Annotated in this window: 61 protein-coding genes and 1 tRNA gene; 32 read left to right on the top strand and 30 right to left on the bottom strand. The window is 73.7% G+C overall.

The window, feature by feature from the left end; genetic code table 11:
* Nucleotides 1–164: 164 nt before the first annotated feature.
* The 18 genes from ACERUJ_RS19145 to ACERUJ_RS19060 form a co-directional block, all read right to left on the bottom strand.
* Nucleotides 165–1,364 carry a DUF222 domain-containing protein gene (locus ACERUJ_RS19145; RefSeq protein ID WP_370250543.1) on the bottom strand — a complete coding sequence of 400 codons (1,200 nt, stop codon included), beginning with the start codon at nucleotides 1,362–1,364 and terminating at the stop codon, nucleotides 165–167.
* A gap of 156 nt (nucleotides 1,365–1,520) precedes the next feature.
* Nucleotides 1,521–2,375: a flagellar hook-basal body complex protein gene (locus ACERUJ_RS19140; protein WP_370250542.1), complete on the bottom strand. Its 855-nt coding sequence runs from the start codon at nucleotides 2,373–2,375 to the stop codon at nucleotides 1,521–1,523.
* 169 nt (nucleotides 2,376–2,544) lie between these two features.
* Nucleotides 2,545–3,027, bottom strand: a complete 483-nt coding sequence (locus ACERUJ_RS19135; RefSeq protein ID WP_370250541.1) for a flagellar hook capping FlgD N-terminal domain-containing protein — start codon at nucleotides 3,025–3,027, stop codon at nucleotides 2,545–2,547.
* Nucleotides 3,028–3,037: 10 nt separating this feature from the next.
* Nucleotides 3,038–4,597 (bottom strand): flagellar hook-length control protein FliK, encoded by a 1,560-nt coding sequence (locus ACERUJ_RS19130; RefSeq protein ID WP_370250540.1) that lies wholly within the window; start codon nucleotides 4,595–4,597, stop codon nucleotides 3,038–3,040.
* 11 nt (nucleotides 4,598–4,608) lie between these two features.
* On the bottom strand, nucleotides 4,609–5,634 hold the full coding sequence (locus ACERUJ_RS19125) for a transglycosylase SLT domain-containing protein (RefSeq protein ID WP_370250539.1): 1,026 nt from the start codon (nucleotides 5,632–5,634) through the stop codon (nucleotides 4,609–4,611).
* Nucleotides 5,631–6,134, bottom strand: coding sequence for a flagellar FliJ family protein (locus ACERUJ_RS19120; RefSeq protein ID WP_370250538.1), 504 nt, complete (start codon nucleotides 6,132–6,134; stop codon nucleotides 5,631–5,633). The genes ACERUJ_RS19125 and ACERUJ_RS19120 overlap by 4 nt, the downstream gene beginning before the upstream one ends.
* Nucleotides 6,131–7,489, bottom strand: coding sequence for a FliI/YscN family ATPase (locus ACERUJ_RS19115; protein ID WP_370250537.1), 1,359 nt, complete (start codon nucleotides 7,487–7,489; stop codon nucleotides 6,131–6,133). Before ACERUJ_RS19115 ends, ACERUJ_RS19120 begins: the two co-directional genes overlap by 4 nt.
* Entirely contained in the window at nucleotides 7,486–8,298 is an 813-nt protein-coding gene (locus ACERUJ_RS19110; protein WP_370250536.1) for a hypothetical protein, read from the bottom strand. The genes ACERUJ_RS19115 and ACERUJ_RS19110 overlap by 4 nt, the downstream gene beginning before the upstream one ends.
* Nucleotides 8,282–9,298, bottom strand: coding sequence for a flagellar motor switch protein FliG (fliG, locus tag ACERUJ_RS19105; protein WP_370250535.1), 1,017 nt, complete (start codon nucleotides 9,296–9,298; stop codon nucleotides 8,282–8,284). The genes ACERUJ_RS19110 and fliG overlap by 17 nt, the downstream gene beginning before the upstream one ends.
* Nucleotide 9,299: 1 nt before the next feature.
* Nucleotides 9,300–10,898, bottom strand: a complete 1,599-nt coding sequence (gene fliF, locus ACERUJ_RS19100) for a flagellar basal-body MS-ring/collar protein FliF (RefSeq protein ID WP_370250534.1) — start codon at nucleotides 10,896–10,898, stop codon at nucleotides 9,300–9,302.
* A gap of 1 nt (nucleotide 10,899) precedes the next feature.
* Entirely contained in the window at nucleotides 10,900–11,322 is a 423-nt protein-coding gene (fliE, locus tag ACERUJ_RS19095; RefSeq protein WP_370250533.1) for a flagellar hook-basal body complex protein FliE, read from the bottom strand.
* On the bottom strand, nucleotides 11,322–11,714 hold the full coding sequence (locus tag ACERUJ_RS19090) for a flagellar basal body rod protein FlgC (protein ID WP_370250532.1): 393 nt from the start codon (nucleotides 11,712–11,714) through the stop codon (nucleotides 11,322–11,324). Before ACERUJ_RS19090 ends, fliE begins: the two co-directional genes overlap by 1 nt.
* Nucleotides 11,714–12,094, bottom strand: coding sequence for a flagellar basal body rod protein FlgB (gene flgB / locus ACERUJ_RS19085; protein WP_370250531.1), 381 nt, complete (start codon nucleotides 12,092–12,094; stop codon nucleotides 11,714–11,716). Before flgB ends, ACERUJ_RS19090 begins: the two co-directional genes overlap by 1 nt.
* Nucleotides 12,095–12,310: 216 nt before the next feature.
* A complete protein-coding gene (locus ACERUJ_RS19080; RefSeq protein ID WP_370250530.1) occupies nucleotides 12,311–12,805 on the bottom strand; it encodes a hypothetical protein in 495 nt (164 codons plus the stop codon).
* Complete coding sequence (locus ACERUJ_RS19075) at nucleotides 12,805–13,170, bottom strand: response regulator (RefSeq protein ID WP_370250529.1); 366 nt, start codon at nucleotides 13,168–13,170, stop codon at nucleotides 12,805–12,807. Before ACERUJ_RS19075 ends, ACERUJ_RS19080 begins: the two co-directional genes overlap by 1 nt.
* A complete protein-coding gene (locus tag ACERUJ_RS19070) occupies nucleotides 13,167–13,676 on the bottom strand; it encodes a chemotaxis protein CheX (RefSeq protein ID WP_370250528.1) in 510 nt (169 codons plus the stop codon). The genes ACERUJ_RS19075 and ACERUJ_RS19070 overlap by 4 nt, the downstream gene beginning before the upstream one ends.
* Nucleotides 13,673–14,056, bottom strand: coding sequence for a response regulator (locus tag ACERUJ_RS19065; RefSeq protein ID WP_370250527.1), 384 nt, complete (start codon nucleotides 14,054–14,056; stop codon nucleotides 13,673–13,675). The genes ACERUJ_RS19070 and ACERUJ_RS19065 overlap by 4 nt, the downstream gene beginning before the upstream one ends.
* Nucleotide 14,057: 1 nt before the next feature.
* Entirely contained in the window at nucleotides 14,058–14,918 is an 861-nt protein-coding gene (locus tag ACERUJ_RS19060) for a protein-glutamate O-methyltransferase CheR (RefSeq protein ID WP_370250526.1), read from the bottom strand.
* Between the two features lie 185 nt (nucleotides 14,919–15,103).
* Here ACERUJ_RS19060 and ACERUJ_RS19055 point away from each other — a divergent pair, with 185 nt between their 5' ends.
* Nucleotides 15,104–16,162, top strand: a complete 1,059-nt coding sequence (locus ACERUJ_RS19055) for a chemotaxis response regulator protein-glutamate methylesterase (RefSeq protein ID WP_370250525.1) — start codon at nucleotides 15,104–15,106, stop codon at nucleotides 16,160–16,162.
* A 634-nt stretch (nucleotides 16,163–16,796) separates the two neighbouring features.
* On the opposite strand, the gene ACERUJ_RS19050 is transcribed toward ACERUJ_RS19055, so the two are convergent.
* The 5 genes from ACERUJ_RS19050 to ACERUJ_RS19030 form a co-directional block, all read right to left on the bottom strand.
* Entirely contained in the window at nucleotides 16,797–17,249 is a 453-nt protein-coding gene (locus tag ACERUJ_RS19050; RefSeq protein ID WP_370250524.1) for a hypothetical protein, read from the bottom strand.
* Nucleotides 17,250–17,277: 28 nt separating this feature from the next.
* Nucleotides 17,278–17,670 (bottom strand): flagellar export chaperone FliS, encoded by a 393-nt coding sequence (gene fliS / locus ACERUJ_RS19045; RefSeq protein ID WP_370250523.1) that lies wholly within the window; start codon nucleotides 17,668–17,670, stop codon nucleotides 17,278–17,280.
* A 107-nt stretch (nucleotides 17,671–17,777) separates the two neighbouring features.
* Entirely contained in the window at nucleotides 17,778–19,109 is a 1,332-nt protein-coding gene (gene fliD, locus ACERUJ_RS19040; protein ID WP_370250522.1) for a flagellar filament capping protein FliD, read from the bottom strand.
* A 94-nt stretch (nucleotides 19,110–19,203) separates the two neighbouring features.
* Nucleotides 19,204–20,328, bottom strand: a complete 1,125-nt coding sequence (locus tag ACERUJ_RS19035; RefSeq protein ID WP_370250521.1) for a flagellin — start codon at nucleotides 20,326–20,328, stop codon at nucleotides 19,204–19,206.
* A gap of 369 nt (nucleotides 20,329–20,697) precedes the next feature.
* Nucleotides 20,698–21,603, bottom strand: coding sequence for a sigma-70 family RNA polymerase sigma factor (locus ACERUJ_RS19030; RefSeq protein ID WP_370250520.1), 906 nt, complete (start codon nucleotides 21,601–21,603; stop codon nucleotides 20,698–20,700).
* Nucleotides 21,604–22,127: 524 nt separating this feature from the next.
* Between ACERUJ_RS19030 and ACERUJ_RS19025 the strand changes: the two genes are divergently transcribed.
* The 9 genes from ACERUJ_RS19025 to ACERUJ_RS18985 all read left to right on the top strand — a co-directional run bounded on the left by ACERUJ_RS19025 (nucleotide 22,128) and on the right by ACERUJ_RS18985 (nucleotide 31,820).
* Nucleotides 22,128–22,607, top strand: a complete 480-nt coding sequence (locus tag ACERUJ_RS19025) for a flagellar protein FlgN (protein ID WP_370250519.1) — start codon at nucleotides 22,128–22,130, stop codon at nucleotides 22,605–22,607.
* Nucleotides 22,608–22,611: 4 nt separating this feature from the next.
* Entirely contained in the window at nucleotides 22,612–24,009 is a 1,398-nt protein-coding gene (gene flgK, locus ACERUJ_RS19020; protein WP_370250518.1) for a flagellar hook-associated protein FlgK, read from the top strand.
* Complete coding sequence (gene flgL / locus ACERUJ_RS19015; protein ID WP_370250516.1) at nucleotides 24,009–24,899, top strand: flagellar hook-associated protein FlgL; 891 nt, start codon at nucleotides 24,009–24,011, stop codon at nucleotides 24,897–24,899. The genes flgK and flgL overlap by 1 nt, the downstream gene beginning before the upstream one ends.
* Nucleotides 24,900–24,949: 50 nt before the next feature.
* Nucleotides 24,950–25,351: a flagellar assembly protein FliW gene (gene fliW, locus ACERUJ_RS19010; RefSeq protein WP_370250515.1), complete on the top strand. Its 402-nt coding sequence runs from the start codon at nucleotides 24,950–24,952 to the stop codon at nucleotides 25,349–25,351.
* A gap of 43 nt (nucleotides 25,352–25,394) precedes the next feature.
* The gene (gene csrA, locus ACERUJ_RS19005) at nucleotides 25,395–25,634 is read left to right on the top strand and encodes a carbon storage regulator CsrA (protein WP_370250514.1); all 240 of its coding nucleotides are present in this window, start codon (nucleotides 25,395–25,397) and stop codon (nucleotides 25,632–25,634) included.
* Nucleotides 25,635–25,880: 246 nt separating this feature from the next.
* A complete protein-coding gene (locus ACERUJ_RS19000) occupies nucleotides 25,881–28,292 on the top strand; it encodes a chemotaxis protein CheA (protein ID WP_370250513.1) in 2,412 nt (803 codons plus the stop codon).
* Nucleotides 28,289–28,807: a chemotaxis protein CheW gene (locus ACERUJ_RS18995; protein WP_370250511.1), complete on the top strand. Its 519-nt coding sequence runs from the start codon at nucleotides 28,289–28,291 to the stop codon at nucleotides 28,805–28,807. Before ACERUJ_RS19000 ends, ACERUJ_RS18995 begins: the two co-directional genes overlap by 4 nt.
* Nucleotides 28,804–31,080, top strand: coding sequence for a methyl-accepting chemotaxis protein (locus ACERUJ_RS18990; protein WP_370250510.1), 2,277 nt, complete (start codon nucleotides 28,804–28,806; stop codon nucleotides 31,078–31,080). The genes ACERUJ_RS18995 and ACERUJ_RS18990 overlap by 4 nt, the downstream gene beginning before the upstream one ends.
* A gap of 248 nt (nucleotides 31,081–31,328) precedes the next feature.
* Nucleotides 31,329–31,820, top strand: coding sequence for a hypothetical protein (locus ACERUJ_RS18985; protein ID WP_370250509.1), 492 nt, complete (start codon nucleotides 31,329–31,331; stop codon nucleotides 31,818–31,820).
* Between the two features lie 24 nt (nucleotides 31,821–31,844).
* Here the strand turns inward: ACERUJ_RS18985 and ACERUJ_RS18980 are convergent, their stop codons facing one another.
* Nucleotides 31,845–32,600, bottom strand: coding sequence for a TetR/AcrR family transcriptional regulator (locus ACERUJ_RS18980; protein WP_370250508.1), 756 nt, complete (start codon nucleotides 32,598–32,600; stop codon nucleotides 31,845–31,847).
* A 266-nt stretch (nucleotides 32,601–32,866) separates the two neighbouring features.
* Here ACERUJ_RS18980 and ACERUJ_RS18975 point away from each other — a divergent pair, with 266 nt between their 5' ends.
* The 5 genes from ACERUJ_RS18975 (at nucleotide 32,867) to ACERUJ_RS18955 (ending at nucleotide 36,720) form a co-directional block, all read left to right on the top strand.
* Nucleotides 32,867–33,424: a hypothetical protein gene (locus tag ACERUJ_RS18975; RefSeq protein WP_370250507.1), complete on the top strand. Its 558-nt coding sequence runs from the start codon at nucleotides 32,867–32,869 to the stop codon at nucleotides 33,422–33,424.
* Between the two features lie 87 nt (nucleotides 33,425–33,511).
* Nucleotides 33,512–34,057, top strand: coding sequence for a YqgE/AlgH family protein (locus ACERUJ_RS18970; RefSeq protein ID WP_370250506.1), 546 nt, complete (start codon nucleotides 33,512–33,514; stop codon nucleotides 34,055–34,057).
* A gap of 54 nt (nucleotides 34,058–34,111) precedes the next feature.
* A complete protein-coding gene (locus ACERUJ_RS18965) occupies nucleotides 34,112–34,600 on the top strand; it encodes a nuclear transport factor 2 family protein (protein ID WP_370250505.1) in 489 nt (162 codons plus the stop codon).
* A gap of 42 nt (nucleotides 34,601–34,642) precedes the next feature.
* Entirely contained in the window at nucleotides 34,643–34,903 is a 261-nt protein-coding gene (locus tag ACERUJ_RS18960) for a DUF3039 domain-containing protein (RefSeq protein WP_370250503.1), read from the top strand.
* A gap of 125 nt (nucleotides 34,904–35,028) precedes the next feature.
* Nucleotides 35,029–36,720 (top strand): DEAD/DEAH box helicase, encoded by a 1,692-nt coding sequence (locus ACERUJ_RS18955; protein ID WP_370250581.1) that lies wholly within the window; start codon nucleotides 35,029–35,031, stop codon nucleotides 36,718–36,720.
* On the opposite strand, the gene ACERUJ_RS18950 is transcribed toward ACERUJ_RS18955, so the two are convergent.
* Entirely contained in the window at nucleotides 36,704–37,210 is a 507-nt protein-coding gene (locus ACERUJ_RS18950) for a winged helix-turn-helix transcriptional regulator (RefSeq protein WP_370250502.1), read from the bottom strand. The two genes, ACERUJ_RS18955 and ACERUJ_RS18950, sit on opposite strands and share 17 nt — an antisense overlap.
* Nucleotides 37,211–37,275: 65 nt before the next feature.
* Here ACERUJ_RS18950 and ACERUJ_RS18945 point away from each other — a divergent pair, with 65 nt between their 5' ends.
* The 3 genes from ACERUJ_RS18945 to ACERUJ_RS18935 all read left to right on the top strand — a co-directional run bounded on the left by ACERUJ_RS18945 (nucleotide 37,276) and on the right by ACERUJ_RS18935 (nucleotide 40,300).
* The gene (locus ACERUJ_RS18945; protein ID WP_370250501.1) at nucleotides 37,276–37,743 is read left to right on the top strand and encodes a PaaI family thioesterase; all 468 of its coding nucleotides are present in this window, start codon (nucleotides 37,276–37,278) and stop codon (nucleotides 37,741–37,743) included.
* 74 nt (nucleotides 37,744–37,817) lie between these two features.
* Complete coding sequence (locus ACERUJ_RS18940) at nucleotides 37,818–39,755, top strand: CocE/NonD family hydrolase (protein WP_370250500.1); 1,938 nt, start codon at nucleotides 37,818–37,820, stop codon at nucleotides 39,753–39,755.
* The gene (locus tag ACERUJ_RS18935; RefSeq protein ID WP_370250499.1) at nucleotides 39,752–40,300 is read left to right on the top strand and encodes a DUF1697 domain-containing protein; all 549 of its coding nucleotides are present in this window, start codon (nucleotides 39,752–39,754) and stop codon (nucleotides 40,298–40,300) included. Before ACERUJ_RS18940 ends, ACERUJ_RS18935 begins: the two co-directional genes overlap by 4 nt.
* Before the next feature lie 15 nt (nucleotides 40,301–40,315).
* Here ACERUJ_RS18935 and ACERUJ_RS18930 read toward each other — a convergent pair whose 3' ends face one another.
* On the bottom strand, nucleotides 40,316–41,143 hold the full coding sequence (locus tag ACERUJ_RS18930; protein ID WP_370250497.1) for an enoyl-CoA hydratase-related protein: 828 nt from the start codon (nucleotides 41,141–41,143) through the stop codon (nucleotides 40,316–40,318).
* Here ACERUJ_RS18930 and clpS point away from each other — a divergent pair.
* The 8 genes from clpS to ACERUJ_RS18890 all read left to right on the top strand — a co-directional run bounded on the left by clpS (nucleotide 41,142) and on the right by ACERUJ_RS18890 (nucleotide 46,077).
* Nucleotides 41,142–41,477, top strand: coding sequence for an ATP-dependent Clp protease adapter ClpS (gene clpS / locus ACERUJ_RS18925; RefSeq protein ID WP_370250496.1), 336 nt, complete (start codon nucleotides 41,142–41,144; stop codon nucleotides 41,475–41,477). The two genes, ACERUJ_RS18930 and clpS, sit on opposite strands and share 2 nt — an antisense overlap.
* Nucleotides 41,478–41,512: 35 nt before the next feature.
* Nucleotides 41,513–42,091, top strand: a complete 579-nt coding sequence (locus tag ACERUJ_RS18920; RefSeq protein ID WP_370250495.1) for a DUF2017 domain-containing protein — start codon at nucleotides 41,513–41,515, stop codon at nucleotides 42,089–42,091.
* Nucleotides 42,092–42,126: 35 nt separating this feature from the next.
* Nucleotides 42,127–42,678, top strand: coding sequence for a hypothetical protein (locus tag ACERUJ_RS18915; protein WP_370250494.1), 552 nt, complete (start codon nucleotides 42,127–42,129; stop codon nucleotides 42,676–42,678).
* Nucleotides 42,679–42,781: 103 nt separating this feature from the next.
* Nucleotides 42,782–43,216 carry a Mov34/MPN/PAD-1 family protein gene (locus ACERUJ_RS18910; RefSeq protein ID WP_370250492.1) on the top strand — a complete coding sequence of 145 codons (435 nt, stop codon included), beginning with the start codon at nucleotides 42,782–42,784 and terminating at the stop codon, nucleotides 43,214–43,216.
* An 80-nt stretch (nucleotides 43,217–43,296) separates the two neighbouring features.
* Complete coding sequence (locus ACERUJ_RS18905; protein ID WP_370250491.1) at nucleotides 43,297–43,569, top strand: MoaD family protein; 273 nt, start codon at nucleotides 43,297–43,299, stop codon at nucleotides 43,567–43,569.
* 30 nt (nucleotides 43,570–43,599) lie between these two features.
* Nucleotides 43,600–44,172: an NYN domain-containing protein gene (locus ACERUJ_RS18900; protein ID WP_370250490.1), complete on the top strand. Its 573-nt coding sequence runs from the start codon at nucleotides 43,600–43,602 to the stop codon at nucleotides 44,170–44,172.
* Nucleotides 44,173–44,186: 14 nt separating this feature from the next.
* A complete protein-coding gene (locus ACERUJ_RS18895) occupies nucleotides 44,187–45,134 on the top strand; it encodes a PLP-dependent cysteine synthase family protein (protein ID WP_370250489.1) in 948 nt (315 codons plus the stop codon).
* Nucleotides 45,135–45,294: 160 nt separating this feature from the next.
* Nucleotides 45,295–46,077 (top strand): MBL fold metallo-hydrolase, encoded by a 783-nt coding sequence (locus ACERUJ_RS18890; protein ID WP_370250487.1) that lies wholly within the window; start codon nucleotides 45,295–45,297, stop codon nucleotides 46,075–46,077.
* Nucleotides 46,078–46,121: 44 nt separating this feature from the next.
* Here the strand turns inward: ACERUJ_RS18890 and ACERUJ_RS18885 are convergent, their stop codons facing one another.
* Together ACERUJ_RS18885 and ACERUJ_RS18880 are read right to left on the bottom strand one after the other, a co-directional pair.
* Nucleotides 46,122–46,811, bottom strand: a complete 690-nt coding sequence (locus tag ACERUJ_RS18885; protein WP_370250486.1) for a response regulator — start codon at nucleotides 46,809–46,811, stop codon at nucleotides 46,122–46,124.
* Nucleotides 46,804–47,994: a sensor histidine kinase gene (locus ACERUJ_RS18880; RefSeq protein ID WP_370250485.1), complete on the bottom strand. Its 1,191-nt coding sequence runs from the start codon at nucleotides 47,992–47,994 to the stop codon at nucleotides 46,804–46,806. The genes ACERUJ_RS18885 and ACERUJ_RS18880 overlap by 8 nt, the downstream gene beginning before the upstream one ends.
* Nucleotides 47,995–48,126: 132 nt before the next feature.
* Between ACERUJ_RS18880 and ACERUJ_RS18875 the strand changes: the two genes are divergently transcribed.
* Genes ACERUJ_RS18875 through rdgB form a run of 4 tightly spaced genes read left to right on the top strand, consistent with a single transcriptional unit; the run spans nucleotide 48,127 to nucleotide 51,241 of the window.
* The gene (locus ACERUJ_RS18875; protein ID WP_370250484.1) at nucleotides 48,127–49,047 is read left to right on the top strand and encodes an ABC transporter ATP-binding protein; all 921 of its coding nucleotides are present in this window, start codon (nucleotides 48,127–48,129) and stop codon (nucleotides 49,045–49,047) included.
* Nucleotides 49,044–49,868: an ABC transporter permease gene (locus tag ACERUJ_RS18870; RefSeq protein WP_370250483.1), complete on the top strand. Its 825-nt coding sequence runs from the start codon at nucleotides 49,044–49,046 to the stop codon at nucleotides 49,866–49,868. The genes ACERUJ_RS18875 and ACERUJ_RS18870 overlap by 4 nt, the downstream gene beginning before the upstream one ends.
* A 48-nt stretch (nucleotides 49,869–49,916) precedes the next feature.
* Entirely contained in the window at nucleotides 49,917–50,633 is a 717-nt protein-coding gene (gene rph / locus ACERUJ_RS18865) for a ribonuclease PH (RefSeq protein WP_370250482.1), read from the top strand.
* Nucleotides 50,630–51,241 (top strand): RdgB/HAM1 family non-canonical purine NTP pyrophosphatase, encoded by a 612-nt coding sequence (gene rdgB / locus ACERUJ_RS18860; RefSeq protein WP_370250481.1) that lies wholly within the window; start codon nucleotides 50,630–50,632, stop codon nucleotides 51,239–51,241. Before rph ends, rdgB begins: the two co-directional genes overlap by 4 nt.
* Before the next feature lie 39 nt (nucleotides 51,242–51,280).
* Here rdgB and ACERUJ_RS18855 read toward each other — a convergent pair whose 3' ends face one another.
* Nucleotides 51,281–52,081, bottom strand: a complete 801-nt coding sequence (locus ACERUJ_RS18855; protein WP_370250480.1) for a hypothetical protein — start codon at nucleotides 52,079–52,081, stop codon at nucleotides 51,281–51,283.
* Between the two features lie 16 nt (nucleotides 52,082–52,097).
* Nucleotides 52,098–52,179, bottom strand: a tRNA-Leu gene (locus tag ACERUJ_RS18850).
* A 52-nt stretch (nucleotides 52,180–52,231) separates the two neighbouring features.
* On the opposite strand from ACERUJ_RS18850, the gene ACERUJ_RS18845 reads away from it, so the two are divergent.
* Both ACERUJ_RS18845 and ACERUJ_RS18840 read left to right on the top strand, forming a co-directional pair.
* Entirely contained in the window at nucleotides 52,232–53,122 is an 891-nt protein-coding gene (locus ACERUJ_RS18845; RefSeq protein ID WP_370250478.1) for an alpha/beta hydrolase, read from the top strand.
* Nucleotides 53,123–53,135: 13 nt separating this feature from the next.
* Nucleotides 53,136–53,486: RpiB/LacA/LacB family sugar-phosphate isomerase (locus ACERUJ_RS18840; RefSeq protein ID WP_370250477.1), on the top strand; the 351-nt coding region annotated here is incomplete at its 3' end.

Genomic DNA, 53,486 nt, shown 5'->3' with positions numbered 1-53,486 from the left:
GTCACGAGGCGCGGTGGGGTGAGGGACGGCATCTGGTCACGGCGGGCTGTCCGGTGCGCGCGTCTCGTGACGCTCGCTTCGCTCGCTCCTCGACGACCGGCGGTGGGCACGGTCGTCGAGGCGGCGCCCCGGCGCCGTCACGAGACGCAGCGAGGTCGGCGCGGTCAGTCGTCGGGTGGGTCGGTGCCCCGGTCCCGATGTCGTGCTCGATGGTGCCTCGGACATCGGGGCTTGCCGGTGAGGTCGGTGCCGCCGCCGGATTCCCAGGATGGGTCGTGGTCGATCTCGCAGTGACTGGCGGACACGTCGCAGTCGGGGTGGACGCAGGTGGGGTGCATCGTCGCGATCGCCAGCCGCTGCGCCTTGGTGTGGAACCTTCGGGTGCGGCCCCAGTCCAGGACCATCCCGGTACCGTCGAGGACGGCGGGGATGATCCCGGCCTTGGCGGCGAGCCTGCGGGCGGCGGTCGCGCTGATCTTCTCGCCGGTGTCGAGGAGCCCGGCCTGCTCGAGCTGGTGGGTGAGGTCCTCGATTGTCATCGTGACCACGACGGTGGCGCCGCAGCCGGCGCGGTCGGGGAGGTCTTTGTCCTGGATGCGTTCGAGCAGGTCGCAGAACGCCTGCCCCCAGCGCGCCGGGGTCCTGATGGCCGGGTCGTAGGACCCGGCACCCTCCGCTGCTCGCTTCGCCTTCGGGGCACCGAGGGCGGTGAGCATCTTGCGCAGCATCGCGCCGTGCAGCACCGGGACGCGGAACCAGCCCTCCATCGTGCCGTCGTCGTGCTCGACCATCGAGAACCGGACCCGCGCCGCGGCCCGGGCCTCCTGCCGCTCCAACGCCGCCGACTCCCGCGCATCCGCCGCGACCGGGTCGAGGACCTCCCAGATCCGCCGCCCCAGCACTCGCAGGTCCTTCGCATGATGCGACGCGGCCTTCTCCAGCAGATACGTCGAGGCCTGCTCACGGTCCTCCTCCGGCATGTCGGCCATCGCATCGACGATCACCTTCGCCTGCGCGGGAGTGACCTCCGCTGAGGCCAGCGCGGCAGCGACGTCCGGCCGGCCCTCCAGCGCGACCGCCTCCCGCAGCACCGCCCGCCCCTGCGCGATCGTCGTCCGCGTCGCGCGCGCATGCCACACCGCGACCGACTCCGCCCCCGAGTCCTGGTGCGCCCCGATCTCCTCGGCATGCACCAGCAACCGCGCCCTCAACGCCGCCGCCCGCGCCTCCACCCGCGCCAGCTCCAGCAACGCCTCCCGGGTGTCCCCCGCCCCCGCCGACCACACCGGCGCGGCCAGGGCATGGGCCAGCGCGTCGTCGGCGACCCGCGCCCACTCCCGCACCCCACCCGAGCCCATCTGCATATGACCACTCAACACGGGGCCACCGACAGTTCCGGACAGGGAGGGCGTGACCTGTGGATGGCTCTCCGAGGGTGCGTCGTACGACAGGAATCGCGGCCCCCAGGGCTGGGGACCGCGATTCCGGTGACGCCGACGGCCCCCGAGGAGCCGCGTGGATCAGCGCTTGATGTTGACCAGGTCCTCGAGCACCTGGTCGGAGGTGGTGATGACGCGGCTGGAGGCCTGGAAGCCGCGCTGGGCCAGGATCAGGTTGGTGAACTCGGCGGCGAGGTCGACGTTCGACATCTCCAGGGCGCCGGCGGTGACGGTGCCGCGCCGGCCGGTGCCGGGCACGTCGATCTGCGCGGTGCCGGAGTTCGCCGACTCGCGGAACGAGGAGTCGCCGACGCGCTCGAGGCCGTTGGGGTTGGTGAAGTCGGCCACCGCGAGCTGGGCGACGTCGCGGCGGGTGCCGTCGGAGAGGTTGACCCGCAGCTTGCCGTCGTTGCTGAAGCTGAAGGAGGTGATCTCCACACCGGCGCCCAGGGCGGGGGTGAAGGAGGCGGGGTCGATGCTGATGTCGGTGAGACCGCCGGTGGGGGCGCCGGTGGCGTCGAGGGCGTAGCCCTGCACCCGGGCGCCGGAGGGCGTCACGAGCGTGCCGGCGGAGTCGAAGGTGAAGGCGCCGGCGCGGGTGTAGAGCTGCTCGTTGCCGTTCTGGGTGACGAACATGCCGTCGCCCTGCAGCATCAGGTCGGTGGTGCGGCCGGTCAGCTGGGCCGAGCCCTGGCCGAGGTTGCTGGTGACGACGGCCAGCTGCACGCCCAGGCCGATCTGCACCGGGTTCGTGCCGCCCTGGGTGGCGCTCGCGCCCGAGGCGCCGGTGAGCATCTGGCTCAGGGTGTTCTGGAAGACCGTGCCGCTGGACTTGAAGCCCACGGTGTTGGCGTTGGCGATGTTGTTGCCGGTGACGTCGAGCATGGTCTGGTTGACGCGCAGACCGCTGATGCCGGCGAAGAGCGAACGAAGCATGGGGGGTCCTCTCGGATGGCGACCGGGGGTGACCGGGGGGTCACGACGGCCGGGGGCCGGACGACGTCCGGCGGGTGGACGGGCTGATGGACGAGGCTGATGGGCAGGGGTGGGGCGGGGGTGCGGGCGGAGCTCGTGGCGACACGCGCCCGCGCAGGACGGACCGGGATCAGGTGCCGGTGCCGGTCGCACCGGTGCCGGTGCTCTCGGGCTTCGGCGGCGCGGTGGGCACCGTGCCGACCCCGAGGATCTGCACCATCGGCACCTGCACGCCGTCGACGTCGAGGACCGGGCCCTCGGCGTCGAAGCGCACGCCCTTCACGGTGCCGGCGCCGTCGGTGCCGTCCGCGAGGGTGTACTTCACCGTCTGACCCACGAGCGCGCTGGCGCCGAAGGCCATCTGGGTGCCGATCAGCACGGTCGTGCGGTCGGCGACGTCCTGCATCTTCTCCAGGGAGGTGAACTGCGCCGACTGCGAGAGGAACTCGCTGGTGTCGGCCGGGTTCATCGGGTCCTGGTAGCGCAGCTGCGCGACGAGCAGCTGCAGGAACATGTCCTTGTCGGCCGATGAAGCCGTCATCGTGTCGACGACGGAGCCCAGTCCGGCGCTGGCGGCGCCGGCCCCGACCCCCTCGGTGGCGGACACGCTCATGGGGTCCTCCTCACGCACTCACGTCGAGCCGGCGGCCCGTCGCGAGTGGGTCCGTCGACGCCGCGCCACCCGTGTCGGGGTGGGTGGGCGCCGACCTGCCGTCCATGGCGGTCGTGACGGTCGGCGTCCCTGCCGAGCGTCCTGATCCCGAGTGGTCGGGCCGGGCCTGCTGGCCGGGCTGCCGCCCCTCGGAGAAGGTGGGGGATCCCTGGGTCCAGGGATCCTGCCGGCCCTGCTGCTGGCCCTGCTGCATCTGCTGCTGGGTCTGCTGCTGGGTCTGGGCGTCCGCGTGGTGCGCCGCCGCGGACGCCGCGGGGCCGGCGGTGGTGGCGCGGACCTCGCCCACGAGCAGCTGCAGGTGCTCGGGACCGTGGCCCAGCGCCTCGCGCAGCGAGCCGAGGTCGCGCTGGAGCGCGCGCTGCACCCCGGCGTCGCTGGCGTGCAGGGCGACCTGCAGGCCGCCGCCGCGCAGGTGCACCTCCAGGCGCACCTCCCCCAGGGTGCCGGGGTCCAGCCGCAGCACGAGCGAGCGCGGACCGCCGCGGCCGGCGCTGGTGAGCTGCCCGGTGGCGTCGGTGTGCTCGGCCACGAGGCGGGTGACGCGGTCCATCACCTGGCGCGTCACCGCGGTGGCCTGCGCCGAGGTGAGGGTCGTGCTGGTGGGGGCGCTCGCGGCGGCACCCGTGGTCGGTGCCGGGGCACCGGCCGCGCCGGCCGCGATGGACGACGACGTCCCGCCGGCGGTACCCGCCTCGCCGACGCCGGCGGCGCGGTCGCCACGCGCGTCCCCGCGCTCGCCGCGCCCGTCGCCGTGGTGGCCCGCCTCGGAGGAGGGACCGCGACCCGCGGCGGCAGCGACCGGCGCGGCCGCCGCGGGTGGCGTGGTGCTGGTGGTGCCGGTGGTGGCCCGATCCGGCTGGCCCGTCTGGCCGACGGCCTCGTCCGCCTGCCCGCTGCCCGCGGTCGGGACGGCGACCTCGGGGGTCGCGGTGGCCTCGGTGGCCCCGGCGGCCACGCCGCTCGCCACGGGGCTCGCCGCGGCACCGGACACGACGCCCTCGGCGGGCGCGACTCCGGGGTCGGCGGCGGAGCCGGCAGGGGAGCGGTGGACGGGGATCATCACCGGGATGATCGGCAGGCCGAGCGGGACCTGCAGCGGAACCGGCAGGGCATTCGGCAGGGCATTCGGCAGATCAGCCGGCTGACCCGGCACGGCGTCGCCCGCCTCGCTCCCGGGATCGGTGTCGTCGCTCGCGGGGTCGTCCGCCTCGGCGCCGACGGCGCCCCCGACCGCGACCGGCGCGGGGGCGGCGACGGCCGCGACGGTCGTGACGACGTCGTCCGCGGTCCCACCCTCGGGCGCGGTCACCGCGGCCTCGCCCGACGCCGCGCCGGGCGTGCCGCAGCCCAGGTCGGGCAGCAGCAGCGAGAGCAGCGATCCGAAGCCGCCGGGACCGGTGTCGGAGTCGCCCGGGGCGCCGGCGTGGCGGCCGGGGCCCCCGGTCGTGGCGGTGCTGCCGGGCCCTCCGGGGGCGGGCGGGACGGCGGGCGGGAGCGGGGTGAGTGTCATGGCAGGCGCCTTCACGAGAGCCCGAGCGAGGTGAGGATGGAGGAGACGTAGTTGCGGGTCTCCGGGTACGGCGGCACGCCGTCGTAGCGGTCGACCGCGCCCGGGCCGGCGTTGTAGCCCGCGAGCGCGAGGTCGAGGCGACCGTCGAAGCGGTCGAGCAGCTGGGTGAGCAGGCGGGCTGCGCCGTCCACGGCCTGCGCCGGCTGGAACGGGTCGCGCACGCCCAGGCCGTCGGCGGTGCCCGGCATCAGCTGCATCAGGCCCTGGGCGCCCGCGGGGCTCACCGCGGAGGGGTCGAACCCGGACTCCTGGCGGGCGACCGCGGCCAGCAGCCGCGGGTCCAGGCCGTAGCGGGCGCCGGCGCTGGCGAAGAGGTCGGCGAAGGGCACGTCCAGGCCCCCGCTGACCCGGCCGAGGGTCACGTCGGTGCCGCCGCTGGCGATCGCGGCCGACACGGCGTCGACCCCGCCCCCGGGGATGGTGGGTCCGGTGACGGCGGAGGTCTCCGGGAGCACCCGGCGGATGTAGTCGGGGGTGCTCGGCACCGGCACCATCCGGATGTCGAGCCCGGTGCGCGGCGCCTCGATCATCATCCCGTCGCCGGCGTAGATGGCGATGTGGTCGGCGCCGTTGTTGCGCGAGGAGTTGTCCCAGGCGATGAGGTCGCCGGGCTGGGCCTGGTCCATCGAGGCGACGGCGGTGCCCGCGCGGGCCTGGTCGGCCGAGACCCGCGGCAGGTCGATCCCGAACTTCCCGTACACGTACTGCACGAGCCCGGAGCAGTCCATGCCGCCGGACGCAGGGGAGCTGCCGCCCCACACGTAGGGCATGCCGAGGTACTTCTTCGCCTCGGCCACGATCGCCTCGCCCTTGGCGCCGGTGCTGCCGCCGGCGGTGGCGGTGTCGAGTCCGGCCTGGGACAGCGCGCGGGCGAACGCCGTGGCGTCGGTGGCCGACGCGCTGGTCGCGGCGGGCGCGAGCAGGGCCAGCTGGCCCTGGATCGCGGCGATCCGGCTCGTCACCTCGGCGACGCTCATGCGGTGGCTCCCGTGCTGGTCTGGCTGGTCTGGCTGGTCTGGCTGGTGGTGGTCGGGTGGACGGCGTCGGCGCGGGCGGCGGCCCGCTGGCGGGCCCAGCGCTGCCCGGCGATGTCGTCGAGGGCGGCGGCCTCGCGGCGGGCCCGCTCGGCGGCGCGCTCGGCGGCGCGGCGCTCGAGCAGCTGCTCCACGGCGCGCCGGCGGGCGTGGGCCTGGGTCCAGCGGCCGCGGGCGTCCTGGCTGTCGCGCACCGACTGCTCGTGCGCGGCGCGGCGCTCGCGCCACGGCTCGTGGAGGTCCACCAGCGCGGAGCGCACGAGCACCAGCGCGGCGCCCTCGCTCGGGGCGGGGGCCGCGATGATCTCCTCGATCTCGGCGCGGTCGGCCTGGGCCGCGCGCTCGGTGGCGAGGGCGTCGCGCAGCTCGGTCTCGGCGTCGCGCTCGCGCACCTCGCGCACCCGGGCGACGGCGCGCAGGCCGGGGTCGTGCCGGGTGGTCATGCGCTCACCAGCTGGTGCAGGGCGGCCCAGGTGGCGGGCAGCGGGGTGACGTCGTCCATGTCCTGGCGCAGGAACGCCTCGATGCGGGGCAGCCGCGCGAGGGCGGCGTCGGCGTCGGCGTCGCTGCCGCCGACGTAGGCCCCGATCTCGACCAGTTCCTTGATGTCGCGGTGGGCGGCCATCATCCGGCGCAGCCGGGTGGCGTCGGCGCGCTGCTCGGGGGTGGTCACCGCCCCGGTGACGCGGGAGATCGACTCCAGCACGTCGATGGACGGGAAGTGGCCGGCGGTCGCGAGGCGCCGGGTCAGCACGATGTGGCCGTCCAGGATCGAGCGGGCGGTGTCGCCCACGGGGTCCTGCAGGTCGTCGCCCTCCACGAGCACCGTGTAGAGGCCGGTGATCGAGCCGGTGGGCGTGGTGCCGGCCCGCTCCAGCAGCTGCGGGAGCAGGGCGAACACGCTCGGCGGGTAGCCGCGGGTGGCGGGCGGCTCCCCGGCGGAGAGGCCGATCTCGCGCTGGGCCATCGCCACGCGGGTCAGGCTGTCCATCATCAGCACGACGTCGCGGCCCTCGTCGCGGAAGGCCTCGGCGATGCGCGTCGCGGTGAAGGCCGCGCGCAGCCGCACCACCGGCGGTGCGTCGGAGGTGGCGACGACGACGACCGAGCGCGCGAGACCCTCCGGGCCGAGGTCGTGCTCGAGGAACTCGCGCACCTCACGGCCGCGCTCGCCCACCAGGGCCAGCACGGACACCTCGGCGTCGGTGCCGCGCGCGATCATCGACAGCAGGCTGGACTTGCCCACCCCCGAGCCGGCCATGATGCCCAGCCGCTGGCCACGGCCGCACGGCACGAGCGCGTCGAGCGCCCGCACGCCCAGCCCGAGCGGGGTGTCGATGCGGGGCCGGGCCAGCGCGTCGGGGGCGGGGTGGTCGACGGTGACCTCGCGCAGCCCCGGCACGTCCTCCAGCGCGGGGCCGCCGTCCAGCGGTCGGCCCAGGCCGTCGAGCACGCGGCCGCGCAGGGCGTCGCCGACGCGGATGCGCAGCGGGCCGCCGGTGTGGCGCACGGTCATCCCGGCCCGCAGGCCCAGGGCGCTCGAGAGCGGCAGCGCGGTGAGGCCGTGGCGGGTGCTGGTGGCCACCACCTCGGCGAGCACCTCCTCCTCCGTCGCGGCGTGGGCGTGGGGGCGCACCCCGATGAGGTCGCCGACGGCGGCGTCGAGCCCGGCCACCTGCAGGTGCAGGCCCTGCAGCTCGCTGACCCGGCCGTAGCGGGCCGGCGCGGCGGCCCGGACGGCGTCGGCGCGGGCGGCGTCCAGACGGCGCTGGAACCCGGCGGAGACCAGCGTGCTCACGCGACCGCCGTCCCGTGGTCGCCGTCGGCCCCCGCTCCCGGGGCGGCGAGGGCCGCGCGCACGCGGTCCAGGGCGGCGCCGAGGTCGAGGTCCAGCACGGTGGTGTCGGTCTCGACCCGGGCGTCGTGCGGTCCCAGGTCGGCGGCCGGCACGACGGTGAGCGGGTGACCGGCGGCGGCCAGCGCCGCCGACACCTCGCCCACCAGGCCTGCGGACACGTGCACGGTGACCGCGCCTCCGGCCATGGGGGCGCCGGAGGAGAGGCCGGCGAGCACGCGCCGGGCCAGGTCGGTGCCCGGGGCGGGGCTGGTGGCGACGTCGTGGGCCAGCAGCGCGGCCGTGAGCTCGGCGGCGAGGTCCAGCGCACGGTCCAGGGTGGCGGCACGCACGGCGGCCGCGGCCTCCTCCAGACCGGCGGCCGCGCGGGCCAACGCGGCCAGGGCCGCCCGGTGCTCGTGCTCGCGGCGCTCGGCCTCGGCCAGGGCCGAGGCGACCCGCGCGGACTCCTCGCGGACCGCGTCCGCGGCGGCGTCGCGCCGCCCCTGGGCCCAGCCGGTGGAGTAGCCCTGCGCCCGGGCGGCCTCGAGGGCCTTGTCGGCCAGGGCGCCCAGGGCCTGTTCGGTCACCGAGTCGCCGAGCACCCCGTCGCCGCCGTACCGGGTCCACGACCCCTCGCGCAGCTCGGGCGTGGCCAGCGGGGTGAGGGTCGAGCGGGCCGAGAGCCGCTCCACCCCGGCGCCGGTGAGGACCCGCGTGCGGGGCTCGCCGGCCTCGCCGGACTCGGGCCGGACCTCAGTCGACGAAGTCATTGTCGCCTCCTCGGCGCACCAGGATCTCGCCGCGCTCCTCGAGCTCGCGGATCGTGCGGATGACGGCCTGCTGGGCCTCCTCGACCTGGGTCAGGCGCACCGGGCCGAGCAGCTCGATCTCCTCCACCAGGGTCTCGGCGGCGCGGGCCGACAGGTTGCGGGTGACCTTGCTGCGCACCGACTCGGTGACGCCCTTGAGGGCCAGCGCGAGCTGGGCGGCGTCGACCTGGCGCAGCACCTGCTGCACCGAGCGGTCGTCGAGGTTGACGATGTCCTCGAACATGAACATCCGGCTCTTGACGGCGTCGGCGAGCGCGGCGTCGAGGTTCTCCAGACCCTCGATGATCTGTCGTTCGGTGGCCCGGTCGGAGCGGTTGATGATCTCGACCAGCGGGTCCAGGCCGCCCACGCGGGACAGGTCGGCCGGCTGCAGCATCGAGGACAGCTTGCGCTCCAGCACCGCCTCCACCGAGCGGACGATGTCGGGCGAGGTCCGGTCCATCACCGCGATCCGGTGGGCCACCTCGGCCTGCTGCTCCGGCGGCAGGCCGGAGAGCAGCAGCGAGGCCTTGTCGGCGGTCATGTGGGCCAGCACCAGCGCGATCACCTGCGGGTGCTCGTCGACGATGAACGAGCGCAGCTGGGCGGGGTCGGCCTGGTGCAGGAACTGGAAGGGCATCTGGATGGCCGCGGCGTTGAGGCGGTCCATGATCTCCGCGGCCCGCTCGGCGCCCAGGGTCTGCTCCAGCACCTGGTGGGCGAAGCCGAGTCCGCCGCGACGCACGTGCTCGCGGGCCATCATCAGCTCGTGGAACTCGGTGAGCACCGCGGTCGACTCGGCGCCGGAGATGTTCTCCAGCCGCGCGATCTCGGCGGTGATCGCCTCGACCTCGGACTCGTTGAACTTGGCGAGCACCGAGGCCGCACGCTTGCGGCCCAGCTGCACCAGGAGCACCGCGACCTTGCGGGTGCCGGCGGGGGCGAGGGTGGTCGTGGACATCTCAGCTCCTCTCCGTCAGCCAGCCGCGCAGCAGCATCGCCACGTCGTCGGGCTGGCGCTCGATCAGGGCGTCGAGCTCGACGCGCAGCTGCTCCTCCTCGGTGAGCTCGGCCGGCTCGCCGGCACCGAGGGCCAGCAGGTCGCCCGCCTCCAGCGCCGCGGCCCGGGCCGCGTTGTCGGCGCGGATCTGCTCGACGACGTAGTTGGTGGCCTTCTCGCGGGCCTTGCGCTGCTTGCGGGCCCGCAGCAGGGCCAGGCCGATGAGCAGCAGCACCAGGCCGGCGATGACGCCGGTGCGGATCATGCCCTGGGTGGCGGCGGCCTTGTCGGCCGCGGTGGCGGCGGCGAGGTCGGCCTTCGCGGCCTCCTCGGCGCTGCGGTCGAAGGGCACCTGCAGCACCCGGATCGTGTCGCCGCGCTGTCGGTCGATCCCGACCGCGTCCTGCACGAGGGCCTGGATGTCGTTGGGGGAGTAGGCCTGGGTCGCGGCGGCGTCCAGGGCCACGCCGACGTGGATCGACTTCACCGTGCCCGGCGGCGTCTCGCGCCGCTCCTGGGTGACGTCCACCGGCACGTCCTGGGTCTGGCCCGTCTTCTCGTACGACGACGCGCCGCCCGAGGTGAGCCCGCCGGTGTCCATCTGCCCGTCGGGGCCGACGACGCCGCCCGAGAGGCCGGTGCCGCCCGGACCCGAGTAAGTCTCGGTGGAGGTCGACGTCGAGTTCGGCAGGTTGTCCTTGTCGACGCTGTAGTCGGTGGTGTCGGTCACCGCGTGGTCGAAGTCGAGGTCGGCGGTCACCTGCACGGTGGCGTTGCCGGGACCCACGACGCGGTCCAGCATGGCCTGCAGGTCGTCGTGGATGGCCTGCTCGGCCGCGGCCTGCTGCTCCGCACGGGAGCCGGGGCTGGTGCCGGCGGCGTCGCCGGGGGAGGAGAGCACGGTGCCGGTGGCGTCGGCGACGGTCACGTCGCTGGGGTCGAGCCCCTCCACGCTGGAGGCCACCAGGTTCACGATCGCCTGCACCTGGCCGGAGTCCAGGGTGACGCCCGGCTGGGTGTCGACCAGCACCGAGGCCGTGGTGGGCTGCTGCTCGGAGGAGAAGACCTGCTTCTGCGGGAGCGCGAGGTGCACGACGGCGGTGTTCACGCCGTCGATCGCCTCGATCGTGGTGGCGAGCTCGCCCTCCATCGCCCGCTTGTAGTCGGTCTGCTCCTGGAAGTCGGAGGTGGCCAGGCCCTGGTCGTCGAGGATGGAGTAGCCGCCGTCGCTGCCGGACGGGATGCCCTGGGCCGAGAGGGCGATCCGGGCCTGGTAGACCTGGTCGCGGGGCACCATCACCATCGTCCCGCCCTCGGCGAGCTGGTAGGGCGTGCCCTCGGCGTCGAGCTCGTCGACGACCGCGCTGGCGTCGGAGGCCGAGAGGTCGGAGAACAACGGGGCGTAGCTGGGGGCCGAGGCCCACCGGTAGACCATGAAGCCGCCGAGGAGCAGCGCGGCCGTGCCGACGACGGCCACGAGCTTCTGCCCGGTGGTGAGGTCGAGGAAGGTGCGGCGGTAGCGGGCCAGGCTGCGGCCCATCGAGTCCTGGAATCCGGCCATCTCAGCCCACCTGCATCCGCATGATCTCGGTGAACGCCTCGACGGCCTTGTTGCGCAGGGCCACGGTCAGCTGCGTCGCGAGCTGCGCCTGGGTGGCGGCCATCGTGTAGTCGTGGATGTTGGTCAGCTGGCCGCTGGCGGCCTGCACCGCGAGGGTGTCGGCCGTGCGCTGGGTGGTGTCCAGCTTCTCGATGCCGTCGACCACGAGGTTGCCGAAGTCGATGCCGCCGCTCTCGCGGGTGCCCCCGACACCCCCGACACCCCCGACGCCGGAGACGCCGCTGGTGCCGCCGAGACCGCTGAGCCCGCTCAGGCCCTCGCTGCCGCGGGTGCCGCCGCCGAGGCTGGCGGCGGGGTCGACGCTGGGGGGCTGGAAGGGGGTGAAGCCGGCCGCGCCGATGCTCTCGATACCGAAGCTGCTCATCACCGGCTCCCGATCCCGATCGCGGTGGTGTAGGTGTCCTGGGCGTACTTGGTCACCTGCGCCGAGGCCTGGAACCCGCGCTGGGCCATGATCAGCTGCGACATCTGCGAGGCCATGTCCATGGCCGGCAGGCGCACGTAGCCCTCGGCGTCGGCCAGCGGGTGGTCGGGCTGGTAGGTCAGCACGCCCTCGGGGTCGGACAGCGCCACGCCGCCGACGTCGACGCCGCCATTGGGGTCGGCCTGCGCGATGACCATCTGGGCCTGGAAGGCGTTCTCCGAGGTCGGGCGCACCGTGTTGGCGTTGGCGATGTTGTTGCCGAGCGCGTCGAGCCAGGTCTGGTGCATGCCCAGGCCCGAGCCTGCGATCGTGAGGAGGTCGAAGGCACCCATCACACGGCTCCGGCGGCGGTACGGACGAGGTCGGCGCGGTCGCTGACGGCGCGCGCCACGAGCTGGTACTGGAACTGCGACTGCATCGCCGCGAGGGTCTCCTTGCGCAGGTCGACGTTGTTCCCGTCGGGGCCGACGGGGGTGAGGGTGGCGCCGGTGACGGGCGTGGCCTGCGCCAGCAGCGCCGGGGCCTGGTCACCGGCGGAGACGGCGGCGCTCAACACCCCTTCGAAGTCGACGTAGGACGCCCGGAAACCGGGGGTGTCGACGTTCGCGAGGTTGTCGGCGATCGTGCGCTGGCGCATGGCCAGGCCGTCGAGGGCGAACCCGAGGACGGCGGACACGCCGTCGGTGGGTGAGAACAGGGACACGAAGGTCACGACCTTCCACGCAACGTCCAGCCGACCCGGGCAGGGGTGGCTGGGATGGGGACGGGCCGATCCTTCGGCGAGTTGCGAGCAGTCCGTGCTCAGTGGGTGTGATCGGTCGGCCGGGGGGCCAGTTGAGGGGAATCCGGGACGAGGTGCGAAAAATCCCGCAGGGGCCCGACCACCCGGCGGGTGATCGGGCCCCTGCGGACGCGGAGCCGCGGGGACTCAGGTGAGCACGATGGCGAGCCGCCCCGTGCCGTACCCGGCGACCGAGACCAGGAAGTCGGCGCGGTGGCCGAGCACCTGGGTGCGGGCGCGGGCGTCCTGCGGCAGCGCCTCCCCCGACACGTGGCAGGCGTGCAGCCGCAGGTGCGGGGCATGACCGACGTTGAACAGCGAGGCGACGATGTTGAACACCTCGCGCAGCGACTCCGCCACCGGCCCGGTGAGCCGGCCCTCCTCGACCTCCGCCGTCACCTGGGTGGCGGGCACGAGGGCGAGCGCGCCGCCGACACCGGCCGAGAGCGGCAGGTCGAGGGCCACGACGGCCCGGATCATCAGCGAGTCGTCGACGTAGGTCGCGATGCTGGCCGGGTAGGACGGGGAGACGCCGAACGGCGGGCCCGGGCGCAGCTCCACCGGCTTGTCCAGCAGGTCCGCGATGAGGTCGCGCACCTCCTTGGGGGCGGGCAGGTGGGCCGGCGTCGTCATCGTGCTCATCAGGACACCCCCACCCCGGACAGCACCTGCTCGAAGGTCTCCGGCGTGAACGGCTTGGCGATCAGGAACGAGGCACCCGAGGACAGGGCGCGGGCGCGCATGTCCTCCGACCCCTCGGTCGTCACGAAGCCGAAGGGCACGTTGCTGCCGGCCGCGCGCAGCGAGACCAGGAAGTCGATGCCCGACATCTCCGGCATGTTCCAGTCCGAGAGCACCAGGTCGGGGCTCTCGGCGAGCGCGAGCTCCAGGCCCTGCCGGCCGTTCTCGGCCTCCACGACGTCGTGGCCGCCCATGCCTGCCTGACGCAGGGTGCGGATCACGATCTGCCGCATGACGCGGCTGTCGTCGACCACCAGGATCTTCACGTCCCCACCTCCACGGAGTCGCCGCCGGCCGGCACGCCGACCACGAGCGCGAGCTGGTGCTCGCCCCAGGCCAGCGGCAGCCGCACGAGCTCGACCAGGCTGCTCACCCGGATCGGGGCCCGCGCCACCATCGGCAGCGAGAGCTTGCTCGGGCCGGGCACCAGGCCCTTGATGTTGCCGCCGATGACGTTGACGAGCTCGCCGACGGCGTCGACGACGTCCTCGGTGCTGTGCTCGCCGCCGGGCTCCAGGCCCAGCATCGCCTCGGTGACGTGGTGGGCGAGCCCGGCCTCGAGGCTGATCATGATGATCCCCTGCCAGGCGCCGGCCACGGTGATCGCGGCGTCCCAGCACGGGTCGGCCGGGGCCGGGGTGCCGGGCGCGAGCGGGATCAGCGGCATGAAGGCGTCGGCCCCGAGGAACGTGGCCCAGACCTCCTCCACGACGCTGACGACGTCGAGCTCGCTGAGCTCGTCGATCTGGCTGTCCACGGTCGTGCCGGTCATGCCGGGACCTCCCGCGCGACCATGCCGAGCAGCTCGAGCTTGTCGATGATCGCCTCGGAGGTGAAGGGCTTGATCACGTACTCGTGGGCGCCGGCGGCGAGCGCGCGCACGATCTGGCCGTGCTCGCTTTCCGTGGTGACCATCATCAGCGTGATCTGGCGCCAGCGCGGGTCGGCGCGGACGCGGGTGACGAAGGTGTAGCCGTCCATGAGCGGCATGTTCCAGTCGATGAGGCACAGGTCGGGCACGAGGCCGTCCTCGAGGAGGGTCAGGGCCTCCTCGCCGTTGCCGGCCTCGGAGATGTCGAACCCGAGCTCGGTCACGATCCGTCGCAGGATCGAGCGCATGGTGCGCGAGTCGTCGATGATCAGGGCGTGCACGTCAGGCTCCTGTGGGCGTGAGGGTGGTGGATGTTCGGGGGGAGACCGCGGCGCCGAGCCGCGGCCGGTGCACCCAGGCACGACCCGCGGGCTCCCGCACCCACGCGTCGTCGAGGTCGAGGGTGGTCTCGGTGGCGCCGAGCATGAGGAAGCCGTCGTTGGCGACCCGGGCCCGGAACCGGCGCAGGATGTCGCGCTTGGTGTCGAGGTCGAAGTAGATGAGCACGTTGCGCACCAGGATGAAGTCGTACTGGAGGGAGCCGGGGAACGGCGCCGCCAGGTTGACCTTCTCCGTGGTGATCATCGCCCGCAGCGCGGGGTCGACCTCCCACTCGGTGCCCACCTTGGTGAAGTAGCGCACCAGCCGGTTGGCCGGCATCCCGCGGTTCATCTCCACCTGGGAGTAGCGGCCCGTACGGACGCGCTCCAACATGCTGGGGGAGACGTCGGTGGCGTGGATCCTGGCCGTCCAGCCCGCCGGCAGCTGCTCGTGCAGCAGCATCGCGATGCTGTAGGCCTCCTGTCCGCTCGAACACGCGGCCGACCAGATGTCCAGGTGCCGCCGATCCGCCCGGGCTCCCAGCAGGGAGGGGAGGATGACGTCACTGAAGGCCTGGTAGGGCGCGAGGTCGCGGAACCACGACGTCTCATTGATGGTGAGCGCGTCGACCGCGGCGGCCCGCTCGGCGGCGTCATGACGCAGCCGCTCGTTGACGTAGGTGTCGACGTCGGCGCACCCCGCCGCCCGTGCGAGAGGAAGCAGCCGTGCCTCGACCAGGTACTCCTTACCCGGTTCGCAGAGCATGGCCGTCTCCCGACGCAGGACGTCGGCGACGTAACCGAAGCTGGTGGGACTGATCACGAGGGGTACATCGGTCAGGGCCGGCCGGAGGTGAGGAGAACGCCGCCGCGCCGGTCCGATCGGCCGGTCCCGGCGATGGTCTTGTCGCCCTCCTGCGGGTGTCGTGCAGGCGCCTTGCCGGACGGCGTGCCGGTCGCGGTGTCCACTCCGCTCAGGAGCGCGCCCGCGGAGCCGATGGTCAGGTCGTGTACCGCGTCCTCGTCGTCGATGACTCCGCCCTGCTGCGCAGGCTGATCAGCACGGCCCTCGATCGAGATCCCGAGATCGAGGTCGTCGGCACGGCCCACGACGGCCTCGACGCGATCGAGGCCGTCGACCGGCTGCGGCCCGACGTCGTGACCCTCGACGTCGAGATGCCGCGCCTGGACGGCATCGGCGCGGCGGAGGAGATCCACCGCCGTCACCCGCGGCTGCCGATCATCATGTTCAGCACCCTCACCGAGCGCGGCGCCACCGCCACGCTGGCGGCGCTGTCGAAGGGGGCGAGCGACTACGTCGCCAAGCCGACGGGTGTCAGCGACCCCGCGCAGGCGATGGAGAAGGTGCGCGCCGACCTCGTGCCGCGGGTCAAGGCGCTGGCGGGTGCCCGCCGCGTCGTGACCACCCCGCGCGTGGCCGCGCCGCCGAGCACGCCGCGCCCGGCCGGCATCGTGCCGCGCCTGCTCGTGATCGCCTGCTCCACCGGCGGCCCCGACGCGCTGCAGCACGTCCTCGGCGGTCTGCCCGAGGACTTCGGCCTGCCGGTCCTGGTGGCCCAGCACATGCCGCCGGTCTTCACCCACCAGCTGGCCGAGCGGCTGGACCGCAAGTGCCGGCTCTCGGTGCACGAGGCCACCGACGGCGAGGAGCTGGTCGCCGGACGCGTCCTCATCGCCCCCGGCGACTGGCACCTGCGGGTGCAGAACCGCGTGGGCCGGATGCGGGCCGTGCTCGACCAGGGCCCGCGCGAGAACTTCTGCCGCCCCGCCGCCGACCCGCTCCTCGGCTCCGCCGCGGCCACCTTCGGCGCCAGCACCCTGTGCCTGGTCCTCACCGGCATGGGCCAGGACGGCCTGATCGGCGCCCGTGCCGTCGTCGAGGCCGGCGGCACGGTGCTCGTCCAGGACGAGGCGACCTCGGTGGTCTGGGGCATGCCCGGCGCCGTCGCCTCCGCCGGCCTCGCCCACGAGGTCCTGCCCCTCGACCAGATCCCCCTGCGCCTGGTCCGCCTGGCCCGACCCGCCCTCTCCGCCGCTCGCGACTGAGGGCGTCCGGGAAGACGGTGACCACCGCAGGCCGGTGGTCGACGGTGCCTCCTGCCCTGGTTGCTCGTCGTGCCGAAAGGCGCTGGCGACGAGAGGCCCCCGGGTGACCCTTGCCTCCGGTCGGTGCGCGTCGGGGGCCGTGGGGCACGGCACGGTCGTCGAGGAGCGAGCCCTGGCGAGCGTCACGAGACGCCCGCACCCGACAGACCACCTCGGGCCGGTGCCGTCTGCCGGCTCACCGCGTCTCGTGACGGCGCCGGGGCGCCTCCTCGACGAACGTGGGGGGTCCTGGTCCGGCAGCCGCTACCTCCGCGACCCTCCCGGCACCACCCCACTCGACTGACCCGAACTGCCCCAGCAGCACCGACAGGCGACACCCACGCGGGTGCCGCCCCGTCGTGCTGGCCGAGCTCGGGATCGCACCAGGCATCCGGCAGGCATTCCGGCCGGAATCACCTGCGGTTCGCTTGTGACGTGCCACCACGGCGACCCCGGACACACCGACGCCCCCCACGTGGAGGGCGTGGGGGGCGTGGGGGAGGCATCCGGCACCGGTGGGGTGGAGACGTCCGGGAGGTGTCTCGACCCGGTGGGTGACGGAGCCCGTCCCCGGGCATGTGCCGCCAGCTCCTCCTCAGAGCGGCAGGTCCACGTACACCGGCGTGGCGACGCGCTCGGTCGCGCGACTCACGGCGGTGGTGAGCACCTGCTGCTGGGCCGTACGTCCCAGCTGGCGGGCCATCTCCGCGAGGCACTCCACCTGGCGCGCCAGGAGGTCGCGGGCCCGAGGTACGACGGGAGCGGGCAGCGGTCCGAGATCGTGGCGGGGCTGCCAGGTGTCGGTGCGGACCGGCGTCCCGGAGGCCAGCGCGTGCTCGGCACGCAGGACGTCGAGCTCGAGCCGGTCCAGCTCGATCTCCCACTCGACGATGGTGTCGCGCCCGGAGACGGAGTCCCAGCGGGACGCGCGGCTCGGGGTGCCGATGTCGTGGCCGATGCCGGTCTGCGCGGCCCCCGGGACCTCGGGGACCGGCGAGACCGCACCCACGCCCTCGAGGGGCGCGGTGGGCCGGCGGGCGGTGTCCATGACGAACGCCGGGTGGCCGGTGGCCGGCTCAGGCGACCCGGGCGGAGGCTTCGGCGGCCTCACGCCACGTGAGGCACAGGTCGGTGATGATCGCCAGGCTCTTCTCACACAGCGCGGCGTCCTTGGTGACGTTGGCGCGCACCAGGCTCAGGTGCAGGAAGTCGTAGATCGCCGCGAGCGTCGGGGCGCCCTCCCAGCTGTCCACCCGCAGGGTCGAGCGCAGCTCCACGACGATGTCCTGGGCGTGCACGAGGTGGCGGTTGGTCTGGTCGTAGGCGCCGGCGCGGAGCGCGTCGAGCGCCCGCTGCACGTCGAGCACCAGCCGCTCGCACAGCATGACGAGCAGCTGGGCGGGACCGGCGGTCGTGACCGCGGCGTTGAGGTAGGCGTTGCGGGGGTCGTTGAACGGCGAGGTGTTCATCGGTGGGTGCCTTCCTTGGCGGGGTGGGTTGACCCGGCGACGGGCGTCCTGCTCGGGGCCGGGGTGGAGCACGCGGGGCGGGGCCGGAGGGACGCGACGGTCATCGGTCAGCCCCCGCTCGAGAGCGAGCCCAGCTGGCCGGCGAGCCAGTTGGACTGCGACTGCATCTGGTTCATGGCCGTCTCCAGGGCCGTGAACTGCTTCTCCAGGGCCGTGCGGCGCAGGGCGAGCCGGTCGTCCCAGGCGTCGATGGAGCTCTGCATCGTCGTGATGTTGGACCGGCGCCCGGTGAGCGCGGCGGTCAGTGTGCCCGAGATCGGGTCGCTGCCGGACTTCGCGACGTCCCCGACGCGTGCGGCGAAGCCGTCGGCGGTGCTGGTGAAGCGGGCGGCGACGCCGGTGGGGTCGGCCGCGTACTTCTCGGCGAACTTGGTGGCGTCGAAGTCCAGGGTGCCCTGGCGGTTGACCGTGATGCCGAGGTCGGCGAGCGAGGCGCCGGTGTCGTCGTACACCGACTGCAGCAGGTCGTTGCGCAGGGAGCGCGCCACGGCCTCGCCCATGAGCGGGCCGGCCTTCTTGGTCGAGGAGTCGTACTTGCTCTGGTCGTCGATGCTGGTCAGCACGCCGTTGAGGCCGTCGACGAGGTCCTTCACCGCTGCGCTCACCTTGGCGCTGTCGCGGGTCAGGCTCAGCCGCGAGGTGGTACCGACCGTGGTGCTGTCGGCCAGGGTCACGGTCACCCCCGGCAGCAGGTCGGTGAAGGTGTTCGTGGTCGAGGTGGCGGTGATGCCGGTGCCCAGGTCGAGCCGCGCGTCGGCGCCGGCGACCACGGTGGCACCGCCCAGCAGGGCACCGCCCGCCTCGGTGGTGAGGGTGAAGTCCTGCGCGGCGCCCGTCGCGGCGCTGGTGACCAGCAGCTTGTAGGAGCCGTCGGCGACCTTCACCGTGCTGGCCTGCAGGCCGGTGGCGTTGGCCGGGTTGTTGATCGCGGCGACCAGGCTCGACAGCTTCCCGTCGCCGGTCTCGAGGGTCACCGGGGTGCCGTCGAAGCGGTCCAGGACGACCTTGGTGCTCGCCCCGGTGACGACGTCGGTGAGGGCGTGCGCCTCGCCGAACCCGAGCTGGTGGGCCCGGGCGACGCTGGTGACGGTCACGTTCAACGACGTCGGCGAGGCGGTGCTGCCGGCGGTCACGCTCACCCCGGTGCCCGACGACGTCGCCGTGACGGGCGTCCAGGCTGCCGGCTTGGCCAGCGCCTCGGCCTTGCTGCGCAGCGTGGCGACCTTGGTGTTGAGGGTCTGCAGCGTCGTGACGATCGACTGCTCGCTGCTCACCCGCGACTTCAGGCGGGTCTGGGGGGCGGCCTCCAGCTGCATCAGCTGGTTCACGATGGTGGCCGTGTCCAGTCCGCTGGACAGTCCGCTGATCATGCTGCTCATCGTCGCCTCCTCTCACGCGGTGGCTCGGGCAGGTGGGTCGGGGTGCGGGTCGGGGGCGTGACCGAGCGGTCACGCCCCCGAACCGGAGTGAGGATCAGCCGCGCAGGAGCGAGAGGACGCCCTGCGGGGCGGAGTTGGCCTGGGCCAACATCGCGGTGCCGGCCTGCGACAGGATCTGCGAGCGGGTGAAGCTCATCATCTCCTGCGCCATGTCGGTGTCGCGGATCCGGCTCTCGGAGGCCGACAGGTTCTCGACGGCCACGTTGAGGTTGTTGATGGTGTGCTCGAACCGGTTCTGCACGGCACCGAGGTTCGCCCGGGCGGTGGAGATGTTCTTGATCTGCGCGTCGATGGCGTCGATCGCGGTCCGGGAGTTGGCGGCGGTGTTGAACGAGATGCCACCCGCGACGGCGGCGCCGCCGGTGAGGCCGGTACCGGGAGCGGTGGTGGCCACGGCGGTGTTGTCGTTCGCGGTCACGACGAGCTGGTTGCTGTCGTTGACCGCCGCGCGGAAGCCGCTGGAGAAACCGGTGTTGCCGTTCAGGGCGTCGGCGACGTCCTGGGTGGTGGTGTAGGTGCCGGCCGCGCCGAGGGTGACGGAGGCGGAGGCACCGCCGGCGGCGGTGAAGCTCATCGCACCGGTGACGGCCGTCGGGGTCAGCACGTCGAAGGAGGTGCCGCCGCCGCTGGTGAGCGCCGTGGCGACCGCCGAGACGTCCGCGGAGTCGAAGTTGAACGAGATGACGTCGTTGGAGCTGTTCGAGCCCGCGCCCACCTGGAAGTTCAGGGTGTTGGCGGAGCCGTCCAGCAGCTTCTGACCGTTGAAGTTCGTCGAGCCGGCGATGCGGGACAGCTCGGAGTTCAGCTGGGTGACCTCCTGGCCGATCGCGTTGCGGGCGTCGGTGCTGTTGGTGTCGTTACCGGCCTGCACCGCGAGGTCGCGCATGCGCTGCAGGATCGAGTGCACCTCGGTGAGCGCGCCCTCCGCCGTCTGCATGACCGAGATGCCGTCCTGCGCGTTGCGGGCGGCGACCTTGAGGCCCCCGACCTGGCTGCGCAGGCCCTCGGAGATGGCCAGACCGGCGGCGTCGTCAGCGGCACGGTTGATGCGGTAACCGCTGGACAGCTTCTCCAGCGACTTCGACATCTGCCCCTGGGTGACGGACAGGTTGCGGTACGAGTTGAACGCGTCGGTGTTGGTGTTGATGCGAAGACCCATGATGATCCCCTCCTGGTGTAGGTCCTGACGGAGCCCGTCCGTGGGCTCAGGAGGGTGATCGGCCCGGGGCGAGGAGGGCTGAGAGGTTTCCAGCAATTTTCTGGCCAGCAGCCACGCGGCCGTCCACCCCGACTCCCACGCCTGCTGCGTGGTGGCGTCGAACCCGGGCAGCGACGTCCCTCCCTGCGTCCCTCCCTGGGTCCCTCCGTGCGTCCCGGCCCGCGGCGCGCCGGTGCGCCGCGGCGGGGTGTCGCCGGCGGCGGGGGAAACACCGATGCCCACCGGAGAGGGTCCGGTGGGCATCGACGGCCGGGGGGCCGTTCGTGGGATCGTCGGCTCGCTCAGGAGGCACCGCCGGGGTCCAGGGGGTTATCCCGTGGTCCCGAGACGCGGACGGCGGACGGCGGCGACGGCGGGCCGGCTCTGGCGCAGCTGCGAGGCGTGCCGGTCGGCGACGGCCTGGAAGTAGGCCTGGCGGCGGCGCGCGGCGCAGCCGTCGGGGCGCTCGGGCGCGACCACCATGTCGGGGTCCAGCGCGGTGTTCATCGCATCGCGCAGCAGCACCAGCGCCTCGGCGCGGATCTGGGAGACCCGCGACTCGGTGACGCCCAGGGTGGCGGCGATCTCGGCCATCGGCCGCTCGGCGAGGAAGTACTCCTGCACGACGACGCGCATCCGCTCGGGCAGCTCGGCGATCGCGTCCACGAGGTAGTCCAGGCGCTCCCGGCCGATGAGGCTGTCCTCGGGGGTGGCGATCGGGCTGACCAGGGTCTCCTCGTAGCCGCGCTCGCTGTCGGCCTGCAGGGAGAGCACGTTGGCGCGGATCAGGTCGCCCTCGGTGTTCTCGACCTCGGTGACCGACAGGCCGGCGGCGGCCGCCACCTCGGCGGCGGTGGGCACGCGGCCCAGCTGGGCGGCGAGCTGGTTGCGGGCGGCGTCGATGTCGCGGCTGCGACGGCGCACCGAGCGCGAGGCCCAGTCGACGCCGCGCAGCTCGTCCACGAGGGCGCCGCGGATGCGGGTCATGGCGTAGCGGCCGAACGGCACCCCGCGCTCGGGGTCGAAGGCGCGCGCCGCCTTGACGAGCGCGGTGAGGCCGGCCGAGTGCAGGTCGTCGCGGCTCACGTGGGCCGGGACGCTGCTCATGGTCTCCCGCACGGCGTGCGAGACCAGGCCCAGGTGCTGGGTGATCAGGTCGTCGAGATCGATCGGCGCGGCGGGGACGCTCGAGGCGTGCGCGGCGGTGCCGGTCGTGTCGGCGTAGTCGATGCTCATGTGCCCTCCCTCAAAGGCCGCCACCGATCCCTCCTCCGGTGGCGCGCCCGCGGCCCTCCCATGGCCGCAGGCGTGGATCGACGCGCGTCGGCAGGGCGGAACGAGGGGTGCGAGGAGCACGGACCTCGGGCCGTCACGCCGGGGGCGTCGTCCCGTCCAGGCGGCCCTCCCTGACCTGCCTGGCACTTCCCGGGTCCGAGCCTCCCGGTGGTTGAAGTCTGCAGCGACGTTTGGGCAACACGCGAGGAAAACCGTGAAATGGCCCACAGGTGGGACCGATCGTCGGGACGGCTAGTCACAACTGACCACCCCCGACCTCGGGTTCGAGTGGCCTGGCTCACAGGACCTGGGTCCCGTCGGCGCACGGGTGTCGGACTGGACCTGGGTCCATTCCGGAATCGCAGGTCGGTGGGTCTCTGTGACGCCGGAAGAGCCGTTCTCCTCAGGTGCCGGTCGGGGCGTCCGATCCTCTTCGGTGACCCCGCGGAATCGCCGTCGGGTCGTGTGGAGGAGAGGTCACGGGCATGGAGAAGCTCTCACTCGTTCTCTGGCAGGAGCGGGAGCTGCTGGAGACGCTGCTGTTCCGGCTGGAGGTCGAGCAGCTGGTCCTCGCCCACGGCCGCACGGGCTGGCTGATGCGCGCCGCCCGCGAGGTCGAGGCGGTCCTGGAGACCCTGCGCGAGGTCGAGGTGCTGCGCTCGGTCGCGGCCGCCGAGGCCTGTGAGGGGCTCGGCCTGCCGGCCGACACCCCGCTGCGCGAGGTCGCGACCCGCAGTGCCGAGCCCTGGCGGACCACCCTCATGGACCACCACGAGGCCTTCACGACGATCACCCGCCAGGTGATCGACATGGCCGACGCGAACCGTCACCTCATCACCTCCGGCTACCGCTCGGCGCGCGAGACCCTGCTCAGCCTCGCCGAGCAGGCCCCGGAGAGCTACAGCCCCGACGGCAGCGCGGTCGCCGCCACCCCGGGGGCCCGACTCGTCGACCGGAGCCTGTGACGCCATGACCGGATCCTTCAGCTCGCTCAACACCGCGCTCACCGCGCTGCGCTACCACCGCGTCACCCTCGACGTCGCCTCCAACAACGTCGCGAACGCGGCCACCGAGGGCTACACCCGGCGCCGTGCCGTCGGGGAGTCGCTGGGGGCCGGCGCGGTGCCGGCGCTGTGGTCGCGCTACCCCGACGGCCTCGACGCCGTCGGCGGCGGGGTGGGCGTCAAGGGCGTCGACCGGCTCGCGGACGGCCTGCTCGACGCCCGCTCGCGCAGCGAGAACGGACGCTCCTCCTGCCTCCAGCTGCGCTCCACCGTGCTGCAGCGGGTGGAGTCCGGCCTCGGCGAGCCCGGCACGACCGGCGTCGCCGCCGCCCTCGCCTCCTTCCGCACCAGCTGGCACGACCTGGCGAACACCCCCGAGTCGGGTGCCGCCCGCGGCCAGGTCCTGGCCCGTGCCGAGGCGCTCGTGGACGCCGTGCACGCCCAGGCCGCCGCGATCGACGAGGAGTCGGCCACCCAGCGGGTCTCGCTGCTGTCCTCGGTCACCGAGGTGACCACGCGCGCCGGCGAGCTGGCCGCCACCAACCGCGCCATCTCCGCCGCCGCGCTCGACGGCGTCGACGCCAGCGACCTGCTCGACCAGCGCGACCAGATCGCGATGCGGCTGGCCCAGCTCACCGGCGGCAAGGCGGTGACCCGCCCCGACGGCGGCTTCGACTTCAACGTCGGCAGCGTCGCGCTGGTCTCCGGCGTCCAGGCCGGCACGCTCTCGGTCGCCACCGGCGTCACCGCCTCCGGTGCGGCCGACGGCAACCCGGTCTCGCTCACGGTCACCCTCGGGGCCACCACCACGACCACCGGGGCCCTGGGCGGCGAGATCGGCGCGACCACCGAGCTGCTCGACACCACGCTGCCGGGCTACGCCAGTGGCCTCGCGAGCGTCGTGGAGGGCCTGGCCACCCAGGTCAACGGCCTGCACACCGCCGGCTACGACGCCACGGGCGCGACCGGGCAGGCCTTCTTCACCTTCACCGCCGGCGACGCGGCCCGCACGCTGAGCGTCAACCTCACCTCGCCGACCCAGGTGGCGGCCGCCGCCACCCCGGGCGGCGTCATCGACGGCACGCAGGCCGACCGGCTCGCCGCCACCGGCGCCGCCGAGGACGCCTACACCTCGCTGGTCACCGGTTTCGGCACCACCGTCGCCTCCGCCCAGCGGCTGTCCAGCACCCAGGACCTGCTGACGAAGCAGGTCGACTCGGCCCGGGAGCAGCTCTCCGGGGTCAACATCGACGAGGAGATGGTGACGATGCTCGCCGCCCAGCGCGCCTACGAGGCCGCGGCCCGCGTGATGACCGTGGTCGACTCGGTCCTCGACACCCTGATCAACCGGACGGCCCGCTGATGACCACCGTGCGCGTCACCCAGAACATGATCACGAACCGCTCGCTGTCGGCGATGCAGGCCGCCCAGGCCCGGTTGGCGGTCAGCCAGGAGCAGCTCTCCACCGGGCGGGTCGTCAACCGGCCCTCCGACAGCCCGACGGCGGCGTCGGTCGCGATGCGGTTCCGCTCCGCGGCCAGCCAGCAGGAGTCCTACGTCCGCAACGCCGACAACGCGATGTCCTGGCTGGGCACGATCGACACCACGCTCTCGGGCATGTCGGCCGGGGTGCGCCGCGCCCGCGAGCTCGGCCTCCAGGGCGCCAGCACCGGCACGACGAGCCCCGCGGCCCGCGCCGCGCTCGCGGCCGAGGTCGACCAGCTCAAGGAGAGCCTGGTCTCCCAGGCCAACGCCACCTTCCTCGGCCGGCCGGTGCTCGGCGGGCTCACGCCCGGCGCCACCGCCTTCGACGCCACCGGCGCCTACGTCGGCGTGCCCGGCCAGGTCTCGCGCACCGTCGCCGACGGCGTGAAGGTGCGGGTGGACGTCACCGGCACCGACGTCGTGGGCCCCAACGGGTCCTCGCTGTTCGACGACCTCGAGACGCTGTCCACCGCGCTCGCCGCCGGTGACGACACCACGATCCGCAGCACCCTGGCGAGCCTGGAGACCCGGTTGACCACCATCAACACGGTGCAGGCCGACGTCGGCGCGCGCTACAACCGCGTGGAGGCGGCGTCGCAGACCGCCAAGGACTCGATCATCACCCTGCAGACCCGGCTCTCGGAGGTGGAGGAGGCCGACCTGCCCGCCACCGCCGTCAAGCTGCAGATGCAGGAGGTCGCCTACCAGGCCGCGCTGGCCGCGACCTCGCGGGTCATGCAGCCGAGCCTCTTGCAGTTTCTGCGATGATCGCCACGCAGACCCGCGCGGACGCCGGGAGTCCCACGACAAGGAGCAGCATGTCCGAGACCGCTGTGCTCGACATCCCCGTCATCGACATCGTGCACCCGCTGCCCGGATTCCCCGAGGCCCGACGCTTCGCGCTCGTCCAGCTCGACGACGCCGGCGTGCTGTGTGCGCTCCGCTCGCTCGACGACCCCGACCTGCGGTTCCTGGTGGTCCCGCCCCAGCACTTCTTCCCCGACTACACCCCGGAGGTCTCCGACGACGTCGTCGCCGAGCTCGGGATCGACTCGGAGCACGAGGTGCTGCTGCTGGTCATCCTCACCGCCGGGGCCACCCTGACCGACACCACCGCCAACCTGTTGGCGCCCGTGGTCGTCAACACCCGCACCCGCGAGGCGGCCCAGGTGATCCTCGACGACGCCACGTTCCCGGTCGCCGCGCCGCTGCTCGGCTGAGCACCCGCGCCCACCACCTCCCCGAGATCGGTACCGTGATCCCATGCTCGTCCTGAGTCGCCGCGTCGGCGAGAGTCTGCAGATCGGCGACGACGTGGTGGTGACGGTGCTGGAGGTGCGCGGCGACGTCGTCCGCCTCGGCATCGCCGCCCCCCGCTCGGTGGCGGTCAACCGGTCCGAGCTCCTCATCCAGCTCGAGAGCTCCAACCAGGCCGCCGCCTCGCCCTCGGAGCAGGCCGTCGCCGCCCTCGCCGCGCAACTGCGCGAGCGCCCCACGCCCTGATCGGGGCCCGTCCCGGGCCGTCCACCCGCGCCCACCCGCGTCCGCCGTCGGCGGTCGCGGGTGCTGTCGTGCGCCCGGGGACCAGGGTGGCGCAGGATCTCCGCAAGCCGGCGACAAGGCCCGCGTCGCGGGGCCGACACCGGCCCTGAACTGCGTCGATTCCCCTCAGGTCGCCGGGCGGCGCGCCGAACCTCCCCGTGACACCGGCACGGTCCACCGTGCCGCACGAGCCGGAGGGAGGACAGGGTGAACGAGGACGCCGAGATCGTCGCCGAGTTCCTCGTGGAGAGCCACGAGAACCTGGACCAGCTCGACCGCGACCTGGTCGAGCTGGAGCAGAGCCCGGGGTCCCGCGAACTGCTGTCCAGCATCTTCCGGGCGATCCACACCATCAAGGGCACCAGCGGCTTCCTGGCCTTCGGCCGGCTGGAGCGGCTCACCCACCACGGCGAGAACCTGCTGTCGCGACTACGCGACCAGAAGATGACGATGACCACCGAGGTCGCCGAGGTCCTGCTGCTGATGGTGGACACCGTGCGCGGCCTGCTGGACGCGATCGAGCGGGACGGCAACGACGCCGACCCCGCCGTCGCCGTGGAGTCCGTCGTCGAGCGGCTCGAGGCCGTGCTGGAGGGCCGCCCCGCGCCGGCCTCCGCGCCCGCCGCCGAGCCCGTCGCCGCGCCCGTCGCCGAGGCGCCTCCCGTCGAGGCCCCGGTCGCCGAGCCGGTCGTCGCGCCGGTGGTCGCGGCCCCCGTCGCCGTCGAGGCGACCCCCGAACCGGCCTTGGAGCAGGTCGAGCAGGCCGTCGGGGGGACGACCGAGGAGGTGGAGGCGACGTCCGTCGTCGCTCCGCCCGTCCCCCCGGCGGAGGCTGTTCCCGCTGCCACGGCCCCTGTCCCGGTGCCCGCCCCTGCGCCCGCCCCGGTGCCGGTCCCGGTGTCCGCCCCCGCAGCGGTGCACGAGGAGCCCGAGCACGGCGAGGACGAGAGCGGTCCGCGACGCGTCGTCGACGCCTCGGTGCGGGTCGACGTCGACCTGCTCGACGGCCTGGTGCAGCTGGTCGGGGAGCTCGTGCTCACCCGCAACCAGATCCTGCAGCGCACCGACGTCACCCACGCCGGCGGCGCCGACCCCGACCTCGTGCGCGCCGCGCAGCGCCTGGACATCGTGGCCAGCGAGCTGCAGGAGAACGTCATGCGCACCCGCATGCAGCCCATCGGGCAGGTGTGGGCCAAGATGCCGCGGATGGTGCGCGACCTCGCCCACCAGCTGGGGCGCGAGGTCAACCTCGAGCTCGAGGGTCACGAGACCGAGCTCGACCGCACCCTGCTGGAGGCGCTCAAGGGTCCCCTGACCCACCTGGTGCGCAACTCCCTCGACCACGGCCTCGAGCCGCCGGCCGACCGCGTGGCGGCCGGCAAGCCCGCCGCCGGACGGCTCCACCTGCGCGCCTTCCACGAGTCCGGCCAGGTCGTCATCGAGATCACCGACGACGGCCGGGGCATCGACCCCGACCGCATCGGGGCCGCGGCCGTGAGCCGCGGCGTGGTCAGCCGCGACGCGCTGACCCGCATGGAACCGCGCCAGATCCTCGACCTCATCTTCCGTCCCGGCTTCTCCACCGCCGAGCAGATCACCAACGTCTCGGGCCGCGGCGTCGGCATGGACGTGGTGCGCACCAGCATCGAGCGCATCGGCGGCACCGTCGACCTGCTCAGCAGCGTCGGCCTCGGCACGACCGTGCGCGTGCGCATCCCGCTGACGCTGGCGATCATCCCCGCCCTCGTGGTGGGGGAGCGCGGCGACCGCTACGCCATCCCGCAGGCCAACCTCGTCGAGCTCGTGCGGCTCGAGGGGCGCGACCTCGAGGGGCAGGTCGAGGTGCTGGCCGACGCGCCGGTGCTGCGCCTGCGCGGCCGGCTGCTGCCGCTGGTGTCCCTCGGTGACGTGCTCGGGCTCGAGCGCGTCGAGCACGACCACCTCACCGTGGTCGTGGTGCAGGCCGACGACGTGCACTTCGGGCTGTGCGTGGAGGAGGTCCACGACACCCAGGAGATCGTGGTCAAGCCGATCGGCCGGCAGCTGAAGTCGCTGCCGATGTACGCCGGCGCCACGATCATGGGCGACGGCCGGGTCTCGCTGATCCTCGACGTCGCCGGCATCGCCCGGTGCCGCTCGCTCGAGGCCGCCCAGGACCAGCACGACGACGTCCGCACCGGCCACGTCGACTCCAGCGCGCTGCTGGTGCTCGAGGTCGCGCAGGGGCGTCGGGCCGCGCTGCCGCTCACCGCCGTCTCGCGACTGGAGGAGTTCCCCATGGACCGGATCGAGCGCTCGGGCGGGGTGGAGGTCGTGCAGTACCGCGACGGCATCCTGCCCCTGGTCCGCCTCGCCCCCGCGATCGGGCTGCCGTCCTCACCCACCACCGAGGACCTGCTCTCGGTCGTGGTGCACGAGGACGGCGACCACCGGGTCGGCATCGTCATCGACCGCGTGCTCGACGTGGTGGACGAGACCGTCGTCGCCTCCGAGGTGGGCCGGCGCCCCGGCGTCCTCGGCTCGGCGGTGGTGCAGGACAAGGTCACCGACCTGGTCGACCTCGACGCCGTCGTGCGCCCGATGCTGGCCGGAGCGGCCTCGATGGCGGGTGCCCGATGACCACGACGCCCACCGCCCCCGCCCGGCCCGACGCCATCGACGCCGGCCAGCCCTCGCTCGCCGCGCAGTACTGCACCTTCTGGGTGGACGGGCTGCACCTCGGCCTCGGCGTCGAGCACGTGCAGGAGGTCCTGCGCTACCAGCAGCTCACCCGCGTGCCGAACGCGCAGAGCACCGTGCGCGGCCTGATCAACCTGCGCGGCCAGATCGTCACCGCGCTCGACCTGCGCTCCCGGCTGGGGCTGCCGCCCCGCGACGCCGACGCGCTGCCCATGAACGTCGTGGTCCGCAGCCGCGGCGAGGTCGCCGCCCTGCTGGTCGACGACATCGGCGACGTCATGGACACCGCCGGCCACCGTCTCCAGCCCACCCCCGCCAACCTGCCCCCCACCGTGCAGGAGGTCGTGCTCGGCGTCGTGCCGCTGTCCGACTCCATCCTGCTCATCCTCGACGCCGACCGTGCGGTCGACGTGCCCCACGCCCCTGACACCCACGCCATCGGAGGAAAGCCGTGACCGAGCTCCAGACCCGCGCCAGCCAGAACGGCGCCAGCCACGAGGGGACCGGAACCGACCTCACGCGGCTGCGCTCGGTGCTCGACAGCCTGCCGACCCGGGTGATGCTGGCCGACAAGGACCTGGTGATCACCTACGCCAACCCGGCCACCATCGAGGGCCTGCGCGCCCTGGCGGACTGGATCCCGGTGTCGCCCGACGCCCTGGTGGGCTCCAGCCTCGACATCTTCCACAAGGACCCGAGCTACCAGCGCGGGCTGCTGGCCGACCCCGAGCGGTACCTGCCCCGGCAGGCGATGATCTCGGTCGGTCCGGAGACCCTCGACCTCACCGTCGCCGCGATCTACGACGACGAGGGCGTCTACGTGGGCGCGATGGCCACCTGGGACCTGGTGACCGAGAAGCTGGCGCTGGAGCAGGCCGTGGCCCGCACCACCTCGATGATGGAGCAGAGCCCGACGAACATGATGTTCGCCGACCGCGACTTCGTCATCACCTACATGAACCCCGCCTCGCTGGAGACGCTGCGCGGCCTGCAGGAGTTCCTGCCGGTGCCGGTGGACCGGATCGTCGGCTCCAGCCTCGACATCTTCCACAAGAACCCGGCCTACCAGCGCGGACTGCTCTCGGACGAGTCGATGCTGCCGCGGCGCGCCAACATCTCGGTCGGCCCGGAGACCCTGGACCTGCTCGTCTCGCCGATCCGCGACAAGGACGGCCGCTACGTCGGGGCGATGGCCACCTGGGAGGTCATCACCGAGAAGCTGCGGCTGGAGAGCGACCGCGCCAACGCGATGTCGGACGCCGCCGCGCTGGAGAAGACCACCATGCAGGTGCTGCTGGCCGGCTCGGGCATGACCTCGGAGGAGGTCATCCAGTCCACGCTGCACGCCGTGCGCCAGGAGTTCGGCTGGGCCTACGGCTCCTACTGGGCCATCGACCCCACGGACGGCCTGCTGCACTTCCACTCCGAGTCCGGCGACGCCGGCCCCGAGTTCCGGGCGGTCACCCTCTCGGCCACGTTCGCCGAGGGCGTGGGCCTCTCGGGTCGCGCCTGGGCCGCCCGCGACCTCTTCTTCACCCCCGACATCGGGGAGATGACCGACTGCGTGCGGGCCCCCGTGGCCCAGCGGGTCGGGGTCAAGGCCGGGCTCTGCTTCCCGATCATCGTGGATGAGAAGGTCATGGGGACGATGGACTTCTTCATGATGGAGTCGATCACGCCCTCCCAGGGCCGGCTCGACGCGCTGCGCAACGTGGGCCGGGTGGTCTCGCAGGCGCTGACCAAGATCGAGGTCGCCCGCCGGGAGCGGGAGGAGATCGTGCGCTCGGCCCAGCGGGTCGAGACGGTGCTCGAGGTGGTCCGCGCGGCCGCCGAGGGCGACCTGACCCGGCACGTCGTCGTCGACGGTGAGGACGCCATCGGCCAGCTGGCCGGAGGCCTCGACACCCTGATCTCGGCGCTGCGCGAGTCGATGCAGAAGATCGGCGGCACCGCCGAGGCGCTCGGCGTCGCCGCGGAGCAGCTGACGATCCTGGCCCAGGGCATGGGCGACGGCGCCGCGCTGACCTCCGACCGGGCAGCCAGCGCCACGACCAGCTCCAGCGAGGTCTCGGCCAGCATCCAGACCGTCGCCTCGGCGGCGGAGGAGATGACCGCCAGCATCCGCGAGATCGCCCAGAACGCCACCGAGGCGGCCACGGTCGCCACCGGTGCGGTCTCGGTGGCGGGCCAGGCCCAGGACACCGTCGCGAGCCTGGGTGAGTCCTCGGCCGAGATCGGGCAGGTCATCAAGGTGATCACGTCCATCGCGCAGCAGACCAACCTGCTCGCCCTCAACGCCACCATCGAGGCGGCCCGTGCCGGCGACGCCGGCAAGGGCTTCGCGGTGGTCGCCAACGAGGTCAAGGAGCTGGCCAAGGAGACCGCGCGGGCCACCGAGGACATCGGTCAGAAGATCGAGGCCATCCAGGGCGACACCCGCGGCGCGGTCTCGGCGATCAGCGAGATCACCGAGGTCATCGGGCGGATCAACGACATCCAGACCACGATCGCCTCCGCGGTGGAGGAGCAGACCGCCACCACCAACGAGATCGCCCGCAGCGTCACCGAGGCCGCCGGCGGCGCCAATGGCATCGCCGACGACATCACCCAGGTGTCCACCGCGGCCGACGACACCCGGCAGGGGGCCCACAACACCCTGCAGTCGGCCACCGAGCTGTCCTCGATGGCCGAGGAGCTCAAGGCGCTGGTGTCGCGGTTCACCGTGTGAGGCCGGCGGGTCGACCCCGCACCCGAGAACGCCCGTGGGGCGTCGGTCGTCGACCGGCGCCCCACGGGCTCGTCCGCGTCGAGGACCCGTCGGGGACCCGTCGAGGACCCGTTGAGAAACCGTTGAGAATCCGTCGACCGGGCGTGACCCCGCGGACCCCGGCTCGTTGATCCTGATGACGGGGAGGGCCTGTCGGCACCACGGATCCCACGACCGGGACCGGGTGCGATACGGAAGGGGAGCGAGCCATGGGATACCCGACCTTCGGGGAGTACGGACCGGACGCGGGTCGCTCGACGCTGGCGGTCCTCCCGGCCGCCGCGGCCACCGGGCCCACCGGAACCGTGCCGCTGCTGCCCGTGCCCGACGTCGCGCCGGTGCCGGTGGGCGCCGGTCACGTCGCGGTGCGCCACGACACCGCCGCGCTGCGGATCCCGCTCGTGCCCGGCGACGACGTCGTGCTGGTGCACGAGGGTCCGGCCGGCCGGGAGTACCGCGCCGGCGTCGTCACCCGGCTGTGGCTGCTCGACGCCGACGCCGCGGCCGGCACCGCGGCCGGGTGGGCCTACGAGGTCGCGCCGGGGGCGCTGCTGCCCCCCGCCGACGCCGGTCAGCGCCTCGAGGACCCGGCCTGGCGTGCGCGCCCGGTCTCGCGCGACGGCGCGCGCCAGGGCGAGTCGATCCAGAGCCTGCTCTGCCTGCTCGCGGAGCTGCGGGGCGCTCCGCTCGCCACCTCCTGAGGGCCCCTCAGGCCTCGGCGTCCCTCAGGTGTCGTCGCTCGCGCCGTCGGTCCCGTCGTCCGGGTCCGCCGGGACGGCCTCGATGCGCAGGGCGTCGGGGAGGGTCTCGGAGGTGCCGATGAGCAGCTGGAAGCCCGAGAACATGAACCCGACCGCCGCCTCCACCCGCCGGGCCTCGAGCTCGGGGTCCTCGGCGCTGGACACGGTCTCGCCGGCCGAGGACATCGCCCCGAAGAAGATCCGGCCGAAGGTCAGGCGCATCTGCTCGTCCAGCGACCAGTCGCCGGCGTCGAGCACGGCGTCGATGATCTCCACCACGTGCGCGAAGGTCGAGCGGCCCTCCTGCTCCCGGAAGCGCTCGTAGCCCAGCACGGCGGGGCCGTCCTGGATGACCACCCGCCGGTAGGACGGCTCGCGCACGACCTCGAGGAACGCCCGCACGCCGCCGAGGGCCTTGTCCCAGGGGTCGCGCCGCTTCTTCAGCGCCTTCGCGATGCGCTGGGCGGCCTCGGTCTCGATGCGCTCGAAGACCGCCTCGAACAGCGCCTGCTTGCCCGAGTAGTGGTGGTAGAGCGCGCCCTTGGTGACCGCCGCGGCGGCGACGATCTGGTCCAGGGAGGTGCCGGCGTAGCCGTGCTCGGTGAACAGCGCGGTGGCGGCGTCGAGCAGCGAGCGCTTGGTGGAGGCGGAGTACGACGCCCGACGGGTGGCGGCGGCCACGCCGCTCACGGTGGGCACCTTGGGCACCTTCGGCACCAGCTTCCCGACCGACTTCGCCATACCCCCCAGCCTAGGTCGGGGGTGTGACGCGGGCCTCACCCGGGGCCCGCGTGTTCACCTGCGGGACGCCCGTGCGACGCGGCGTCGTCACCGGGGGCGTGAGGCTGCTCACTCGCCGCGGCAGGTGCTCTGACCTGCGAAGACTCCGTCCGGCCGCGGCGTGGGGGAGGTCACGTGGCCCGGTGGGACAGATCACGTGCCGCGGAGGTTGTGGGGCCGCGATCCGGTTCCATACTGGGAGTACGTACCCGCGGTATGTGGGAACGATGATCAGTGAGGAGCTGACCATGACCTGGAAGTCCTTCCACAACCGAGGCGAGACCCTGCGTTCGGTGATCGATGCTGCCAACAGCCGGCGCGACGGCCGGCTGCCCCTCGATGTTCCGGGTGTCGAGGAGACCTTCGCCGACGAGCTGGAGCTGCTCGCGGCCCTGCAGCTGAAGTGGCACACCCGCCTCGCCGGCCAGATCGAGCGGGTCCAGATGGACCAGCCGATGGACCTGCCCGCCTCGGTCGTGCGCGCCTGGGGCCTGACCTGCGACGAGATGCCCGGCGTGCGTGCCGTGCTCGACCACTACCGCGAGCACCCGCTGGACGCCGCGATGGCCGAGGCGATGCGCAAGGCCACGCTCAAGGAGCACGCGATGCTGGCCGTGATGGCCGGCCGTGCCGGCGTCCTGCAGGAGGACGTCGCGGCCCCGATCGGCGCCCGCCTCGAGCGCGAGGCGCGGGTCGGCCACGGCGGTCCGGCCGCCGTGCCGCTCCCCGCCGAGGAGATCCGCCCGACCCTGCTCGAGCGGCTGCGTCAGGCGCTCGCCGCCTGAGCCCCGAGCGCCGTCCGTCCGCGCGTCCCCTCCCTCCCTGGGGACGCGCGGACGGACGGTCCCCTCCGGTGCCGTCATGATGGGGCGATGATCCCCGCCCCCGGGCTGCTGCTGGTGGCCGCGCCCCAGCTGCAGGACCCCCACTTCGTCGACTCCGTCGTCTACCTCGTCGACGCCGGCGTCGGTGGTGCCGTCGGGGTCGTGCTCAACCGGCCCACCCCCTTGCTGGTGGGGGCGGTGCTGCCCGCATGGGAGGACCTCGCCGCCGATCCCGAGGTCGTCTTCCAGGGCGGCCCGGTCGAGACCGACGGCGCGCTCGCCCTCGCCGCCGCCGAGCCGGGCGCGCCCGGCATCCGTCCGGTGGCCGACCGCGTCGGGGTGGTCGACCTCGACCTCTCACCCGACGACCTCGTCGGCACCGTGCTGCAGCTGCGGGTGTTCGCCGGCTACGCCGGCTGGGGCGCGGGCCAGCTCGAGGCCGAGATCGACGAGGGCTCGTGGGCGGTCGTGCCCGGGCTGGCCGAGGACGTCTTCGGCGACGACCCGGTGGGCCTGCGGCGTCGCGTGCTGCGGCGTCAGTCCGGCGAGGTGGCCTGGTGGGCCACCCGCCCCGACGACGCCGCCCTCAACTGACCCGCCGCCAGCTCCTTGATTGACACGTGTCAAAACCGGTCGCAGGATCGCGCCATGACGACGACGTCCCCCCGGCTCCCCGACGCCACCGGATCCCTCCGCTCCCCCCGTGAGGCGGTGCTCGGTCTGTGGCGCACGCTCTGTGCCCGCGACTGGGACGGGCTGGCGGCCTACCTCACCCCCGACGCGCTCTACCTCGACATGCCCGTGGGCCCGACGGCGGCCGCCAAGGGCCCGGTCGACATCGTCAAGCGGCTGCAGCTCGGCCTGGCCGGCCTCGCGTCGTACGAGAACTTCGACGGCCTGCTGGTCGCCGACGGCGAGCACGTGATGTACGAGCACTCCGAGCGGTGGGTGTTCGCCTCCGGGGAGCAGGTGGACCTGGCGTTCGTGAGCGTGCACCGCGTCGTCGACGGCCGGGTGAGCCTGTGGAAGGACTACTGGGACTTCGGGGCGGTGGCCGGCCACGCGCCGGCCGACTGGCTCGAGGGACTCGCCGCCGGCGACATGTCCTGGATGTACGACGCCACCGGCGAGGTGTGAGGAGCGGTCGGCGACAGCGCGCCGAGCGCCTACACTGCACGGGTGAGCTCCTTCGGATTCTCGACCCTGACCGACGTCCGCGAGGACGAGCGCACGGTCCCGACCGAGGACGGTGACCACGAGCGCTTCTCCCACTACGTGGAGAAGGACAAGCTCACCGAGGCCATGGTCATGGGCACCCCGGTCGTCGCGCTGTGCGGCAAGGTGTGGGTGCCCAGCCGCGCCCCGGAGAAGTTCCCGGTGTGCCCCGACTGCAAGGACGCCTGGGAGAACCTCCCCGACGACTCCGGCTCCGACGCGTGACGGGCGCCGGTCCGACCGACCGCGCCGACGCCACCGCCCACCTCAACCCGGCGCTCAGCCCGGCCTGGCCCTCGCGCGCGGCGTGGGGCACGGCGTCGTCGCTGCGGGCGTGGCAGGCCGCGGCGATGCGCGACTACCTCGAGCGCAGCCCGCGCGACTTCCTCGCCGTGGCCACTCCCGGGGCGGGCAAGACGACGTTCGCGCTCTCGGTGGCCTCCGAGCTCATCGGGCGCCGTGTCGTCGATCGCGTCATCGTCGTCGCGCCCACCGAGCACCTGAAGATGCAGTGGGCCGAGGCGGCGGCCAAGGCCGGCATCCCGATCGACCCCACCTACTCGGCCGGCAAGGGCCGAATCAGCAGCGACTTCCTCGGCGTCGCGGTCACCTACGCCGGGGTGGCGGTCAACCCGCTCGCGCTGCGCATCCGCACCGAGCGCTTCAAGACCCTGGTGATCCTCGACGAGGTGCACCACGCCGGCGACGCCCTGAGCTGGGGCGAGGGCGTGCGCGAGGCCTTCGAGCCGGCGGCGCGGCGGCTGTGCCTCACCGGCACGCCGTTCCGCTCCGACATCAACCCCATCCCGTTCGTCACCTACGCCCCCGGTGACGACGGCGTCCCGCGCTCGGTGGCCGACTACACCTACGGCTACGGCGAGGCGCTGGCCGACCACGTCGTGCGCCCGGTGCTGTTCCTGGCCTACTCGGGCGAGATGAGCTGGCGCACCCGGGCCGGCGACGAGGTCGCGGCCCGGCTGGGCGAGCCGCTCACCAAGGACCTCACCAACCAGGCGCTGCGCACCGCTCTCGACCCCGCCGGGTCGTGGATCCCGACGGTGCTGGAGGCGGCCGACAAGCGCCTGACCGAGGTGCGACGCCACGTGCCCGACGCCGGGGGGCTGGTGATCGCCACCGACCAGGACGACGCCCGCGCCTACGCCCGCACCCTCAAGGCGATCTCGGGGGAGTCGCCCACCGTGGTGCTCTCGGACGAGAAGGCGGCGAGCAAGAAGATCTCGACCTTCGCCGCGAGCGACTCGCGCTGGATGGTGGCGGTGCGGATGGTCTCCGAGGGCGTCGACGTGCCGCGGCTCGCGGTGGGCGTCTACGCCACCACGACCTCGACCCCGCTGTTCTTCGCCCAGGCGGTGGGCCGGTTCGTGCGGGCGCGCACCCGCGGTGAGACCGCTTCGATCTTCCTGCCCTCGGTGCCGCACCTGCTCGGCCACGCCGCCGAGCTCGAGGTCGCCCGCGACCACGTGCTGGGCCGGCGTCAGAGCGACGACGGCGACCTGTTCGCCCCCGAGGAGGACCTGCTCGCGCAGGCCCAGGCCGGCGAGCGGGCGTCGGAGGAGCAGGAGCTGGTGCCCTTCGAGGCGCTGGGCTCGCAGGCGCAGTTCGACCACGCCCTCTTCGACGGCGACGCCTACGGCTCCACCGAGGAGATGGACTTCCTCGGCATCCCGGGCCTGCTCGACGCCGACCAGATGCGCACCCTGCTGCGCCAGCGCCAGAGCGACAGCGCGCGGGCGCAGGCGGCCTCGGAGAAGCGGGCCCAGGCCGACGCGCGCGAGCGGGCGCAGCAGCAGGCGGCCGAGGCGCTGACCTCGGTGACCACCCACGAGCAGCTGGCGGTGCTGCGGCGCGAGCTCAACGGTCTCGTGGCCGCCTGGCACCACCGCACCGGCCAGGCGCACGGCATCACCCATGCGGCGCTGCGCAAGGAGTGCGGCGGGCCGGCCGCCGCGGTGGCCAACGCCGAGCAGCTGCACGCCCGGATCGAGCGGATCCGCGACTGGGCGGTCAAGCGCTCGGGCTGAGCGCCCCCTCCTCGAAGGGCCGGGCGCCCGGGCCGGGGCGCGGGGCGACCTCCCGCTGCTCGAGCAGGTGGCCGTGCTCGCACTCCAGCCGGGTGTGCACCACGCCGCCGCAGTCGCGGTGGGCGAGCTCGACCGGCGGCCCCTCGGGGCCGGCGTAGTAGCGCGCGCCCCAGTCGGCGACGGCCGCCAGCACGGGGTAGAGGTCGAGTCCCTTGGGGGTCAGGCGGTACTCGTGCCGTACGCGGCCGCCGTCGCTGCGGTAGGGCTCGCGCTGCAGGATGTCGTGCTCCACGAGCAGCGCCAACCGGTTGCTCAGCACCTGCCGGGACACGCCGCTGTGGCGCTGCATGTCGTCGAAGCGCCGCACGCCGTTGAACACCTCGCGCAGCACCACCAGGGTCGCGCGTTCTCCGAGCACGGCCATCGCGCGGGCGACCTGGCAGTTGGCCGTGGAGTAGGCCAGCGCCGGGGGTGCGGGGGATGTGCTCACGACCACAGCCTAGGAGATGCTGGGTCTCGTTGACAGACCCAGAGTGCATCCGGGACGCTGGGTCCATGACGCAGACCCAGCCCCCGTCGTCCGACAGCCTCGACCCGCTGAGCCTGAGCGGCTACGAGCTGCTGATGGCGATGGCCCGCGGGGAGTTCCCGCCCGCCCCCATCTCCGAGACCATCGGCATGAGCGGCTTCGGCGGCGAGGAGGGCTCGATCTGGGTCGAGCTGGTGCCCGAGCCGCGGCACTACAACCCGCTCGGCACGGTGCACGGCGGCGTGATCTCGACCCTGCTCGACACCGCCGCCGCCTGCTCGGTGCACTCCACCCTCGCGCCGGGGGAGGGCTACACCTCCCTCGACCTCACCGTGAAGTTCCTCAAGCCGGTGACCGTCGACTCCGGTCTGCTCCGCGCCACCGGCTCGGTGCTGCAGCGCGGCCGCCGCACGGCGCTGGCCCAGGCCCAGCTGCACGACGCCCAGGGCCGCCTGGTCGCCCACGCCACCTCCAGCTGCATGATCTTCAGCTGACCCCCGCCCCACCGGTCTCCCGTGGTCGCCGGCGATGCAGCAACCGCCACCACCGCGGGGAGTACCGTCGGCGGGTGCCCGTGCGTCCCCGCTCCCTGCTGCTCCTGCTCGCACTCCTCGCGCTGGCCGCGCCGCTGCTCGGCGTGCCGGGTCCGGCCGCCGGCGTCGTGCGTGGGGAGCCGGCGGCGGTGCGTCCCGCGCCGGCGCCGACGCCGGATCAGGCCTCCGACCACGTCCGGGTGGTGCGCGGCACGCACCGGTGGCGCGAGAGCGTGCGGCAGGTCCCAGTGGTGGTCGGGCCGGGACGCGACCTGCGCTACACGATCGACACCCGGCTCTACGTGCCCGACAACGCCAGCGCGCGGCGCCCGCAGCCGGCGATCCTGATGACCCACGGGTTCGGGGGCAGCAAGGACAACGCCGAGGTGCTGAGCACCGCGCAGTTCTTCGCCGCGCACGGCTACGTGGTGCTCACCTACTCCTCGGCCGGGTTCGGCGCCAGCGGGGGGTGCATCGCGCTGCAGTCGGCCGATACCGACGTCCCGGCGGCACAGCAGGTCATGGACGCCGTGCTCGAGCCGCGTCGCGACGTCCTGCGCGACCGGCGCGGCCCGGTGGTCGGCACGATCGGCGGCTCCTACGGCGGCGGGGGTCAGCTCCCGCTCGCCGCGGCCGACCGCCGCATCCGCGCCACCATCCCGGGGCGCACCTGGAACTCCTTGGCCTACGCCCTGGACCCGAACAACCGGGTGGTGCCGGGCGACCGCACCGGCTTCGACCACACCCGCACCGCCCAGGGCGTGTTCAAGCGGCAGTGGACCACGCTGTTCTACGCCCTGGGCCAGACCCAGCCGGTGCAGGGCAACGGCGGCTGCCCGGCGCTGAAGACCGGCTCGGGCGACCCTGCCGAGGTGGCCGCCGCCCTCACCTGCCCGGGGTTCCGCACCGAGGTGTGCGGCGTGTACCAGCGCCTGTTGCTCACCGGCGACTCCACGGCGGCCGACCGGCGGCTCATCGCGGACGCCTCGGCCGCCACCTTCCTGCGCCGCGTCGACGCCCCCACGCTGCTGGTGCAGGGTCAGCGCGACACCCTGTTCAACCTCAACGAGGCGGTCGCCACCTTCACCGCGCTGCGCCGCCGCGGCGTGCCGGTGGGGATGATCTGGAACTCCGGCGGCCACGGCGGCTACACCTCCGTGCCCGGCGAGTGCGAGGCCTACGACGGCGTGCGGCGCCCGGTGCGCGCGATGGACCGCTGCTACCTCCCGCTGCGCGCCCTGGGCTGGATGGACCACTGGCTGCGTGGCCGCGCCGAGGGCCGCGGACCGGTCTTCGCCTACCACCGCGACTGGGTGCGCTACGACGGGTCCGGGCCCGACGACGAGCAGTACGGCGTCTCGCCCACCTTCCCGCTGCCCGGCACCACCGCCCTGCACCTCGGCGCCGACGGCCGGCTCACCCGCCGCGCGCCGGCGGCGACCCCGGGCCGACTGCGGCTGGTCCACCCCGCCGGCGGTCTGCCCGCGGCGTACTCGGAGACCTCCAGCTTCACCGGTCCCGACTCCTCGCCCTCCCTCGCCGCTCCGCCCACCGAGGTGCCCGGCCAGTTCGTAGCGTTCACGACCGCCCCCGCCCGCCGCGCCGTCGACGTCGTCGGGGTGCCGCGGCTGCGCGTGCGGCTGCAGCACACCCGCCCCGACGACCTCGTGCTGTTCGCCAAGCTCTACGACGTGGCGCCGGGCGGCCGGCAGACCCTGCTGCGCCGCCTCATCGCGCCCGTGCGGGTGCCCGACGCCGCACTGGACCGGCCGGTGACGATGAACCTGCTCGGCCTCGCCCACCGGGTGCGCCCCGGGCACCGGCTGCGGCTGGTGCTGTGCACCACCGACGCCACCTCCGACTCCGGGGTGCTCCCCGACGTCGTGACGGTGGTGGCCGGCCCCGACGCCGTGCTCACCCTGCCCGCCCGCTGGCCCGGTGATCCGGCAGGCGAGCCGGGGGGTGCCCGGTGACGGCGCCCACCTGGATCGCCTTCCTGCGCGCGAGCAACCTCGGCGCGCACCGGAAGTTCGGCAAGGCCGACGTGGAGCGCGTCAGCGCGGCCGCCGGGTTCGACGACGTCGCGGTGTACCTCAACACCGGCAACGTGCGGGTGGTGGGCGGCGCCGACCGCGCGGAGGTGCGGGCCCGGCTCGAGGCCGCCTACCTCGCCGATCGCGGCTTCGAGGTGCCGACGATGGTGGTGTCCCCGGCCGAGCTGCGCCGGGTGCACGCGGACGGCGAGGACCTGGGCCGCGACCACGCGGGCACGCGGTTCGTCTCCTTCCTCGCCGACGCGCCGACCCCCGAGGCGGTGACCGCCTTCGAGCAGCGGTGGGGGCCGGATCCGGACCGGCCCCACCACGCCGTGGTGCGCGACCGGGCGGTGCACCTGCTGCTGGGGGAGGACTACCTCTCCGGGCGCCTCACCAACGCCGACGTCGAGAAGCTGCTCGGCCCCGCGACCAACCGCACCGCGAACGTCGTCGCCACGCTGGTGCAGCGCTGGTGCGGCTGACGCAGCCGGTGCGCGTCACTCGCCTCGGAACACCGGGGGACGCCGCTCGTTGAAGGCCGCCATGCCCTCGGCGACGTCGGCGGTGCGCATGAGCACCACCTGACCGGTGCGCTCGCGCTCCAGGGCGTCGTGCCACCCCGGCAGGGTGGCGGTGTTGACCGCCTTCTTGGTGGCGGTCTGGGCCAGCGGGGCGCCGCGGCCCAGCTTGCGCACCACCGAGGCGACCGTCGCCTCGTAAGAATCGGCGTCGGCGAGGTGGCTCACCAGCCCCAGGGCGTAGGCCTCGGCGGCCGGCATCGGCTCGGCGAGCAGCGCCATCCGCATCGCCCGGGCCCGGCCGATGGAGGCCGCCACGCTCGCGGTGGTGCCGCCGTCGGGCATGAACCCGATCTTCGCGAACGGCAGCAGGAAGGCGGCGCGCTCGGAGGCCACCACGAGGTCGGCGGCCAGCGCGGCGCCGCAGCTGACCCCGGCCGCGATCCCGTCCACCGCGGCGACCACGGGCTTCGGGCACTCCACGATCGCCCGCACGATCCGGTTCGCGATGTCCATCGAGCGCACGTCGAAGCGCTCGTGCGCCCCCGCGCCGCCGATGTCGGCGCCGGCCGAGAACGCGCCTCCCGCACCGGTGAGCACGACCACGCGGACGTCGTCGCGACCCCGGGCCCCCTCGAGCTCCTCGGCCAGGCGCAGGCTCATCGCGCCGCTCATCGCGTTCATCGCCTCGGGGCGGTTCATCGTGAGGGTCAGCACGCCCTCGGCGAGGTCGACGAGCAGCTCGGGCAGCTCGTCGGCCGGGCTGTCGGCCGGGTCGTCGGCGGGGGCGGGGGCATCGGTCGGCATGGGCGGAGTGTGCCACCATGAGCCAGTGCCTTCCACCGCCAGTCCCGAGGTCGACGAGGGCCTGGAGACGACGCTCGACCCCGACGCGATCGTGCTCACCTCGCGGCCCTGGGTCACCCTGGTCTGGAACGACCCGGTCAACCTGTTCTCCTACGTCATCTACGTCTTCCAGCAGCACTTCGGCTACGACCGGAAGCTGGCCGAGAAGCTCACCCACCAGGTGCACGAGGAGGGCCGGGCGGTCGTGAGCAGCGGCACCCGCGAAGCGATGGAGCGCGACGTGCAGGCCATGCACGAGTACGGACTGTGGGCCACCCTGGCCCGCGACGAGTGAGGTCGGGAGCAGCCACGAGTGAGGGGAGGGACGACGTGCACGGCTTCGAGCGCCACCGCCGCAGCGGACGCGTGATCACCACGATGACCGGGTGGGAGGCCGACCTGCTCCGCTCGCTGCACCGCCAGGTGATCGAGCTGATCGGTCACGACCCCGCCGCCCCCGAGCGCGATCCGCTGGAGGCGCTGCTGGACTTCGACGGCCCCACCGAGGAGCCCGACGACCCGGCCCTGGCCCGGCTGTTGCCCTCGGCCCACCGCAGCGACCCCGAGGCCGCCGCGGAGTTCCGGCGCTACACCGAGCCCGCGCTGCGCGACTCCAAGGCCCGGGCCGCCGCCGACGTCATCGAGACCCTCGAGGCCGCCGGCCTGCCGCCGCTGCTCACCGACGACGACCTCGTCATCGACGTCGAGCTCGACCCCGCCCAGGCCCAGGTCTGGCTGCGCGCCCTCAACGACGTGCGGCTCGCCCTCGGCACCCGCCTGGGCATCGAGCAGGACGACGACGACCTCTGGGACGCCCTGCCCGACGACGACCCGCGGCTGCCCGCCTACGACGTGTACCAGTGGCTCAGCGTGCTGCAGGGCTCGCTGGTCGACGCCGTCATGTCCTGACTGCGTCCCGGGGCGCGTCTGCCAGACTCGGCCCCATGCGGACCCCCCGTCGCTCCCCGAGGTCGGCCCCGACGCCGGCCCGCCTGCTCCCTGCCCTGATCCCCGGGCTCCTGCTCCCCGTGCTCCTCCTGGCCGGCTGCGGCGGGTCGGAGGACACCCCGGCCCCGGCCCCGTCGGCCCCGGCGGAGGGCGCGAGCAGCGCGGACGACGCCACCACCGGCGACGCCACGGACGCCACCGAGCTCCCGCTGCTGCAGGGCGAGCCGTGCCGGGCGACCGTCGTGCTCACCGGCGGTGTCAAGGCGCAGTGGACCGGGGAGGGCACCGTCGCGACGTCGTCCGCGGGCCCGCTGGCCACCTACCAGAGCGCCGAGCCCGCCGACGGCGACCCCGTGATCACCCTCTACGCCTCCGGCGAGGGCTTCAGCGCCACCGCGATCATCAACTCCGGCAAGGCCGTCTTCAGCACGCCCACCGGCACCGGCACCCTCGACATCGCCCCCGACGGCTCCGGCGCCACGGTGCGCACGACCGTCGGCAACGGCCTCGCGGCGAAGGTCGACGTCGAGGCCACGTTCACCTGCTGACCCCCCTGCTGGGACCCTGCTGGGACCCTGCTCCGGTCGGGCCGGGGGACCACCGCGGGCCGTGCCGGACGAGGGGTGGCGGCCCGTCCACTACCCTCACAGGGTGCTCACCATCGCCCGTGCCACCTACGACGCCATCGTGGCGCACGCCAAGCGGGACCACCCCGACGAAGCGTGCGGCATCGTCGCCGGGCCCGAGGGCAGCGACCGCCCCGAGCGGCTGATCGAGATGGTCAACGCCGCCGGCAGCCCCACCTTCTACGAGTTCGACTCCACCGAGCTGCTCGCGCTCTACAAGCAGATGTGGGCCAACGACGAGGAACCGGTCGTCGTGTACCACTCCCACACCGCGACCGAGGCCTACCCGAGCGTCACCGACATCGGCCTCGCGAGCGAGCCGAACGCCCACTACGTGCTGGTCAGCACACGCGAGCACGGGAATAACCCGGGCCCGGTGGAGTTTCGTTCCTACAGGATCGTCGGTGGCGAGGTCACCGAGGAGGAGGTCGTCGTGGTCGACGACCTCCCGCCCGTCTGACCCGCACCACCCGTCCCCGCACACCCGAGTCACCACCCCAACCACCAGCCGAGTCATCAGCCGCTGAGGAGTCACCCACCATGGCCATCGAGGTCCGCATCCCGACCATCCTGCGCACCTACACCGGGGGCGAGAAGGCCGTCGACGCCGAGGGCGGCACCCTCTCGGCCCTCATCGACCACCTCGAGGGCAACCACCCCGGCATCAAGGACCGCCTCATCGAGGACGGCCAGCTGCGCCGCTTCGTCAACGTCTACGTCAACGACGAGGACGTGCGCTTCATCGGCGGTCTCGAGGCCGCGCTCTCCGACGGCGACCAGGTCGTCGTGCTCCCCGCCGTCGCCGGCGGCTGAGCCCCGACCCACCCCGATCCGGATCCCGGCATGACCCGCCGCACCTTCGTCCTCGTCGACGGCGAGAACATCGACGCCACCCTCGGTGGCTCGGTGCTCGGCCGGCGACCCCACCCGGAGGAGCGGCCGCGCTGGGAGCGGGTCACCGCGTTCATCGAGGAGCGCTGGAACCAGCCGGTCACCGGCCTGTTCTTCCTCAACGCCAGCAACGGCTCGCTGCCCAGCAGCTTCGTCCAGGCCCTGCTGGCCATGGAGTACCGGCCGGTGCCGCTGTCCGGGCGCACCGACGAGAAGGTCGTCGACGTCGGTATCCAGCGCACCCTCGCGGCGCTGGTCGAGCGTCCCGAGGCCGACGTCGTCCTGGTCAGCCACGACGCCGACTTCGCCGAGCACCTGCTCGCCCTGCGCAACCACGGCGACACCGGGGAGGCCCCGCGCCGGCTCGGCGTCATGGGCTTCCGCGAGTTCACCAGCACCGCGCTCGCCGACGACGCCATCACCCACTTCGACCTCGAGTACGACGTCGCCGCGTTCAACTCCGAGCTGCCCCGCGTGCGGATCATCCCGCTCGAGGAGTTCGACCCGACCATCTTCCTGCGCTGAAGGAAGGGACCCCGATGCGCTACGACAACCTGCTCGCCTCCGTCGGCAACACCCCGCTCATCGGGCTGCCGCGGCTCTCGCCGAGCCCCGACGTCCGGCTGTGGGCGAAGCTGGAGGACCGCAACCCCACCGGGTCGATCAAGGACCGGCCGGCGCTGATGATGATCGAGGAGGCCGAGAAGGACGGCACGCTGCGTCCCGGCTGCACCATCCTCGAGCCCACCTCGGGCAACACCGGCATCTCGCTGGCCATGGCCGCCAAGCTCAAGGGCTACCGCATCGTGTGCGTCATGCCGGAGAACACCTCCGAGGAGCGGCGCCAGCTGCTGCGGATGTGGGGCGCGGAGATCGTCGGCTCCCCGGCCGCGGGCGGCTCCAACGAGGCCGTGCGCGTGGCCAAGCGGCTCGCCGCCGAGCACCCCGACTGGGTGATGCTCTACCAGTACGGCAACCTCGCCAACCCGCTCTCCCACGAGCGCGGCACCGGCCCCGAGCTGCTGGCCGACCTGCCCAGCATCACCCACTTCGTGGCCGGTCTGGGCACCACCGGCACGCTCATGGGCGTCTCGCGCTTCTTCCGCAGCGCCAAGCCCGAGGTGCGGATCGTGGCCGCCGAGCCCCGCTACGGCGAGCTCGTGTACGGCCTGCGCACCCTCGACGAGGGGTTCGTGCCCGAGCTCTACGACGCCGACCTCATCGACTCCCGGTTCTCCGTCGGCCCCCGCGACGCCGTGCGGCGCGTGCGCGAGCTGCTGGAGATGGAGGGCATCTTCGCCGGCGTCTCCACCGGCGCGATCCTGCACGCCGCCCTCGGTCAGGCCGCCAAGGCGGTCAAGGCGGGGGAGAAGGCCGACATCGCGTTCATCGTGTGCGACGGCGGCTGGAAGTACCTCTCCACCGGCGCCTACGAGGGCACGATCGACGAGGCCGAGGACCGTCTCGAGGGCCAGCTCTGGGCGTGATCGAGCGGCGTGGTCGACCCCCGGGCGCGACACGCCCGGGACGTGACGTCGGTCAAGGGGCGTTCCACCCGCGCGGGCGAACACGTACGGTGACCCCTGTGTCGACGACGTCACCGCTCCGCGCCCCCGCCCGCACCGCCCCGCGTCCGGGGGGAGCCGGGTGAAGGTCACCATCGTCGGGTGCTCGGGGTCCTACCCCGGCCCCGAGTCGCCGGCCAGCTGCTACCTGCTCGAGGCCACCGGTCCCGACGCGACCGGCGGTGAGGAGCGCACCTGGCGGATCCTGCTCGACCTCGGCAACGGGGCGCTCGGGGCGCTGCAGCGCCACGTCGACGCGCTGACCATCGACGCCGTCTTCCTCAGCCACCTCCACGCCGACCACTGCCTGGACCTGTGCGGCTACTACGTGATGCGCAAGTACCACCCCACCGGCGCCCAGCCCCGCATCCCGGTCTACGGCCCCCACAGCGCGGCGGCCCGCATCGCCACGGCCTACGACCTGCCGATCGACCCCGGCATGACCGAGGAGTTCGACTTCGTCGAGTACGAGGACGGCGAGGCCCTCACCGTGGGCCCCTTCACCGTCCTGCCGGTCCGGGTCAACCACCCGGTCGAGGCCTACGCCCTGCGGGTCACCGGCCCGGCGGGCGAGGTGCTGGCCTACTCCGGCGACACCGCCACGACGCCGGCGCTCCCGCAGGCCGCGGCCGGCGCCGACCTGTTCCTGTGCGAGGCCTCCTTCCGCGACGGCGACGAGAACCCGCCCGACATCCACCTCACCGGGTCCGAGGCCGGCCAGGCCGCCACCGAGGCCGGCGTGAAGCGGCTCGTGCTCACCCACATCCCGCCGTGGTTCGACGAGCAGGGGCGGCTCGAGGAGGCCCGCACCACGTTCTCCGGTCCGCTCGAGCTCGCGGTGCGGGGCGCGGTCTACGAGATCTGAGCGGTCAGTCAGGCCGGTCAGTCAGGCCGGTCAGGTGAGGCCGGTCAGGTGAGGCCGGCGTCGTGCACGCAGATCGCGATCTGCACCCGGTTGGTGACCTCGAGCTTCTCGAACAGCCGCGAGACGTGGGCCTTCACGGTGGGGACCGAGAGGTGCAGGGCGGCGGCGATCTCGGCGTTGGTCAGCCCCGCGCCCACCGCGACCGCCACGTCGTGCTCGCGCTCGGTGAGCCGGGCCAGGCGTCGCGTGGCCTCGGCGGTGCGGGCGTCGGCGTCCGGGGCCTCGGGTCCGGTGCCGCCCGGGTCGGCGGCCCGGAGCCGGGTGAGCAGCGTGCGGGTCACCGAGGGTGACAGCATCGGCTCGCCGGCGGCCACGGCCCGCACGGCGTCGAGGAGGTCCTGCGGGGAGGTGTCCTTGAGCAGGAACCCGTCGGCGCCGGCGGCCAGCGCGCCGAGCACGTAGTCGTCGGCGTCGAAGGTGGTCAGCACGATCACCCGCGGCGGAGAGGGCCGCTCGTGCAGGGCCCGCGTGGCGGCGACGCCGTCCAGCCGCGGCATCCGGATGTCCATCAGCACGACGTCGGGGCGCAGCTCCTCGACCCGTCGCAGGGCCTCCTCGCCGTCGCCGGCCTCGCCGACGACCTGCAGGTCGTCGCGACCGCCGAGCATCAGCACCAGCGCCGAGCGCACCAGCGGGTCGTCGTCGACGAGCAGCAGCCGCACCGCCTCAGTCATCGTGTCCTCCCGCTTCCCACGGCAGCCAGCCTCGCAGCACGAAGTCGGGGCCCTCGCGCCCGCCCGTGCAGCGGCCGCCGGCGAGGGCGGCCCGCTCACCGAGGCCGGTGAGTCCCAGGCCGGCGCCGGGGGTGCCCGAGCCGGTCGTCGTGCCGAACCCGGTGGGGTTGCGCACCTCCACCTCGACGCCGTCGCCGGGGCGCCCCACCACCTGCACGACGACCGTGCTGCGCGGGGCGTGCTTGCGCACGTTGGTGAGCCCCTCCTGCACGATCCGGTAGACGGTGCGGCCCACGGCGTCGGGCGGCCCGCCGGTGGGCCCGTCGAGCTCGATCCGGTCCTCGACGCGCAGGCCGTCGGCGCGGGCCTCGGTGATCAGCGTCGGGAGGTCGGCGGCGGTGGGCTGCGGCGCCCACGCCACGGCGGCCTCGCCCGGGGGGTCGCCCGCCGGATCGCGCAGCGCGCCGAGGACGCCGCGCAGGTCGGCCAGTGCCAGGTGCGCCACCTGCTCCACGACCTCGGCCTCCGCGCGCAGCGCCGCCGCGTCGAGGTCCTCGCGGAAGCGCATCGCGCCGGTGCGCATCGCGACCTGGGTGATGCGGTGGGCGAGCACGTCGTGCATCTCCCGCGCGATCCGTTGGCGCTCGGCGAGCCGGGCCTGCGCGGCGCGCAGCTCCTGGTCGGCCTCGGCCCGCTCGGCGCGCCACCGCAGCGTGGCGAGCAGCTCGCGCCGCGACCCGACGAACAGGCCCCAGGCGATGAACGCCGAGATGGCGACGACGTTGGTGATCAGGCCCACCAGGGTCGGCGTGGGGTCGCGCGGGGGCCGCACCATCATCAGCACCTGCGCGGAGACGAGGTTGCCGAGCGCCACCGCGACGACCTCGCGGGTGCGGCGGCGGGTCGCGACGCTGACCGAGGCCAGCACGGCCGGGCCGGCCGCCCACACCGAGAACCCGCTGAGGACCAGGGTGAGGGTGAGCACCGTCATCGGCGCACGTCGACGCCACCCGGTGGCCACCAGCGCGACCAGTCCGAGCCCGAGGTCGACGAGCTCGGCCTCCAGGCCGTGCGGCAGCACCGACCCCCAGGCCGCGGCACTGATCGCCAGCGCCAGCGTGAACCGCCACAGGTGGCCCCACCAGCCCAGGGCGGGTGCGGGGTCGGGGGGAGCGAGGGTCACGGTCCCCGAGGCTAGTGGGCCGATCGGCCCGGCGGATCCCGTCGGAGGTCGCGGACACCCCCGACCAAAGTCGCCGCGGATTCCCGACCTGGGTCCGTGGCGGTGCGGGGCCGTGGCGGGGAGGCTGGAGCCATGATCGAGATCCGACACCTGAGCCGTACCTACGGCGGGTTCACGGCGGTGGACGACGTGTCCTTCCGCTGCGAGCCCGGCCGCGTGACCGGCTTCCTGGGCCCGAACGGCGCCGGGAAGACCACGACGATGCGCATCCTGGTGGGCCTGACCCCGCCCAGCGCCGGCACCGCCACCATCGGCGGACACCGTTACGCCGACCTGCCCAACCCCGGCCGCCACGTCGGCGTCCTGCTCGACGCCGGGGCCCAGCACGTGGGCCGCACCGGCCGGGAGATCCTCACCCTGGCCGCGCGCACCATGGGCCTGCCGTCCGAGCGGGTCGAGGAGATGCTCGCCACCGTCGGGCTCACCGACGACGAGGCCAAGCGCCGTCTGCGCCACTACTCCCTCGGCATGAAGCAGCGCCTCGGCATCGCCTACGCCCTGCTCGGCGACCCGCAGGTGCTGATCCTCGACGAGCCCGCCAACGGCCTGGACCCCGCGGGCATCCGCTGGATGCGCGACCTGCTGCGCGGCTACGCCCGGCGCGGCGGCACGGTGCTGCTCTCCAGCCACCTGCTCCACGAGGTCGAGCTCGTCGCCGACGAGATGGTCGTCATCGGCCGGGGTCGGATCGTGGCGCAGGGCGACCGCGCCACCCTGATGGCCCAGCACAGCGGCGTGGCCAGCATCGTCTCGGCCACCGACCCCACCGCGCTCCAGCAGGCGCTCGTCGCCGCCGGCCGCACCGCCGTGCCCGCGGAGACGCCGGGATCGCTGCGGGTGGACTGCAGCCCGGTCGAGATCGGCCGGCTGGCACTCGAGCACCGCCTGGTGCTCACCGAGCTGCGCGACGGCGCCGCCGGCCTGGAGGAACTGTTCCTCGAACTCACCGCCGACACCCAGCGCGAGGGTGTCCTGGAAGGAGCCACGGCATGAGCACCGACACCCGCACCCCCGGCCACCCCGCCGACGGCGCCGGCTACACCCTCGACGTCTCCGCGGTCCCGCCGGTCCCGCTCGCCCGGCTGGTGGAGGTCGAGGCCCGCAAGGTCGTCGACACCCGCGCCGGGTTCTGGTTCGGCCTCGGCGTGCTCGGCCTGGTCACCCTCGCGGTCGTGCTCGGTGGGCTCTTCTTCGAGGACACCGGCCAGACCTACGAGACACTGCTCAGCGTCGCCGGCGGCACCCTGGGCTACTTCCTCCCGGTCCTGGTGATGCTCCTGGTCACCAGTGAGTGGAGCCAGCGCACCGGTCTGTCGACCTTCACCCTCGAGCCGCGGCGCTCGCGGATCGTGGTCGCCAAGCTGATCGCCGGCTTCGCCTTCAGCGCCGTCGGTGTGATCTACGCCGTCGTGCTGGCCGCGGTGGGCGTGCTGCTCAGCCCGGTCAACGGCGGCGGCATGGACTGGTCGCTCGGCGTGGCACCCGTGCGCTCGCTGGTGCTGAGCACGGTGATCTCGGTGCTCGTGGCGTTCGCGCTGGCCATGCTGGTGCGCAACTCCCCGGCCGCGATCGTCGGTTACTTCCTCTACACCCTGGTGCTGCCCGGCGTGGCCGCGGTGCTCGGCGAGCTCATCTCCGGGCTGAAGTCGGTGATCCCCTGGATCGAGTTCAACACCGCCCAGGGCCCGCTGTTCGCCGACGACATGAGCCCCACCGGGGAGCAGTGGGCGCAGCTGGTGGTCTCCGGCACGATCTGGCTGGTCATCCCCTTCGTGCTCGGTCTCACCCGGCTGCTGCGCGCCGAGGTCAAGTAGCACCGCCCGGACACCGCCCGTGCCCGGCAGGCCAGTAGCCTGCCGGGCATGAGCACTCCCTCCCTGCGCGAGGACGGCCGCGCCGACGACGAGCTGCGCCCGGTCCGCATCACCCGGAACTGGCTCGACCACGCCGCCGGCTCGGTGCTGGTCGAGTTCGGCCGCACCCGCGTGCTGTGCGCGGCCTCGGCCTCCGAGGGCGTCCCGCGCTGGCGCAAGGGCTCGGGGCTGGGCTGGGTCACCGCCGAGTACGCGATGCTGCCCGCCGCCACCCACACCCGCTCCGACCGCGAGTCGGTGAAGGGCCGCGTAGGGGGACGCACCCACGAGATCAGCCGCCTGGTGGGCCGGTCGCTGCGCGCGGTGATCGACGTCAAGGCGATGGGGGAGAACACCATCCAGCTCGACTGCGACGTGCTGCAGGCCGACGGCGGCACCCGCACCGCCGCCATCACCGGCGCCTACGTCGCGCTGGCCGACGCCTGTGCCGCCCTCGGGGTGTCGCGGGCGCTGACGGGCTCGGTGGCCGCGGTCTCGGTCGGGATCATCGACGGCGTCCCGCGCCTGGACCTGCCCTACGTCGAGGACGTGCGCGCCGAGACCGACATGAACGTCGTGATGACCGGCGCCGGCGCGTTCGTGGAGGTGCAGGGCACCGCCGAGGGGGCCGCCTTCAGTCGCGCCGAGCTCGACGCGCTGCTCGGGCTGGCCGAGAAGGGCTGCGCCGACCTCACCCGGCTGCAGCAGGAGGCGCTGGCGCGATGACCGGCCGGATCCACCTGGCCTCCCGCAACCCCAAGAAGATCGGGGAGATGCAGCGCATCCTGGCCGAGCACGTGCCCGGCCTGGAGGTCGTCGGTCTCGACGACGTGCCCGCCTACCCCGAGCCGGTGGAGGACGCCCCGACCTTCGAGGGCAACGCCCTGCTCAAGGCCCGGGCCGGCGCCGCGGCCACCGGTCTGGTCACGATCGCCGACGACTCCGGGCTCTGCGTCGACGCCCTCAACGGCATGCCGGGCGTGCTCTCCGCGCGCTGGTCGGGTCCGCCCAAGGACGACGCGCGCAACAACACCCTGCTGCTGCACCAGCTGGCCGACGTGCCCGACGCCCGGCGCACGGCCCACTTCGCCTGCGCGGTCGCCGTCGTCGCCCCGGGCGGGCGGGAGCTGGTGGTCGAGGGTCGCATGGACGGCGTCGTCGTGCGGGCGCCGCGCGGTGAGGGCGGGTTCGGCTACGACTCGCTCTTCGAGGCCGTGGAGTTCCCCGGCCGCACCACCGCCGAGTTGACCCCCGCCGACAAGGACGCCGTGTCGCACCGCGGGCGGGCACTGCGCGCCCTGGCCCCGCGCCTGGGCGAGGTGCTCGGCTCCTAGCGGCCGGGCGCGGGCTGTGCCGGTCAGCCGGTCAGCTGGTCACCTGGTCCAGCGCCAGCTGTCCAGGGCCTTCTCGAAGTCGGCCAGCGCGATGTCGTCGGTGCCGGCGGGGTAGCTCAGCGCGATCGAGAACTGGTTGCCGTCGTGGAGCACCAGGTACGCGCGCTGACGCACCGACACCCCTGCGTCGTTGTCGCGCTCGATCGCGATGCCGATGGCGCGCTCGCCGTCGATGTCGCGGTCGGGGAGGTCGCGCGGCGTCACGTCGGTCCCGCCCACGATGTTGCGCTTCCACTGGGACTCCAGGTCCTCCGGCTCGGTGATGCCGCCGGAGGTGAAGGCCTCGACCAGGATGTTGGCGCTGGCGTTGCGGAAGGTCGTGCCCAGCGCCGACATCGTGTCGACCGTCGGGGCGTCGGCCAGCTGACGGGCGTCGGAGATGTCGGTCCAGCCGATGCCGGGCAGCTCGTAGAAGTAGCCCGCGCCCACCAGCGCGTCGGCGGGGGGCACCGGGGCGGGCTCGGTGGGGGTCGGCGAGGGCTCGGGCGTGGGCGTGGTCTGCCCGGCGGTGTCGTCGCCCGCCCCGCCCGACGCGGTGGGGTCGTCGTCCTGCCCGGTGACCACCAGGCTCACGGCGATCGCGGCGACCATGACCAGCGCGAGGAGGCCGCCCAGGAGCCAGCGCCCCGGGCCGCGTCCGGACGGGCGTGGACCCGGGGGAGCGGGGGGCGGGGGCGGGAACCCGCCGTCGGCGGGGGGCTTGGTGGACGACGGGGGCGGGGGCATCGTGGGACCGCCGTACGGGTCCGACGGAGGTGGGGCCCCCCACGGGCTGCTCATGGCGGTCAAGGATAGGTGCCGGAGGAGGGAGTCGAACCCTCACGCTCAAGGAGCACAGGAACCTAAATCCTGCGTGTCTGCCATTCCACCACTCCGGCGCGGCTCGGAGTCTAGGTCGTGTGGTGGGTGCGACGCGCTAGCGTGCGGGACGTGCTGTTCCCCGAATCGCAGGCCGCGATCGAGCAGGCCGCCCTCGAGACCCCGGTCCACACCCCCGGCTACGACATCGCCGCCGCCCGGCGCCAGGCCCGCGAGCTGGCCGCAGGACAGCCCCGCGAGGACGTCGCGGAGGTCGAGGACCTCGACGTGGACGGCGTGCTGTGCCGTCTCTACCGGCCCTCCGACCCGATCGACGACGGCGTGGTGGTGCACCTGCACGGCGGCGGGTTCGTGTTCAACGACATCGAGGTGCACGACGCCTCGGTGCGCCGGCTCACCAACCGCGGCCGGCGCGCGGTGCTCAGCGTCGACTACCGGCTCGCGCCGGAACACCCCTTCCCCGCGGCCCCCGACGACGTCGACACGGTCGTGCGCTGGCTGGAGCGGGAGGGCCCGGCGCGCGGCCTGGGCGGGCCGATGTTCGCCCATGGCGACAGCGCCGGGGGCACCCTCGCCGTCGTGGCGGCGCTGCGGCACCCGGGCCGCTTCGCGGCGCTCGCGCTGATCTACCCCTTCCTCGACCCCTCCTGCCGCTTCGACTCCCACCGCACCGAGCAGGCGGGGTTCGGTCCCGAGGAGGTGGCCTGGTACTGGCACCAGTACTCCGGGGGCGACCACGCGCTCTACGACCACCCCGAGTTCGCGCCGCTGCTCTCCGACCAGCTCTGGACGCTGCCGCCGACCTTCGTGATGACCTCCGAGCACGACCCGCTGCGCGGCGAGGGCGAGCACCTGGTGCGGATCCTCGCCCAGCACCGCGTCCAGGTCGTGGCGTGCCGCTACCTCGGCCAGATCCACGGCTTCTGGCGCCATCCGCAGGTGTTCCCCGCCGCCGAGCCGCTCATGGATCAGGTCGCGTCGTTCCTGCGCTCCCATCCCTGAGAGGATGGGCGCCATGCGCGTGCACCTCGGCAGTGACCATGCCGGCCTCGAGCTCAAGGACCACCTCAAGACCTGGCTGGTCGAGCACGGCTACGAGGCCGTCGACCACGGGCCGTTCGTCTACGACGCCCTCGACGACTACCCCGTCTTCTGCCTGCGCGCGGCCGAGGCGGTCGCGCGCGAGCGCGCCGAGGGCCAGGACAGCCTCGGTGTGGTGATCGGCGGGTCCGGCAACGGCGAGCAGATCGCGGCCAACAAGGTCACCGGCGTGCGGGCGGCGCTGGTGTGGTCGGAGGAGACCGCGGTGGTCGCGCGCGTGCACACCGACGCCCCCGGCGTCGCCGGCGGCGGGCGGGTGCCCACC

The organism is Nocardioides sp., from assembly GCF_964228225.1.
In the GTDB taxonomy this organism is placed as follows: Bacteria; Actinomycetota; Actinomycetes; order Propionibacteriales; family Nocardioidaceae; genus Nocardioides.
Note: the sequence above shows the minus strand (reverse complement) of the source record. Positions and strands in the feature narration are given on the sequence as shown.

Bases quoted from the DNA above. Each gene is read 5' to 3' on its own strand.
- ACERUJ_RS19145 (WP_370250543.1), bottom strand. From the start codon at position 1,364: ATGCAGATGGGCTCGGGTGGGGTGCGGGAGTGGGCGCGGGTCGCCGAC.
- ACERUJ_RS19140 (WP_370250542.1), bottom strand. From the start codon at position 2,375: ATGCTTCGTTCGCTCTTCGCCGGCATCAGCGGTCTGCGCGTCAACCAG.
- ACERUJ_RS19135 (WP_370250541.1), bottom strand. From the start codon at position 3,027: ATGAGCGTGTCCGCCACCGAGGGGGTCGGGGCCGGCGCCGCCAGCGCC.
- ACERUJ_RS19130 (WP_370250540.1), bottom strand. From the start codon at position 4,597: ATGACACTCACCCCGCTCCCGCCCGCCGTCCCGCCCGCCCCCGGAGGG.
- ACERUJ_RS19125 (WP_370250539.1), bottom strand. From the start codon at position 5,634: ATGAGCGTCGCCGAGGTGACGAGCCGGATCGCCGCGATCCAGGGCCAG.
- ACERUJ_RS19120 (WP_370250538.1), bottom strand. From the start codon at position 6,134: ATGACCACCCGGCACGACCCCGGCCTGCGCGCCGTCGCCCGGGTGCGC.
- ACERUJ_RS19110 (WP_370250536.1), bottom strand. From the start codon at position 8,298: ATGACTTCGTCGACTGAGGTCCGGCCCGAGTCCGGCGAGGCCGGCGAG.
- fliG (WP_370250535.1), bottom strand. From the start codon at position 9,298: ATGTCCACGACCACCCTCGCCCCCGCCGGCACCCGCAAGGTCGCGGTG.
- fliF (WP_370250534.1), bottom strand. From the start codon at position 10,898: ATGGCCGGATTCCAGGACTCGATGGGCCGCAGCCTGGCCCGCTACCGC.
- fliE (WP_370250533.1), bottom strand. From the start codon at position 11,322: ATGAGCAGCTTCGGTATCGAGAGCATCGGCGCGGCCGGCTTCACCCCC.
- ACERUJ_RS19090 (WP_370250532.1), bottom strand. From the start codon at position 11,714: ATGGGTGCCTTCGACCTCCTCACGATCGCAGGCTCGGGCCTGGGCATG.
- ACERUJ_RS19080 (WP_370250530.1), bottom strand. From the start codon at position 12,805: ATGAGCACGATGACGACGCCGGCCCACCTGCCCGCCCCCAAGGAGGTG.
- ACERUJ_RS19070 (WP_370250528.1), bottom strand. From the start codon at position 13,676: ATGACCGGCACGACCGTGGACAGCCAGATCGACGAGCTCAGCGAGCTC.
- ACERUJ_RS19050 (WP_370250524.1), bottom strand. From the start codon at position 17,249: ATGGACACCGCCCGCCGGCCCACCGCGCCCCTCGAGGGCGTGGGTGCG.
- fliS (WP_370250523.1), bottom strand. From the start codon at position 17,670: ATGAACACCTCGCCGTTCAACGACCCCCGCAACGCCTACCTCAACGCC.
- fliD (WP_370250522.1), bottom strand. From the start codon at position 19,109: ATGAGCAGCATGATCAGCGGACTGTCCAGCGGACTGGACACGGCCACC.
- ACERUJ_RS19035 (WP_370250521.1), bottom strand. From the start codon at position 20,328: ATGGGTCTTCGCATCAACACCAACACCGACGCGTTCAACTCGTACCGC.
- ACERUJ_RS19030 (WP_370250520.1), bottom strand. From the start codon at position 21,603: ATGAGCATCGACTACGCCGACACGACCGGCACCGCCGCGCACGCCTCG.
- ACERUJ_RS19025 (WP_370250519.1), top strand. From the start codon at position 22,128: ATGGAGAAGCTCTCACTCGTTCTCTGGCAGGAGCGGGAGCTGCTGGAG.
- flgK (WP_370250518.1), top strand. From the start codon at position 22,612: ATGACCGGATCCTTCAGCTCGCTCAACACCGCGCTCACCGCGCTGCGC.
- flgL (WP_370250516.1), top strand. From the start codon at position 24,009: ATGACCACCGTGCGCGTCACCCAGAACATGATCACGAACCGCTCGCTG.
- fliW (WP_370250515.1), top strand. From the start codon at position 24,950: ATGTCCGAGACCGCTGTGCTCGACATCCCCGTCATCGACATCGTGCAC.
- csrA (WP_370250514.1), top strand. From the start codon at position 25,395: ATGCTCGTCCTGAGTCGCCGCGTCGGCGAGAGTCTGCAGATCGGCGAC.
- ACERUJ_RS18995 (WP_370250511.1), top strand. From the start codon at position 28,289: ATGACCACGACGCCCACCGCCCCCGCCCGGCCCGACGCCATCGACGCC.
- ACERUJ_RS18985 (WP_370250509.1), top strand. From the start codon at position 31,329: ATGGGATACCCGACCTTCGGGGAGTACGGACCGGACGCGGGTCGCTCG.
- ACERUJ_RS18980 (WP_370250508.1), bottom strand. From the start codon at position 32,600: ATGGCGAAGTCGGTCGGGAAGCTGGTGCCGAAGGTGCCCAAGGTGCCC.
- ACERUJ_RS18975 (WP_370250507.1), top strand. From the start codon at position 32,867: ATGATCAGTGAGGAGCTGACCATGACCTGGAAGTCCTTCCACAACCGA.
- ACERUJ_RS18970 (WP_370250506.1), top strand. From the start codon at position 33,512: ATGATCCCCGCCCCCGGGCTGCTGCTGGTGGCCGCGCCCCAGCTGCAG.
- ACERUJ_RS18965 (WP_370250505.1), top strand. From the start codon at position 34,112: ATGACGACGACGTCCCCCCGGCTCCCCGACGCCACCGGATCCCTCCGC.
- ACERUJ_RS18955 (WP_370250581.1), top strand. From the start codon at position 35,029: ATGCGCGACTACCTCGAGCGCAGCCCGCGCGACTTCCTCGCCGTGGCC.
- ACERUJ_RS18945 (WP_370250501.1), top strand. From the start codon at position 37,276: ATGACGCAGACCCAGCCCCCGTCGTCCGACAGCCTCGACCCGCTGAGC.
- clpS (WP_370250496.1), top strand. From the start codon at position 41,142: ATGGGCGGAGTGTGCCACCATGAGCCAGTGCCTTCCACCGCCAGTCCC.
- ACERUJ_RS18930 (WP_370250497.1), bottom strand. From the start codon at position 41,143: ATGCCGACCGATGCCCCCGCCCCCGCCGACGACCCGGCCGACAGCCCG.
- ACERUJ_RS18915 (WP_370250494.1), top strand. From the start codon at position 42,127: ATGCGGACCCCCCGTCGCTCCCCGAGGTCGGCCCCGACGCCGGCCCGC.
- ACERUJ_RS18905 (WP_370250491.1), top strand. From the start codon at position 43,297: ATGGCCATCGAGGTCCGCATCCCGACCATCCTGCGCACCTACACCGGG.
- ACERUJ_RS18900 (WP_370250490.1), top strand. From the start codon at position 43,600: ATGACCCGCCGCACCTTCGTCCTCGTCGACGGCGAGAACATCGACGCC.
- ACERUJ_RS18895 (WP_370250489.1), top strand. From the start codon at position 44,187: ATGCGCTACGACAACCTGCTCGCCTCCGTCGGCAACACCCCGCTCATC.
- ACERUJ_RS18885 (WP_370250486.1), bottom strand. From the start codon at position 46,811: ATGACTGAGGCGGTGCGGCTGCTGCTCGTCGACGACGACCCGCTGGTG.
- ACERUJ_RS18875 (WP_370250484.1), top strand. From the start codon at position 48,127: ATGATCGAGATCCGACACCTGAGCCGTACCTACGGCGGGTTCACGGCG.
- ACERUJ_RS18870 (WP_370250483.1), top strand. From the start codon at position 49,044: ATGAGCACCGACACCCGCACCCCCGGCCACCCCGCCGACGGCGCCGGC.
- rph (WP_370250482.1), top strand. From the start codon at position 49,917: ATGAGCACTCCCTCCCTGCGCGAGGACGGCCGCGCCGACGACGAGCTG.
- rdgB (WP_370250481.1), top strand. From the start codon at position 50,630: ATGACCGGCCGGATCCACCTGGCCTCCCGCAACCCCAAGAAGATCGGG.
- ACERUJ_RS18855 (WP_370250480.1), bottom strand. From the start codon at position 52,081: ATGAGCAGCCCGTGGGGGGCCCCACCTCCGTCGGACCCGTACGGCGGT.